At 56.1% G+C, this 57,671-nt stretch carries 33 protein-coding genes and 1 tRNA gene (1 of these 34 running past the window's edge); 24 read left to right on the forward strand and 10 right to left on the reverse strand.

Annotated elements, in window-relative coordinates:
* Window positions 1-353: 353 nt before the first annotated feature.
* Window positions 354-992, reverse strand: coding sequence for a MarR family winged helix-turn-helix transcriptional regulator (locus CEE69_RS28395; RefSeq protein ID WP_233215735.1), 639 nt, complete (start codon window positions 990-992; stop codon window positions 354-356).
* A 351-nt stretch (window positions 993-1,343) separates the two neighbouring features.
* On the opposite strand from CEE69_RS28395, the gene CEE69_RS28400 reads away from it, so the two are divergent.
* The 5 genes from CEE69_RS28400 to CEE69_RS28415 all read left to right on the forward strand — a co-directional run bounded on the left by CEE69_RS28400 (window position 1,344) and on the right by CEE69_RS28415 (window position 12,243).
* A complete protein-coding gene (locus tag CEE69_RS28400; RefSeq protein WP_233215736.1) occupies window positions 1,344-4,070 on the forward strand; it encodes a PVC-type heme-binding CxxCH protein in 2,727 nt (908 codons plus the stop codon).
* Window positions 3,983-5,134, forward strand: a complete 1,152-nt coding sequence (locus CEE69_RS33410) for a c-type cytochrome (RefSeq protein WP_233215737.1) — start codon at window positions 3,983-3,985, stop codon at window positions 5,132-5,134. Before CEE69_RS28400 ends, CEE69_RS33410 begins: the two co-directional genes overlap by 88 nt.
* Window positions 5,135-5,189: 55 nt before the next feature.
* A complete protein-coding gene (locus CEE69_RS28405) occupies window positions 5,190-6,551 on the forward strand; it encodes a DUF3237 domain-containing protein (protein ID WP_233215738.1) in 1,362 nt (453 codons plus the stop codon).
* A gap of 82 nt (window positions 6,552-6,633) precedes the next feature.
* Window positions 6,634-9,888: an alpha/beta hydrolase-fold protein gene (locus tag CEE69_RS28410; protein WP_099263918.1), complete on the forward strand. Its 3,255-nt coding sequence runs from the start codon at window positions 6,634-6,636 to the stop codon at window positions 9,886-9,888.
* Window positions 9,889-9,942: 54 nt separating this feature from the next.
* Window positions 9,943-12,243, forward strand: a complete 2,301-nt coding sequence (locus tag CEE69_RS28415; RefSeq protein ID WP_233215739.1) for an endo-1,4-beta-xylanase — start codon at window positions 9,943-9,945, stop codon at window positions 12,241-12,243.
* Window positions 12,244-12,944: 701 nt separating this feature from the next.
* Here the strand turns inward: CEE69_RS28415 and CEE69_RS28420 are convergent.
* Together CEE69_RS28420 and CEE69_RS28425 are read right to left on the reverse strand one after the other, a co-directional pair.
* Window positions 12,945-14,183 carry a tyrosine-type recombinase/integrase gene (locus CEE69_RS28420; RefSeq protein ID WP_099263920.1) on the reverse strand — a complete coding sequence of 413 codons (1,239 nt, stop codon included), beginning with the start codon at window positions 14,181-14,183 and terminating at the stop codon, window positions 12,945-12,947.
* A 119-nt stretch (window positions 14,184-14,302) separates the two neighbouring features.
* Window positions 14,303-14,376, reverse strand: a tRNA-Val gene (locus CEE69_RS28425).
* Window positions 14,377-14,656: 280 nt separating this feature from the next.
* Between CEE69_RS28425 and CEE69_RS28430 the strand changes: the two genes are divergently transcribed.
* Complete coding sequence (locus tag CEE69_RS28430) at window positions 14,657-15,583, forward strand: class I SAM-dependent methyltransferase (RefSeq protein WP_099263955.1); 927 nt, start codon at window positions 14,657-14,659, stop codon at window positions 15,581-15,583.
* A 128-nt stretch (window positions 15,584-15,711) separates the two neighbouring features.
* Here the strand turns inward: CEE69_RS28430 and CEE69_RS28435 are convergent, their stop codons facing one another.
* The 3 genes from CEE69_RS28435 to CEE69_RS28445 form a co-directional block, all read right to left on the reverse strand.
* Window positions 15,712-16,980: an HD domain-containing phosphohydrolase gene (locus tag CEE69_RS28435; protein ID WP_099263921.1), complete on the reverse strand. Its 1,269-nt coding sequence runs from the start codon at window positions 16,978-16,980 to the stop codon at window positions 15,712-15,714.
* Window positions 16,981-17,168: 188 nt separating this feature from the next.
* On the reverse strand, window positions 17,169-20,147 hold the full coding sequence (locus CEE69_RS28440) for a response regulator (RefSeq protein WP_099263922.1): 2,979 nt from the start codon (window positions 20,145-20,147) through the stop codon (window positions 17,169-17,171).
* Entirely contained in the window at window positions 20,144-27,028 is a 6,885-nt protein-coding gene (locus CEE69_RS28445; protein ID WP_099263923.1) for a DUF4347 domain-containing protein, read from the reverse strand. Before CEE69_RS28445 ends, CEE69_RS28440 begins: the two co-directional genes overlap by 4 nt.
* A 334-nt stretch (window positions 27,029-27,362) precedes the next feature.
* Here CEE69_RS28445 and CEE69_RS28455 point away from each other — a divergent pair, with 334 nt between their 5' ends.
* From CEE69_RS28455 to CEE69_RS28475, 5 genes are read left to right on the forward strand one after another with little or no spacing between them, the layout of a single operon-like run.
* On the forward strand, window positions 27,363-29,381 hold the full coding sequence (locus CEE69_RS28455; RefSeq protein WP_099263925.1) for a TolC family protein: 2,019 nt from the start codon (window positions 27,363-27,365) through the stop codon (window positions 29,379-29,381).
* A complete protein-coding gene (locus CEE69_RS28460; protein WP_099263926.1) occupies window positions 29,378-31,399 on the forward strand; it encodes a preprotein translocase subunit SecA in 2,022 nt (673 codons plus the stop codon). Before CEE69_RS28455 ends, CEE69_RS28460 begins: the two co-directional genes overlap by 4 nt.
* On the forward strand, window positions 31,396-32,286 hold the full coding sequence (locus tag CEE69_RS28465) for an efflux RND transporter periplasmic adaptor subunit (protein WP_099263927.1): 891 nt from the start codon (window positions 31,396-31,398) through the stop codon (window positions 32,284-32,286). The genes CEE69_RS28460 and CEE69_RS28465 overlap by 4 nt, the downstream gene beginning before the upstream one ends.
* Window positions 32,287-32,289: 3 nt before the next feature.
* Window positions 32,290-33,693, forward strand: a complete 1,404-nt coding sequence (locus tag CEE69_RS28470) for an efflux RND transporter periplasmic adaptor subunit (RefSeq protein WP_099263928.1) — start codon at window positions 32,290-32,292, stop codon at window positions 33,691-33,693.
* The gene (locus CEE69_RS28475) at window positions 33,639-35,897 is read left to right on the forward strand and encodes an efflux RND transporter periplasmic adaptor subunit (protein WP_233215742.1); all 2,259 of its coding nucleotides are present in this window, start codon (window positions 33,639-33,641) and stop codon (window positions 35,895-35,897) included. The genes CEE69_RS28470 and CEE69_RS28475 overlap by 55 nt, the downstream gene beginning before the upstream one ends.
* Window positions 35,898-35,960: 63 nt before the next feature.
* On the opposite strand, the gene CEE69_RS28480 is transcribed toward CEE69_RS28475, so the two are convergent.
* From CEE69_RS28480 to ygfZ, 3 genes are all read right to left on the reverse strand, one after another.
* Window positions 35,961-38,927 carry a serine/threonine-protein kinase gene (locus CEE69_RS28480; RefSeq protein ID WP_099263929.1) on the reverse strand — a complete coding sequence of 989 codons (2,967 nt, stop codon included), beginning with the start codon at window positions 38,925-38,927 and terminating at the stop codon, window positions 35,961-35,963.
* Between the two features lie 61 nt (window positions 38,928-38,988).
* A complete protein-coding gene (locus CEE69_RS28485; RefSeq protein ID WP_099263930.1) occupies window positions 38,989-39,633 on the reverse strand; it encodes an ECF-type sigma factor in 645 nt (214 codons plus the stop codon).
* A complete protein-coding gene (gene ygfZ / locus CEE69_RS28490; protein WP_099263931.1) occupies window positions 39,630-40,643 on the reverse strand; it encodes a CAF17-like 4Fe-4S cluster assembly/insertion protein YgfZ in 1,014 nt (337 codons plus the stop codon). Before ygfZ ends, CEE69_RS28485 begins: the two co-directional genes overlap by 4 nt.
* 379 nt (window positions 40,644-41,022) lie before the next feature.
* Here ygfZ and ypfJ point away from each other — a divergent pair, with 379 nt between their 5' ends.
* Window positions 41,023-41,874 carry a KPN_02809 family neutral zinc metallopeptidase gene (gene ypfJ, locus CEE69_RS28495; protein ID WP_099263932.1) on the forward strand — a complete coding sequence of 284 codons (852 nt, stop codon included), beginning with the start codon at window positions 41,023-41,025 and terminating at the stop codon, window positions 41,872-41,874.
* Window positions 41,875-41,963: 89 nt separating this feature from the next.
* On the opposite strand, the gene CEE69_RS28500 is transcribed toward ypfJ, so the two are convergent.
* Window positions 41,964-43,202 carry a DUF1559 family PulG-like putative transporter gene (locus CEE69_RS28500; RefSeq protein WP_099263933.1) on the reverse strand — a complete coding sequence of 413 codons (1,239 nt, stop codon included), beginning with the start codon at window positions 43,200-43,202 and terminating at the stop codon, window positions 41,964-41,966.
* Window positions 43,203-43,336: 134 nt separating this feature from the next.
* On the opposite strand from CEE69_RS28500, the gene CEE69_RS28505 reads away from it, so the two are divergent.
* From CEE69_RS28505 to CEE69_RS28565, 12 genes are all read left to right on the forward strand, one after another.
* Window positions 43,337-44,578 (forward strand): GspE/PulE family protein, encoded by a 1,242-nt coding sequence (locus tag CEE69_RS28505; protein WP_099263934.1) that lies wholly within the window; start codon window positions 43,337-43,339, stop codon window positions 44,576-44,578.
* Window positions 44,575-45,630, forward strand: a complete 1,056-nt coding sequence (locus CEE69_RS28510; protein WP_099263935.1) for a type II secretion system F family protein — start codon at window positions 44,575-44,577, stop codon at window positions 45,628-45,630. Before CEE69_RS28505 ends, CEE69_RS28510 begins: the two co-directional genes overlap by 4 nt.
* Complete coding sequence (locus CEE69_RS28515; RefSeq protein ID WP_099263936.1) at window positions 45,627-46,433, forward strand: hypothetical protein; 807 nt, start codon at window positions 45,627-45,629, stop codon at window positions 46,431-46,433. Before CEE69_RS28510 ends, CEE69_RS28515 begins: the two co-directional genes overlap by 4 nt.
* Window positions 46,434-46,439: 6 nt before the next feature.
* On the forward strand, window positions 46,440-47,699 hold the full coding sequence (locus tag CEE69_RS28520; RefSeq protein WP_199169977.1) for a type II secretion system F family protein: 1,260 nt from the start codon (window positions 46,440-46,442) through the stop codon (window positions 47,697-47,699).
* Between the two features lie 4 nt (window positions 47,700-47,703).
* On the forward strand, window positions 47,704-48,087 hold the full coding sequence (locus tag CEE69_RS28525; protein ID WP_233215743.1) for a pilus assembly FimT family protein: 384 nt from the start codon (window positions 47,704-47,706) through the stop codon (window positions 48,085-48,087).
* The gene (locus CEE69_RS28530; protein WP_233215744.1) at window positions 48,084-48,581 is read left to right on the forward strand and encodes a type II secretion system protein; all 498 of its coding nucleotides are present in this window, start codon (window positions 48,084-48,086) and stop codon (window positions 48,579-48,581) included. The genes CEE69_RS28525 and CEE69_RS28530 overlap by 4 nt, the downstream gene beginning before the upstream one ends.
* Complete coding sequence (locus CEE69_RS28535; protein WP_233215745.1) at window positions 48,578-48,964, forward strand: hypothetical protein; 387 nt, start codon at window positions 48,578-48,580, stop codon at window positions 48,962-48,964. The genes CEE69_RS28530 and CEE69_RS28535 overlap by 4 nt, the downstream gene beginning before the upstream one ends.
* A complete protein-coding gene (locus CEE69_RS28540; protein WP_099263939.1) occupies window positions 48,961-49,854 on the forward strand; it encodes a DUF1559 domain-containing protein in 894 nt (297 codons plus the stop codon). Before CEE69_RS28535 ends, CEE69_RS28540 begins: the two co-directional genes overlap by 4 nt.
* Complete coding sequence (locus CEE69_RS28545; protein ID WP_099263940.1) at window positions 49,851-50,666, forward strand: hypothetical protein; 816 nt, start codon at window positions 49,851-49,853, stop codon at window positions 50,664-50,666. Before CEE69_RS28540 ends, CEE69_RS28545 begins: the two co-directional genes overlap by 4 nt.
* A 195-nt stretch (window positions 50,667-50,861) precedes the next feature.
* Complete coding sequence (locus CEE69_RS28550; protein ID WP_099263941.1) at window positions 50,862-51,230, forward strand: hypothetical protein; 369 nt, start codon at window positions 50,862-50,864, stop codon at window positions 51,228-51,230.
* Between the two features lie 659 nt (window positions 51,231-51,889).
* Entirely contained in the window at window positions 51,890-56,539 is a 4,650-nt protein-coding gene (locus CEE69_RS28560) for a DUF6797 domain-containing protein (protein ID WP_099263943.1), read from the forward strand.
* Between the two features lie 107 nt (window positions 56,540-56,646).
* Window positions 56,647-57,671, forward strand: the 5' portion of a protein-coding gene (locus CEE69_RS28565; RefSeq protein WP_099263944.1) for an alkaline phosphatase D family protein. The gene runs 985 nt beyond the window's last position; the window shows 1,025 of its 2,010 coding nt (coding positions 1-1,025); it begins with the start codon at window positions 56,647-56,649; its stop codon lies off the right edge, out of view.

Consider the following 57,671-nt stretch of genomic DNA (forward strand, 5'->3'; position numbering starts at 1 on the left):
AGAATGAGCCAACTCAACGCGACCAAAATCTCGGGCAATTCAATTACGTACTACCGAATTGAAATGCCGAAGTTATTTCCGAACGCTTCCTTAGACCGACGAGGGCTCTTCTTCCGCTTCCTTCGTGGGTGACTGGAAAAACACGTCGAGCGATATCGAATGCATATGCGGTCTGATCCGAAACCGGTGAACGGAGCCAAGGCAAAAAATCAGTTTGATGCGTCGAGGCATCTCGCATTTCAAAGTCTTCACGACCTGTTGGAGGATTGATCGCTGTCGATTCGAACGCACCAAAACTCAACGTTGACGAACGAAAGATCCTTCGGCACCGAATACAGCGACATCTGGCCCGTTTAGTCTTGGGTGATGGGGCGTTTGGCAACTTCGCAATTGGAGGTTTGTTGTGACGAAACTCTGAGTGAGTTGGCGAGGGTGTTGAGACATTCGATTAGCATCGAAGCTTGCTCTCGCTGCAAGCTCCCGTTCATTTGATTCCGAATCGGCTGGCTCACCGACCATGCTTGCTTTGCTTTCTTCCGGCCTGCGGCCGATAGCGAAACAGCTTTGGCTCGGAGATCTTTCGGATGCTGCCTTCTAATAATCATCCCCTTTTTTTCGAGCAACACGAGCATCGCTCTGATGGTGCTTGGGTCGGATGAAATACGGTCTGCCAGCTCCTTCTGTGTGAGTGTCTTATCCTCGGTCAGGGCAAGCATAAGCACGAATTGATCTGCGGTGAGTCCTAGCGGCGAAAGTACGGCATCTGTTCGACGGTGCAATGCCAAGTAGGCCGACCGAAGAGCAAGCGGCAGGTTTCGCAAATCGGTTTCGGGATGGAGCACGGGCTTGTTTCTATTTGGCATACAGCGATGGCAGTCGTGACGATGGTGACCCAAGACATTGCAAACTTCTAGGCGATCGAAAACGCCAAGCCGCCGACGGTGGGTGACGCTCTTGCCCACGGGTCTGGGGTGAAATTTGAAAGATTGCATCCAAAAAAGCGAAGTTAAAAGGCTTTGCCCGATAAACCGCGTGCACGCAGTATATCATCAACGGGGGCTAGCCAGCCGTCCGGAAGTCACTGCGGCCGGTTCTTCGCCCATGGTTTTCTTGGATGCGGTTCTTCCTTCAGCGATCAAGTGTAGTTTTCAGAGCGGAAAAGCTCTACGGCTCCGCTATGGCAACCCCGGCCGTCGCTGGAAACTTATGGCGTTCACTTCCTCTCGGTCTGTCAGATGAAAATCAAGTTTCTACGTTCGATTCACCTGTGTTTTTCAATCCTTTGCATTTTGTTATGTCCGAGAGTTGATGCAGACGAGAACCGATCGTTTACGACTCCAGAGATGGCCCCACCTTCTCTGGATGATCAAACGTTTTCAGCGACAGACGTTGGCGCAAAGATCCCCAACTACACGCCCGGGGCTCAGTGGGGAACCCAAGCTGAGCCATTCTCGTTGATGCAGGATCCGCTGCAGGCTGAAGTGTCGATCAATGCGTACGCCAAACCGCAGGGAATGACGCTTTCTGTTTGGGCAAAAGAGTCCAATGAGAATTGGCCCAACCGACAGATAGTTAATGAACGAGCAGCCGGTTTGGACGGAAAACCGATCGCGATGACCTGGGACGAAAACGGTCGTCTTTGGATCTGCGAGACAGTGGATTATCCGAACGAGCTGAATGAGAAGCCGGCCGTTGGGCGTGACCGAATCAAGATCTGCGAAGACACCGACAGCGACGGTCAGGCGGACAAGTTCACCGTGTTCGCGGATAATTTGAGCATCCCTTCCACATTGGTTTGCTACCGAGGTGGAGTGATTGTTCAGGACGGCCAAACAACCATTTATCTCAAGGACACCAACGGCGACGGCAAAGCTGACTTCCGCCAGTCGCTAATCACCGGTTGGGCGATGGGTGACACTCACGGTGGCGTAAGCAATTTCCAATATGGTCCCGACAACTGGATCTGGGGAATGCAGGGCTACAACAACTCTCAGCCCATCATCAATGGCGAGCCGCAACAACGATTCCGCCAGGGCTTTTGGCGATTCAAAGTGCGAGCGGGGGCTTCCGACAAAACCGCTCCTTCGTTTGCGATCGATGCCGCCTCGAATGCGGTAGCCGAGATTGCAACCGATGAGTTTGATGAACATACGATCCGCGTTGACGCACTCGAATTCGTCCGGGGCACGAACAACAACACCTGGGGCCTTGGTTTCAGCGAAGAGGGCTACGTGTTTGGTTCAACCGCCAATGGATGCCCCAGCGTTCACATGCCCATTCCCAATCGCTACTACGACCAAGTCGCAGGTTGGTCACCGGAAACGTTGGGGCCAATTTCGGAGTCGTTCAAGTTCAACCCCATTGATGATGAAATACGGCAAGTCGACTACCACGGTGGCTACACCGCCGCTTGCGGTTCGGCAATCTACACCGCACGCAACTATCCGCAGCCTTGGTGGAACCGCATTCAAATGGTTTGCGGTCCGACGGGGCACCTGGTCGGTTCTTTCGTGCTTGAAAAAGACGGGGCCGGTTACCGAAGCCGCAACGCGTTCAATACCGTCGCAAGCATCGACGATTGGTCTGCTCCAATCATGTCCGAAGTTGGTCCTGATGGAAATGTTTGGGTGCTCGATTGGTACAACTACATCGTGCAACACAACCCGACTCCGAATGGGTTCCAGACTGGAAAGGGGACTGCGTACGAGAGTGACCTTCGCGACAAGCGATTCGCACGCGTTTATCGACTGCTCAACAAGGAATCGGCTGAGTTGTCGCCGTCGCGAACGATGCAGCTAGCCGAGGCCAGCAACGAGGCGCTCGTCGAGGCGTTGAAGAGCGATAACTTCTTCTGGCGTCGTGCAGCTCAGCGTCTACTCGTCGAGCGCGAGGCAACGGAGGAACCTGTCTTGAATGCTCTGGCAGCGTTGGTCAAGCAATCGGAGGTCGACGAAATCGGTCTGGACCCCGCCGCGATGCATGCGATTTGGACGCTCGCCGGTTTATCGGAATCAGGCAGTTCGGCCGCAGCAGAAACGCTTGCTGCAGCATGCCAATCCGGTTTCGCACACATTTCGAGCCCGGTACGCAACGCGGCCGTTGGGTTCTGTCACGAAGGCCAGCTCCTCCAAGCAATCGAAGCCGGTTTGCAGAACGACGTTGACCCAAAGGTCCGACTGACTCTGTTGCTGCGTGTCGCTGAGGGGAATGCGAAGAATGCGATCGACGGGGACGGACTGGCAGCATTGCTGCCCTCGATTCAAACCGATAGTGTCTTGCTGGATGCCTGGACTTCGGCCGCTTCTACGGATCCAACTTCGGCCATCGTCGCGATGACGAAAATGGATCCAGCAATGACTGACGCGATCAGCCAGCGCGTCTCGGTGTTGGCAGAACACATCGCACGGGGGCGCCCGACTGCGGAAGAAATCAGTCGACTACTTCAGATCGATCCAAATTCACCATTGGCGGTAACCGTATGGGAAGGTCTCGCGAATGGGTGGCCGAGAGATTTGACGATCAGCCTGCCGGAGGATTCGCAGAAGCTGATTCGCGATCGGTTCCTCGCGGAAAACACGTCCGTTGAGAGTAAGGCCGCCATTCTCGCCGTTGCCGATCAATGGTCGGTCGAGAACTTGGCGGAGATCGTCGGCGAGATCCAAGATAAATTGCTGACGACCGCGATGGATGCTGACGCGGAAGCCGACACGCGACTGAGTGCGTGGGAGCAGTCGATTCGGCTTGCACCGAACAGTACAAAAATTCTGGACGCCGTCGAGGAATTCTTCACCCCACAGCTTCCTCCCGAGACCGGTGTTGAGGCACTTCGCTCCCTTCAGGCCGCTCGCGTCGATGGTTTGTCTGAAACCCTCTTGGAATCGCGTACATCCCTGGGCCAAAGCTGGGAAGCCAAATTCTTACTCTGCTTCTTTCACGCACGGAAAGTACCGAAGACTTGCTCGATGCGATTGCCGAAGGCCAAGTGCAATTCAACGATTTGCAATTGGATCAACGTCAGGCTCTGCTCAACCATCCAACGGCGGCTATCGCCGAGCGAGCGGAAACGCTGATGGAGTCACGCGGAGCGATGGTCACTTCCAATCGACAAACGCTCGTTGATCAGTGGATGCCGGTGACCAAACAAGAGGGCGATGTCACCAACGGCATCGCAATGTTTAAGAAGCACTGCGCCGCATGTCACATCCACGGCGAGACGGGGAATGAGATCGGTCCCAATTTGACCGGGATGTCAGTCCACCCAAAGGAAGAGATCCTGATCAACGTGCTCGATCCGTCACGCAGCGTTGAGAACAACTTCCGCACCTACCAAATCTTGACTGTCGACGGAAACGTTCTGTCGGGAATGCTGGCAGGTGAGTCGGCCAATTCATTGCGTATCATCGACACGCAGGGAAAAGAAAAACTGGTCCTGCGTGAAGACATCGAACAATTGTCCTCATCACCGAAGTCACTGATGCCAGAGGGTTTCGAAAGTTCAATGAGCAAAGCCGAAATGGCTGACTTGTTGTCCTTCCTGGCAAAACGAGACAAGCACGCACCGCTGAGTATCTCGAGCGTGGCAACCATCAACAGCAACAAAGGGCTTCCCGGCTTCCGCGGTCGTTCCGGAGACAAGCTTGAGCTTGATTCTTACGGTCGAGTTGAAGTTGAGAGTATCCCCTTCGAGTTGATCGACCCGCAGGGAGATCGAATCGCCAACATCATTGGTTTGCAATCATCTTCCCCACGGCGACCGAGCACGCTGCCGGAGTCAGTCAGCATTGATTGCTCTGGGAAAGTGCAGGCCATTCACTTACTTGGCGGTGTTGCCTGGGCAGCTTACCCGCGATTCAAGGATGAAACGACCAGCATGATCGTTCGGCGGCACTACAGCGATAGCACGACAAGTGACTTCGAGTTGGTCAACGGCAAGCACATCGTGACTTATCAAGCCGGTGAGGACGTGCCCGAATCGACGCTGGCGATTGAAGCCAACGGCAAGCAAGTGCGTTACCTGAAAGTCCCTGCCGACTCTGACAAGGAACTCACCAAGATCGAGTTTCTCAAGGGAGGTGATTTTTCGATCCCCCTTGTCTTCGCCGTCACAGTCGAGTTTGCCGGCGGCGGTCACTAATCCGATGGCTGACTTTCGATCCCGGCAACTGAATCAAAATTGTGAGGACGACTTGATGCTCAAACTCTCCACCTTTCTTTTTGCGTTTCTTCCGTGCGTGCTTTTCAGCCTGAGTTCTCAAGCTCTGGCTGAAGTTGCGGGTGATACTGGAGTGAAAGGCGAAAGAGTTTTTTACGCGTCACACAGCCTGATGTGGTACGTGCCGGATCAGTTGACAGAATTGGCATCGGCCCAGGGAATCGATGACCATCAGCTGGTTGGTTTGCAAAAGATCGGTGCATCACGGACGTTGCAGCATTGGCAGTTGCCGGATGACGAAAATCTGGCAAAGGAAGCTCTCAGGCAGGGCGATGTCGACGTCTTCGTGATGTCGCCCATCCAATTCCCTGACGAGGGGATCGAAAATTTCATCAAGCTGGGATTGAAGCACAATCCAGAGATGCGATTCCTTGTCCAGCTTTCTTGGGGAGGCGGAGACATCGACAATCAGGATTTTCCGAATGGGGCTTGGGAAGTTCCCGATCGCGATAAGACGCCTGAGCAACTCTCTCTAATGAACGCTCGTAACATCCGCGCGGGTGAAACTCAGATTGATTCGTTGAATGAGAAATATGGTGATGGTCAAGACTTTGTCTTTCTCATTCCGGCTTCTCAAGCGGCCTCTGAACTGCGTTCACGGATCTACAGAAAGGAAATGCCGGGGTTGGAGGATCAAGACGAGCTCTTTGTCGACCCGGCTCATCCCTCGGCTCCCTTGGAAGCTTTGAACACTTATCTGCACTTTGCGGTTTTGTACCAACAAAGTCCCCTCGGTCTGCCGGCCACACAAAAGCTTGAGCAAGTCAATCGGCCGCAATGGGATGAATCGTTGACCCGAACGCTTCAAGAAATCGCATGGCAGACAGCAGCGAATTATTCCCGATCGGGCCTGCCCAACGTCGACGCGGAAGAGATATCGGCTGCCTTCGACTTCCCTCAACCCGTTGAATACCCTGAACTTGAATTTGTTTACACCGCCAACATCAAGGTTGGCGAAGCACTCGATTTCGGTCAGGTCGACGACGGGAAACGGCTGGTCATTCCGATTGTCGGTGGGACCTTTCACGGTCCAGACATCCAGGGCGAAGTGGTTCCTGGTGGCGTCGACTGGAATCTCTCCCGCAGTGATGGTGCGACTGAAGCAGATGCAACCTACTTTCTTCGCACGGAAGACGGAGTGCTCATTCGAGTCTCCAATTTAGGTGTCGGTGCACCTCCAACAGGATTGCGTTTTACCACGCCTCGATTCATTGCCCCCCGGGGGCAATACGATTGGCTCAATCAGTCGACCTTCGTAGGCACCTTGGAAGTTGACTGGAAACGCGAGTTCTCAATTCGATTGCGAGTCTTTCGCGTTCGCTCTCAGGAATCACCTTAGCCATTCCGATCGGCTAGGGGCATGTACTTTTCAAGTGTTCCTCCCCCTCTTCTCCAAATACGTGATAGCAAGGTTGAAAATCATGAAACGAATCGTGGCATTGTTTGCGTTTTGCCTGCTTCAGGCAGTGCAAGTTTCAGCACAAGACGACACAAATTCCGAGCGACCTCGCCGTCAACGCGGAGGTTTTGGCGGTCCAATCGAACTCGGTCCCGACGACAAGCAAACGCATCCGGACCCGCCGGGCGACATCGCCGACAAACGTGAAGATGCTCCGCACGGCAAACTCGAAATGATCGAGTACGAGTCAAAAACGGTTGGCACGACTCGGAAAATGAATATCTACACGCCGCCTGGTTACTCAGAAGAGAAGAAGTATCCGGTGCTGTATCTCTTGCACGGAATCGGAGGGGATGAGACCGAATGGCAACGCTTCGCGTCTCCCAATCTGCTGCTAGACAATTTGATCGCCGATGGGAAGGCGGTCCCGATGATCGTGGTCATGCCAAATGGACGGGCACAAAAGAACGACCGGGCAGAAGGAAACATCATGGCTAGCGCGCCCGCGTTTGCCGTGTTCGAGAACGATCTGCTTGACGACGTAATTCCCGCGATCGAATCACGCTACTCCGTGAATGCGGATCGACAGCATCGCGCTCTCGCGGGTCTGTCGATGGGTGGCGGTCAATCGCTGAACTTTGGCCTCACGCACCTGGACACGTTCGCTTGGGTAGGAGGCTTTTCGTCAGCTCCAAACACGAAAGCCCCCGATGAACTCATTCCCGATGCCGAGAAAGCAAAAAAACAACTCGAATTGCTCTACCTGTCCTGCGGAAACAAAGATGGGTTGATCCGAATCAGTCAGCGATTGCAGCGGTACCTTAAAGAGAACGAGATCCCACACGTCTGGAACGTCGACTCTTACGGACACGATCCAACTCACTGGCGAAACAATCTGTATCACTTCGCTCAAATGCTGTTTCAAGACGAGTCTGGCAGTTCAACGCTGAACGAAGCATCAGTGAAGAAATCAGAGGAGCAGCCATCGGACAATGACTCTGCGGACAGCAACCCCGATGTCCCTGAAGGAATCAAAGACGACTTCCAGCCGGCACCGACCAATCAAGCCGGCAAAGAGTATCCACAAGTCAACTCCCAGGGCCGAATCAAGTTTCGAGTAGTGGCACCGGAAGCGAAAAGCGTGGCGACAACATTCCGTGACAGCACTGAATTTGTCAAAGACGAAGAAGGGGCGTGGATCGGCTACTCACGTCCTCTCGACGAAGGTTTTCACTACTACGAGCTGATCATTGATGGTGCTCACGTACCGGATCCGAATAGCAAGTACTACTTCGGTGCGATGCGTTGGGGGAGCGGGATTGAGATCCCCGCGCACGATCGTGAATTTTATGCGTTGAAGAACGTTCCCCACGGTCAAGTTCGTGAGATCTATTTCCATTCAGAGAGCACGGATGCGGAACGCCGCGCCTTCGTGTACACGCCACCGGGCTACGATGACGATCAAGACAAGCGTTATCCCGTGATGTATCTGCAGCATGGTTGGGGGGAGAACGAATATGGATGGAGCGTCCAAGGTCACGCCGGACTGATCATGGACAATCTGATCGCGGAAGGGAAATCGAAGCCGTTCATCATTGTGATGACCTACGGAATGACGAACGAGGTTCGCATGGGTGGGCTTCGCAATTTTGACATCAAGGATTTTGAAACGGTTCTCGTGGATGAACTGGTTCCGTACGTCGATGGCAATTTCCGCACGCTGACCGATCAACCAAACCGTGCCATGGCGGGTTTGTCGATGGGTAGCATGGAGACCAAATCCATCACGCTCCGCAACCTTGACAAGTTCTCTCACATCGGACTCTTCAGCGGGGCAACGATTGGAAGAGAGGACGTCGAAAACACAGATGGTTTCAAGGACAAAGTCGACCTCGTATTTGTCAGCTACGGAAGCAAGGAAGTTGGGGGTGGACGAACACGCCGCGGTGGCAATCCCGCTGAAACTGTTGAGAAATTGAAGGAAATGGGGATCGACGCACATTACTACTTGTCCCCTGAGACTGCCCACGAATGGCAGACTTGGCGACGCAGCTTGAAGGAATTTGCACCGCTGTTGTTCCAGCCAAAAGACAAATTATCGGGCGTCTGGAAAGTTGACTTCGATACTCAGATTGGTGTTCAAAGCTACGTGATGACCTTCGGCAAGGATGGCGGCGAACTGTCCGCAACGGCAAAAGCCGAAGTCGGTGGTCGTTCACGAGATGTCACCTTTGAGCAGGTGGAACTGAACGGCGACACCGTCTCCTTCGTCGAAAACCTGAACTTTGGTGGCAACGAAATCCGCATCAAATACGAGGGGAAGATCGACGGTGACGCGATCATGTTCTTGCGAAAGGTTGGTGATTTCGCGACCGAAGAGGCTACCGCCAAGCGTTCCCAGTCCGTCGACGACTTGGTGTCTGACAACGCACGGGAATCGATGCAACGCCCGAGCGATGGTCAACGCCAAGAGGCCGTCGCCATGGATGACTCGGTGGATCCAAACTTTCACATTTACCTTTGCTTTGGCCAGTCCAACATGGATAGTAGCGGGCGAATGAACGATGCCGATCGCGACGTTCCCGAACGTTTGCTGGTGATGGCCGACTTTGACAACGAACAAAGAGGCTGGCAGAAGCACAACTGGTACCACGCCGTGCCGCCGCTGGCCGCTCGTGGTCGAGGCATTTGCATGGTCGATTCATTCGGAAAAGCCATGGTCAATTCCCTTCCGGAAGACGTCCGCGTCGGAATCATCAAGGTCTGCGTGCCAGGTTGCAAGATCGAACTGTATCAGAAGGAATCGTTTCAGTCGTACGTTGACGGCGAACGCGATTGGCTCAAGAACATCGTCAAAGGCTACGACGGCAATCCCTATCAATACCTTGTCGGCATGGCCAAAGAGGCGCAGAAGCATGGGGTCATCAGAGGAATCCTTCTGCATCAGGGCGAATCCAATACCGGTGACAAAGAGTGGCCTCAGAAGGTCAAGTCCGTCTACGACGACTTGATAACCGACCTGGATTTAGATCCAAACGCGGTGCCTCTTCTTGCAGGAGAAATGGTGCATGCTGACCAAGGCGGGCGGTGTGCAAGTCACAACGCAATTATTGCTAAGTTGCCCGAAGCAATCTCGGTTGCTCAGGTGATCTCGTCGGCAGGTTTGCCGACCGACGACAAGCTTCACTTCAACCCGGAAGGGTCTCGCGGATTCGGCGAGCGGTATGCCGCGGCGATGCTTTCGCTGTTGGCCCAAGAAACCGCCAACGCCAAATAAACCATGTCTCCGATCGATTCCTTCCTCACACAATACCTGCACGGATCTCTTCGCATGTCTTCCAAAACGCTCGCTTGCTTTTGTTGCTTGGCACTGACCGCCACGTTTGCCCTGGCCCAAGAGCCAAAGCAAAGTTCGGAAGACTTAATGGGTACATGGCATTGTCAATTCGAATCACCGTTCGGATTGCAGACTTACCACTTTCACCTTGTGATCGATAACGCTGGCGATGCGACATTGAAAGCGGAAGTGGACGATCGAGACGAAGAGCGAAAAGTTGTGTTTGTCGATGTGAAGGTCGACAACGATTCCATCGAATTCGCGGAGGTTCGCCAATTCGGCGAGCGAGAGTTTCGTATTGAATACACCGGCAAGCTCAAAGGAAAAGAACTCGCGATCACCAGGTCGTTTGGGCAGAGGGGCGATCAGGATGCAGTTGCAACCCGCAACCTTCCGAAGCCCCCGCCGAAAGAAGATCCCGCTCCGGTGGTCGACGTCAAAATCGATCGCCTGATCAAAGACGCCTTCATGGATTCGTTCTTAGTTGGAATGGCGGGTGACCTTCCCTCTCGCTATTCCGAAGAAGAGCTGAAATTGGCAGCGGAGCATTTTGATGCGGTGACTCCCGAGAACTGCATGAAGCCCGAGCGAGTTCATCCGGGCGAAGATCGTTGGAGTTTCGAGCAGACTGATGCTTTGGTGCAGTGGGCCGAAAAGAACGATATGACGATTCACGGCCACACACTGGTTTGGCACGCACAGACGCCTAATTGGTTCTTCGAGGGACGCGATCCCGAGACCGTCAAGCGTCGAATGAAAGAACATATTGATACGTTGGTAGGACGTTACAGAGGAAGACTGCAAAGCTGGGACGTTGTCAATGAAGCGATCAACGATGGTGGTGACGCGGAAACGGCGAAAACCGAAAACCTTCGCGACTCGAATTGGCTACAAACACTCGGTCCGGAGTTTCTCACGTTGGCATTCAAGTTCGCTCGCCAAGCGGATCCGGACGCCGTGCTTTACTACAACGACTACAACATTGAATCAGGGCCCAAACATGAAAGCTCGATGGTGCTTCTGAGGCGACTTCTTGCCGACGGCGCCCCAATCGATGCCGTGGGCATTCAAGGCCATTGGCGGAGCGGGCGAGTTCCGTTCGAGGCCATCGAAAAAGCGATTACCGACTACGCATCGCTGGGACTGAAGGTCAGCATCACGGAGCTCGATGTCACCATCCGCGGTGAGTCCGGAGGACAGTTCGGAAGACGCCGGTTCCGAAGCAGTTCACCGCCCTCCCTTGAAGATCTGAACGTACAGGCCGAAGACTATGCCAAGCTGTTTTCCATCTTCAAGAAACATGAAGATGTCATCGAACGCGTTACATTCTGGGGACTGAACGATCGACGCACTTGGAGATGGGGACAACACCCTTTGCTGTTCGACGGCAACAACAACCCCAAACCAGCCTACGCCAGTATCATTGCGTTGACTGACGGAAAGGACGATAAAAACACACCCGACCAATCCAACAATGTAAAGATTGAAGACGGTGGGCGAGGGCCCTATTCCGCGATTGCCACGGAATCTAAAACGCTTGCCGGCATCACGATCTACCGCCCGGACGATCTCACTGCGTTTGGAAGCGAACAACAGCTACCAATCCTCCTATGGGGAAATGGCGCGTGTGCGAACACAACGGAGGAACACAAGAACTTTCTCAATGAGATCGCATCGCACGGATACATCGTTCTCGGCATTGGACCACTCGATCAGTTGCAGCAGCGAGGTGAGGCGTCTCGCCAACGGACGAGTTCGTCCCAGTTGCTTGCTGCCTTGGACTGGATCATCGCGCAGGATGCAACCGAGAGAAGCATCTACTTCGAGAAAATTGATACGACCAAAGTTGCTGCGATGGGGATGTCCTGTGGAGGACTACAAGCCATCGAAATTTCAGGTGATCCCAGAATCACCACCACAGTGGTTTGCAACAGTGGCGTGTTGCCGACTCAATCGCCGATGGCCGCAATGCCGAATCTGACCAAGGATGACCTCGGGAAGTTTCACGGTCCCGTCCTGTATATTATGGGCGGACCGTCGGACATCGCTTACAAAAATGCGATAAACGATTTCTCACGAGTAGATCATGTGCCAATCGTGATGACAAACCTAGACGTCGGACACGGAGGAACTTACCGGCGACCACACGGCGGGAAGTATTCTCCCGTGGCAATCGCTTGGCTCGACTGGCATCTCAAAGGCGAGCAATCAGGCGCCAAAATGTTTGTCGGTGACGATAGCCAGTTGAGACGCGATCCGGATTGGACCATCGACTCTAAAAACATAAGTCGTTGAATGTTTTTGCCGCTGTGTATTTGAGCGACAGTTCTTAACGAGCTAACTAGAGCGAGCATTGACCGCAGATCGCTTTGGGCAGCCTGGCCCCCAAAGATTTCGATTCATCTGGCCTGGCACGCCCGGCCAGATGAAGCCCTGGTTTTCCCACTGCCCCTGTATCAGGAGAAGGGATCAAGTCACATCCTCGGTATTTATGCTGAGGTGCGGGAAATCCCAGATCGAAGTTAGGCTTTGAAAGTGTCCCAGTGGAGAACCATGGGGGGTGCAGAGGCCGCAAGTTCAAGTCGTGTCATCCCGGCCGTCTTCAGGGTGTTTGGAACGCCTTAAATTCCGGGTCGATACGCCATTAGGACGTAGCCAGCAAGTCGCTGTGCGGTCCTCTCTCAAACGAGTTTTGTGGTAGCGTGACTCACGCGGCGCAACGATCTGAGGTACCGAAGTCGCCAACAGTCTCGGCCACCACTGAGTATGTCGAAAGTCTCGACCGCTATCGCTAAGACGACGAAACGCCGGCGATAGGTGCGTCGGGTGCGGGTGTTCGCGATGGACATCCGTGCGTAAGATTCCTCCGCTCACCTTGTCCTCAATACCATCAAGTGACGCTGCCGTGTCGCTCGTCGCCCCTACACGGCATGCCGTTCTGCCTTGGACCAGAAGTCGGTACTCGCTGCCGACTGCGGATCCTCATCCCAGAGGCCCTAGATTTTGGGACCAGCTTTGGCGGCTTCGATCGCCTTGTCGAGGGACTCCTTCGCGTAGTGCTCGGTCATCTGCCGCTTGGAGTGTCCGAGCAGAGCTTGGGCTCCTTCGATCCCGAGTGCTTCCCGGATCGCAGTCGCGGCGGTGTGCCTGAGCTGATACGGCGTCCAGTGTTCCGCCCCGGCCTTCTTGGCTGCACGGACAATTGCTTTGCGATAGGAGTCCTTGTTGAACTTCGGGGAGTACTCACGCGGTTTCGATTCACCCGCACGGGTGCGCTTGTTGTAACCGGGGCGATCGCCTTGATTGGCTGGTGTTTTTCGCTTGGCGGATTTTTGTTCCTGATACCAACGAGCGGATTCCTCCGGTTTGAAACAATATTCCGTTGGCTCCCGATTCAGGTAGGGCTCAAGAGCCTCTTGGGCGTCACCGACGATTGGCACCTGTTTCTTCTTGCCGTGCCGTTTCGTTTTGTGTTCATTCGGACGGTAGACCCACACACCGTCCGTTCGTTTGTCGATGTCGATTGGACGCATCCGAAGCACTTCGCTGGGGCGCATGCCGGTTGCCGCCTGGATCCGCACCATGGTCTTGAGGACTGGTGAAAGGTGCTCGGCGGTCTGCCGTACAGCCTCAATCCCCACCGGTTCTCGATCGGTGGATTCATTCGCCACGGTCTCGCCTTCTCGCAGCGAGTCCAGCGCTTTCAGTGCCGTCCAGACTTCGACTGGAACCAGTTCTCTCGCGACGGCACGTTTGAAAACTTGCACGATGATCTGAACTTGCTGGTTGATGTAGTGGCGCGTGTTGTGCCGGCCACGGCGGTTCTTGGTGGCCACGAGCAAGTCACGTATTTCGGAGAGCCGTCTTGGCCCGAATTCGACCGCCGGCAGGTCTCCGTACTCGTCATCGAGAAGGTCGCAGAGGCTTTCATGCTTTGAGTATTCCCCTGGCGACTTGGCGTACTTCACTTTCGCAAACTCGAGGTATTCTGCGGTGACGCAGCTCACCGTGATGGTTGCGTCCTCGCTCGGATGGGTCGAGCTGTCCTCGGGCATCTTGCAGCCGTCTTTTTGGTACTCCTTGCAGAGGGCGAAGTACCGGGCGTGACTCTCGGGCGAGTCGTAGGTGCCGAGGTAGAAGTACCGTCCATCGAGATAGACGCGGGCTTGGCCCGAGACGTGGTAGTGGTACTTGGGGAGCTTTGCTTTTTGTCTTGGCATGCGATTCAGTTCCAATCGTTTGCGGTACGCTGTACCGTAAATGCTGAAAGTGAGTCGCGCAGCCTGACTGAGCTGGTAACGCCTGAGCGGCGTTTCGACCAGTAATTTACGAAGTATTCGGCAAGCTGCCGAAATGGGCGATACAGAATTCGAATCTGTGGCCTCTGCCGTGTGAAAGCAGCGCTCTAACCAACTGAGCTAATCGCCCGAAGGGGTCTTCCGCCGCGGCAAGTGGGACTCGCTGCGGAATCAGGGGCTTCGTGGCGGAAAGATTAACTTCCGCGCCGCAGTGTGACAAGACTCGATTGGTGGATACGGGGGCCTCGCTGAGGTGGTGAGGTGGGATTTTTCGGTGCTGCCATCGAGCGGAGTCGATGGGCGACTTTTGGGTGGGCGAAACGGTGCGTGTTTCGGCGGGGAATAGCGGAGGAGAAGGTGGCTGCGTGGTGGGGGACACGAGTTGGCGGGTTGGCGATACACTGCTCGCCATGAATTTTCCTGATCGCTCTCGCTCGGATGATATGCCTTCCTCGGACCCGCCCAACCACAACTCAATCAACCAGTATGAGTTGGTCGATTTTGGCGGCGGACGAAAACTGGAACGGGTTGCCGGCCGTTTGATCGATCGGCCTTCACCGGCAGCGGAGGGTTTGGCCACGAAACAAAATGCGCGGTGGAAGGTGGCGGCCAGCCGTTTCGACGAAAAGGAAAAACAGTGGAATCATCGGGTGGAGTGGAAACCGGGACGCTGCGTCGAGTGTGGCGGATTCCGTATGCCCGTAGCACCGACTCCGTATGGGCACATCGGTGTCTTCCCGGAACAACAAGCCAATTGGGATTGGTTGAGAACCCGTGAGTTGCCGGAGGTCTCGTCCGGTGATCGTCCCAAAGCACTCAACTTGTTCGCTTACACGGGGGCGTCGACGATGGCGTTGGTGTCGGCTGGGTTTGCCGTTGCTCATGTGGACGCGGCCAAACAGAACGTGCAGTCGGCTCGTGCGGCGGCGAAGGCAAACGGATGGGACGATCCACCGATCCGGTTCTTGGTCGATGATGCGGTCAAGTTCACGGCGAGAGAAGTCCGTCGCGAAAATCGATACCACACGATTGTGATGGACCCGCCAGCTTATGGGCATGGTCCGAGCGGGAAGGCTTGGCGTTTAGCTCGCGATGTGTGGCCGTTGATCGATGACAGCCTGAAGTTGCTGGAACCGGATGCGTTTCGCTTGCTGATCACAGGGCATTCGCCAGACGTCGACCAGAACGATGTGCAGGTGTACTTGGCCGACCGAGTTCCTCGAACGGTAAGCCCGGCAGGAACGCTTCGATTTGAAACGGGACGACTTCGGTTACCAGATCAGTTTGGTCGGAAACTGGACGCGGGTTTCTTTGTTCGCGTTTGGAATGAACGCTAGCTGAGACGGAGAAATTGCAAATTGCAAAATGATCAATGCAAATTGGCAATTGTTTGTGGTGGTGTGGCCTTACTGACGCGGCGGGTTGGGACGAGAGGATTGCCCGAAGAAGCCGGGACGAAGGTTGGTTAGGATTCGTCTTGGTTGGTGTCGGCGGGTGCCGTTGTGGTGGCTGGGGTTGGTTCGCAGTGATCCATGTAGTCCAGCTGCACGCGTACGATTTCTTTCGTGCATTCGAAGAACGCGTCCAAGACATCGGGATCGAAGTGTGTGCCGCGACCTTCTTCGAGAATCGAGAAACACTTTTCGCGTGGCATAGCTTTCTTGTAGGGACGCTCCGCCGAGAGAGCGTCGAACACATCGGCGACGGCGGTGATTCGCCCTTCGAGTGGAATGTCGCTGCCGGCCAATCCAAGCGGGTAACCCGAGCCGTCAAATTTCTCGTGGTGGGTTTGTGCGATGCTGGCGGCCAGTCGCATCAACGCACTGCCGTTGCTGAGCATGTCGGCACCGAGCTCCACGTGCGTTCGCATTCGGCGAGCATCGGTGCTGGTGTGTGGCTGGATGATCTGGTGCCCGAACTTGACGTGATTTTGGATCACGTCGAACTCTTCTGGTTCGAGCTTGCCTGGTTTCAAAAGAATCGCATCGGGGATGGCGATCTTGCCCACGTCGTGCAACTGGGCGGCCATTTCGATGTCGCGAACGAACCAATCCGGCAATCCCATCCCGGCGGCAATGATGCCCGCGAAACGGCCGACTCGGATGACGTGGTTCCCAGTGTCGTTGTCTCGCATTTCTGCGGCTCGAGCCAAACAGTAAATGACTTCGCGGCGAGAGGCTTCGAGTTCTCGGGTGCGCTGTTCGACTTTGAGTTCGAGCTCCGCCGCGTGGTGCTGCAGTCGATCTTGAAAGCTTTTGCTTTGCAGTGAGTTACGGACTCGCGGAGTCAAATCCATCGGGTCGACAGGCTTCAGCAAAAAGTCAGTCGCGCCCAGTTCAAGGCAAACCAATTTGATCCGTTCATCCGTGTTGGCGGTCAGGATCAAGACGGGCAAGTGCTTGAAACGTGGGTCTTGTCGGACTCGTTCCAAGACTTGGATGCCGTCGACGTTGGGCATGTTGATGTCCAGCAGCAGAACGTCAGGCATGCTGGTTTCGAGGATTCGAAACGCGGAGGTGGAATCGGTAGTCGTTTCGAAATCGCGATAGCCGGCTCGTTCCAAGTACTTCTTCACGACGAGAACGTTGGCGATCTCATCGTCGACAATCATAATTTTGCCGGGCAACGCCGCGACGGGCTTGGCCGAGTTTCCTTGCGGAAGAACACCATGATTTCCTGGCACGACGGGCGCGCTGAAGACGGCCGTATCAGTGGAGGTGGCGGGAGTGTTCATCGAGTGGGTCCGAAGAAAGCGGTTTCAGTTGGAGCAAAGCCGGTGGCTGTTCAAAAAGATTGCTCATTGTGCGGAACGCACTCGAAAGCGAAAAAATTTGGCGACGATTGCTTTTCGCCCCCCGAACGACGCGGGCGGTATTAACGGTTGCAAGGGCTGCGAAAATGCATTGCGATTCGGATCGTTCTCTAGCCAACTGGCAGAGGTTCGGGAAGAATCATCCGTGACCGCACGGATTCGATTTGTGACAAGTACGATTCGCAATCCGTCGGGCTTGCCGCCAGTGCGGCCTCGATCAGGTCACGCGACGGTTGGGTCAGATCCCCGTAACCCACCGTTCCGCCAGCTCCCTTCAGCCAGTGAGCACTGAGTTCTAGATCGCTGAAGCGTTGCTCACGCAGCTCGTCTCGCATGTCGATCAAGCGTGAGTCGAGCCGTCCAATGAAGTCGGAGACGATGGCGTGGAAATCAGGGTCCTCCAACGGAAGTGCACAATGAATCGGATTGACGATTGTCGCCGGATCGACCGCAACCGCGGAAGCCCTCAGCAGGTCAGCCGCGCTGGATTGCTGAGACAAGTCCATTCCCGGAATCGCGACGCGGCCATGCAGCTCGCGAATTTGACTCAGGATTGATTGAGCGATGTCGGACGACTCGTCTTTGGCGGCTTGCTCCAACGTTCGAGCTGGTTCGGTGAAGACGTCCAGGCCGACCGTTCCGCCAGCACCTTTGAGCCAGTGAGCTTCGCCGTGCACGAAGTCAAACTTCGCCTCTTGGATCGCTTGTTCGATGCCGTCCAATCGCGATTGAAGTCGCGAAACGAAGTCACCCGCGATCGCTCGGAAGTCTTCGTCGTCCATTGGCAACGTTGGCACGATGGCCGACGACGGTAGGTTGGGCGACGTGGCAGGTTGCGAATCAGACAGTGACAAGGATGCCGGAGTCGAAGCGGTCGGCGATTGCATCGAGGGCAAGACGCGCGTTCCGCTTGGAACCGACGGCGTTGTTGTCCCAGCTGCCAAGACGTTCGAATTGGCCAGGGTCCCAGGATCGACCTCTCCCAAGTACTGCGACACCATTTGCAACAACTCGTCCAAGTTGACTGGTTTGGTAAGGAAGTCGTCACAACCGGCGGCGATGCATTTCTCTCGGTCGCCACGCATGGCGTTACCGGTCAACGCGATGACCGGGGTCGTGTCTTCCCGCTCACGCAATTGTTCCGTCGCGGAATACCCATCCAAAACGGGCATCTGCATATCCATCAACACGAGCTCGTACGGATGCCCGGCTTGGACGCCTTCGGCGATCATGTCGAGGGCTTCTTGGCCGTTTTCGGCGGTCATCACCATCGCTCCGGCACGTTTGAGCACCAGTTCGATCAAACGACGGTTGGCTTCACCGTCATCCACGATCAAGACGCGTTTGGATGGCAACCGCAGCAGCTCGGAGCTGACCGCACCGGCTGATTTTTCTTGCGCCAAACGTGCCAATTCTTCTGGACTGACCATGTCCTTCAAACTGGCCACGCTGGTTGGAATCTCCACGCGGAACGTGCTTCCGATCCCAATCTCGCTGTGCACGGTCAACGCCCCGCCCATCGCTTCGGCCAGACGACGACTGATGGACAGCCCCAATCCAGTCCCGCCAAACTTACGAGTTGTCGAGCTATCGGCTTGGACAAACGAGTCAAAGATTTTGGCTTGTTGATCCGGCGTCATCCCGATCCCCGTGTCGATGATGTCGACTCGAACGATCGGGTCATAGCCTTCGATGGAGTTCGATGGCGTCTTCAGCAAGGAGGTCACGATCGAAACGGATCCACTCTCTGTGAACTTGATCGCGTTGCCAACCAGGTTCGTGATGACTTGCCTCAATCGAGTTGGATCGGACTGGATGACTCGCGGAATCGCTGTCCGGAAATCAACTTTCAAATCCAAGCCTTGCTCATCGGCTTTGACCTTCAACGTGTTCGCCACATCCGTGACGATGTCGTCAAGATTGGTATCGATTGATTCGGTTTGCAGGTGGCCAGATTCAATCTTCGACAAGTCCAAAATGTCGTTGATCAGCTCCAGCAGGTGAGCACCGGATCGGTGAATCATGTTGAGATGGTCAACGGCTTCGTCACCGCTGGACACCAAACCACGACGCAACACATCGGTGAAACCGAGCACGGCATTGAGCGGCGTGCGGATTTCGTGGCTCATGTTGGCCAGGAAGTCGCTTTTGGCTGCGTTGGCATTTTCCGCTGCGTCGCGTGCTTTCGCCAAAGCAACTTTATTCTCTTCGATCAGCGTGATGTCCTCGAACGTCACCAGGTAACCTTGCCCGGCGATTGGCGTGCAGTTAACGCTGAAAGTCAGCATGCGACCATCGTTGTCATACTGCAGGATTCGATCCATGACCGAATCCTCTTTCTGTTTGGCTTCTTCCCATGGCAAAACATCGTTGCTGTCTGCGATCATTTGCCATTCCAAATCGTCAATCTTCTTGCCCATCATTTCGGACGGTTCTTGCGACAGCAGTTGGTTTAAACGACGGTTGGTGAACAGAATGCGGCCTTTCGAGTTCAGTAGAACCAATCCGACCGTGATGGTATCCAGCGCGTTCTCGACGTGCGTCGGGACGGCCCCGGAGGGATCCAAACTCTCCAGCGTTTTCTTCAAGAAGAATGAAAACTGAATCAAACAAGCGGGAATCAAGACGATCAACAACCAAGCGGGAGCCCAATAGTTCAGCCCGAACAAACCTCCGGTTGATGCAAACGCGAATTGCATTTCGCCCCATTGTTTTCCGTAGCGGAACACGGGGACCTGCATCTGATTGACGTCGTCTTCGAGACTGTCGTCCCAGAACTGCTCGTGCTCACCAGCCGAAACGAGCAACTTGCCTTCGCTGGAGACCAAACCGATCGAGTGAATTTGAGGGTCTCGATGAACGACGGATTCCAACGTGACTCGCAACGAGTCGACTTGACCGTGGCTGGCCATGGCGGTGCCGCTGATTGCCAGCGATTCGCACAAACGCGCACGACCATGCAGAATTTCTTCTTGTTCATTGGGAAAGAAACCGGCGGCGCTAGCCACGAGCAAACTGCCGGCCATCAGACCAACCAAACCAAGTGAAATCCGAATGCGAATCGGGATACGCTGATAGAGACTAATCATTCGTCTGTCATCGCTTTATCGTGGCGGTCCATGAGTTCTTCGAGTGTTTCTCCGTCACCGGTTCCAGAGAATCCTTGCATGATCAACAACGGGTCGACCGCGCTCCAAGCAGGCATGTGGGCAATCAAACCTGACAACAACAATCCACTTCGCAGGGCCCAAGCAACAACACCCACGGTCACACTCGATGCCGCGGCACCGGCGGTACCGACAACGATCAAGTCACCTTTGATCTGTGAATTGACCTTTTGTTGGTAATTGTCCAGTTGGTCCCACATTTCACCGGGCTGGGTCATCAATGCATAGTCGATGGATGTCATCGCGACGCCGTCGGATCCGAAATCGAAGTCCAGATCCAAACGCTGGACTCGACCGCCCGATTGCGTCAGACCAAGCTGGTTTCTATCGATTTGCATTTCACGTTCGGCGGCCTCTTGCGCCAGTCTCGCTTCGTTGACACTCGCATTCATCCGTTCGAGTTCCGTCGATGCTTCTTCAGCACCACCGGGTTGCCCCGACTGTTGTGCGGTTCCATCGGGATTGGTTGTGGCGGCGTTGGGCATGCCGACGGCGACTTCTGCCGAGTCGCTTTCGTTTGTGGATTCCGACTCCGAATCGCTGGAACTGTCTTCCGAATTATCGCCGTTGTCGGAATCGTTGCTGGAGTCGTTGGAGTCAGCATCGGATGCGTCCGAATTGGAACCAGACGTGTCCTCCGGTGGGGTCGGTGCAGGCGGGGGCGGCACGACTGGCACGGGCAAGAACGTCAGCGTCACCGTCGCCGCTGCACTGTGTTGTCGTCCGTCAAACGCGGTCCATTCGAATGATATGGAACCAATGAATCCTGGCGGCGGTGTGAATGTGAAGCTGCCGTCGGCTTGCAGATCCAAGACCCCAACCAGCGGTCCGGCACTCAAATGAGCCGTGAGGACTTGCCCATCCACATCGTCGGATAGCCCGTTAAAAACGGAAGCGGGCACGGTGACCGTTTGTCCCGCCAGCGAGTTGTCTTGCCAATCACTGAGCGTCGGCGGCGTGTTCGTCGTGGTGACTTGGATCTGCAACGATTCGGTGTCCTCGGAACCTCCACCGAGACTCGCATCATCCAAATCAATGGTCACGTCCAAGTTAGGATTCGTGATCGCATCGAGGGTGATTCCAGCTCGCAACCGCAATTCGGTGCCGACCACTTCGAACAATGCGGCGTCATCGCCACTCAATGAAAAAGCTTCGGCACCAAGTGCGTCGTCGGTAATATCCAAATCAGCAACCTTCAATCCGCCCGAGAGATCCTCATCTTCCGCAACAAGTGTGAGCGGAGTAACGAGGGTGAAACTGGGTGCTTCGTTGACATCGGTGACGGTCAGTGTGAAGCCTGTTGAGGAATCAATTCCGCTGCCGATGGACGAATCATCCACGTTCACCGTCACAGTGAGGGTCGGTGCGGTCTCGAAATCGAGGTTCGCACCGCTCTTCAAGAACAATTCGTTTCCGTCGATCTCAAACAAGGATGCGTCGTCGCCTGACAAAGACAGCACGTTTGTTCCCGTGGCATCGTCGGTGACGATGATGTCCGCCATCTTGATTCGAGTGCCTGTTGAGGTGTCTTCCGCAAGCGAAGTTCCTGCTTGGCTCAGGCTCACCGTTGGCGACGAGTTCACATCCGTCACGGACATCGAATGAGCGACGCTGTCCAGAGCACTGGCGGACAAACTCGCGTCGTAGACTTCGACTGTCACGTCCAGCGTCGCATTGCTATCGAAATCCAACGCAGCGTCGTTGACCAACCAAAGTTCCGTGCCATCGATGCGGAACAAGGCCGCATCGGCTCCGACGAGCGCAAACGTTTCGGTGCCTAAAGCATCATCCGTGACGACGATGTCGGCGACCTTCATGCCGGAGGACAGGTCCGCACCTTCGCTGACCGTCGTGACTTGATTGGACAGACTCACCGAAGGAGCTTCGTTGACGTTCGTGACCGTCAGCGTGAAGTCCGTCGAGGAATCGATGCCGCTGCCGATGGACGAATCATCCACGTTCACCGTCACAGTGAGAGTCGGTGCGGTCTCGAAATCGAGGTTTGTGCCGCTCTTCAAAAACAGCTCGGTTCCGTCGATCTCAAACAAAGCCGCGTCGTCGCCCGACAAGGACAGGACGTTCGTACCCGTGTTGTCATCAGCCACGTTGATGTCCGCCATCTTGATTCGCGAACCCGTTGAGGTGTCCTCTGGCAATAAAATGCCGTCTTGGCTGAGCGTCACCACTGGGATCGAGTTCACGTCGGTGACGGTGATCGAAAACGGATCGGTGTCATCTGGAGAGGAACCCACTGTGGCATCATCCACCGACACCGAAACATTCAAGGTGCTTTTGGTGTCGAAGTCGAGCGTCACGCCATCCTTCAAATACAACTTTGTGTCGGAGTCTCGTAGTTCAAAGTAGGCGGCGTCGGTGCCGAGCAGGTTGAACGTGTTGGTTCCCAGGCCATCGTCATTGAGCGTGATGTTCGCAACGTGCACACCACCGGTCAGGTCGGCGTTCTCTGCAATGGAAGACAGCACAGTGGTAAAGGAAAAGGATGGAGCCGAATTCACTTGGTTGACCTGAACCGTAAAGGTCTCTTCGGTAAACGAAGAGTCAGCACTGGTTGCGCGGACCGTAAAACTGTGCTCCGTCTCCACGTCGTAATCCAACGCGGCCGCCAGCGTCACAATTCCGGTGTTTGAATCAATGGCGAACTTGGAATCAGGATCACTCACCAAGCTGTAAGTCACCGCTTCGCCATCCGCGTCCGTCGCGGAGGCCTGGATGCCAACGGCGTCTCCGATTTCAGCATCTTCGTCGACACTGTCGGGATCTGCATCGACATCCGAAACCGCTCCGATGGGCGTGTTGGGAGAAGTTGCCTCGACGAAGGTCAGCGAATTGATCTCTTGATTATCCAATTGATTCAAACCAATGTCCGATCCATCGAACAGCAACTCGACATTGGCCACGGAAGTGCTTCCGCCAATCCGAGTGGAGGTCATGGTCAAGCGAAAAACATCTTGGTTGGTTCCCGTCACGCCACCAATGGTTGTGCTTGCTTCGCTTCCCGCGTGGACCGAGATTAATAGATCGCCTGCCGTAACAGCGACGCCCCCGATCGCTGTGCTGGACTCAACGACATGCAGACCAACGATCTTCTCTGTGAACCCAAGATTTCCACCATCGCTTCCTTCAATCAGAACCGCCGCGGTACCTGACGTATTGGATTCGCCGACCGTATCGGCATGGTAGGTGATGACACGATCATGCTCGCTGCCACCGGAATGAGATAACAGAAACGTGCCTTGAGCGAGAGTCGTGTCGCCCACAGTAACGCCGCCTACGCTCTCCACCAGCGAGATGCCTCGGACATCATCACCGTTGAGCGGATTGTCGAGCAAGAAAAAGAAGTCACCGGAGGTGTAGTCGCCCGGCGTGGATGCTCGGAACACGATCACGTCTTCCCGATCAAACTCTTTGTCGGGTTCCGTTTCGCTCGAGAAATCAATGCCGCTCTGGTCGATCGAAAAGATCAGGTCTCCAGCTAGCAACTCAAAACTATTCGCCCCCGTCCCAACGCTCAGACCGGACCAAACCGCATGCATGCCGGAGATGCCGACATCGGTGTCACTAATAAAGTTCTCCAGACGGAAACCGATTGTGGACGCGGTTCCGGAAGTCGTTCCCCCGTTCCCATCCAGCGTCAATCCAGGGTCGCTGACTTGAATGACCTGGTCTTCGCCCCAGTTCGTTAGACCAGCGACACTCGACTCGCTCACATCGTTGTCCGTGGTGAACCACAAACCATCGATTTCGGACTGGTTCCCCACACGAATCGTGATTGTTTGCGTGGCTGTATTGCCCTCTGCATCCTCGACATTCACAACCACGGTATAGGACGACTGACTTTCGAAGTCCAACACTCCGTCGGTCAAAATCAACTCGTCTGAATTTCCGCCGCCGATCGAGAATTTCGCGGCATCCGCACCACCGGTGACCGTGTAAGTAAACGTTTCGTTTTCATCGGCATCGATCGTTGAGAAAACGCCCACGCTCAGGCCGGACGTGGTGTTTGTGTTCTCAGCGACTTCGTTGGGTTGAAAACCAAGCGAGATCGGTGCCCCATTGGTTTGTGACGCACCCAAGCCAATTCCTTTGGGATGATCCAAACCGGCGATGCTGAGACTGGTAACGTTGCTGCCATCCAGGTCGGACATGGAAATGTCAGACGATCCGGAATTGGTCCAGTAGAGTTTTCCGTTGAGGTGATCGATCGCCAACCCATCTGGAGTGTCCACGTCCGAGTCGATCAATTTGCTGCGATTGGATCCATCCAGATCTGCTCGCCAGATGGCACTGGATGCTCCTGCGGACACGGAGTAGTAGAGCGTGTCATTGGCGATGTCGAGCGTCAATCCATTGACTGCGGCGCCAAATCCACCAGGGTGAGTGAAGAGTGTTGTGCGATTGGACCCGTCTAGGTCCATGCGTTCGACTTTCCTCGTCAGTTCATCCGTCCAATAGACATGGCCGTTGACGAGGTCCAGTTTGATGTCGTCTGGTTTGGTGAGGTTCAGGCCCGCCGTCACCAAAGCAAGCGTTTCCGTATTCCCGCCATCCAGGTCCGAACGTTTGACGGCATTGTATGAGTCACCATCTTCGACCCAGTAGATTTTGTCGTTGGCGAGATCGATCGCCATGCCGCGGGGTTCATCCAGTCCCGTGTGGACATTGACCAGTCCTGTCCCATCAAAGTTAACACGGCGAATGCGATCGCTATCCGGTTCTGAAAAATAGATGTGTTGATTGACGGAATCCACAAACAATTCGTCTGGGTTTGACAATCCACTCTGGACTGTTTGGACATCGGTCCCATCCAGTTTGGATGATTGAATCTCATCTGTCCCACTGTCTATCCAAAAGATGCGATCGATCACGCCAGCCTGGGCTTGATAGGATCCGCTGTCGAGTCGTCCGTCGAGCGAACTGTATCCCCGTGCGTCTTCGCCGACCGCGTCCTCCGGTTTCGCCGCATCAATGGCCGCGCTGCTGCCCTGCAGTTTGTGCGTTTGGACATAGCCACCATTGTTCGCGAGTGCCTCCAGGTCCACGTTTGCCCCAACCAGATCGCTGCCAAAACCGGAAGCCGATCCAACATCGCCAATGAGGTTCCCACCGTTGGAGGTGAATGCCCCGTGGACGTCAGGGTTGCTCGAGGTGGCCGTGTTGCCGGAGACGATCGAGTTGGCAATGGTTGTCGTACCAGCTTCGACGAAGATGCCCCCGCCAATATTGGATGAATTCAAAGTGAATGTGGAATGAACGATATCCGCATTCACCTTCGTGTAGAGGCCGCCGCCCGCATTGGCCCCCGTGTTTCCACTCACCGTCACATTCGTCAATGAAATGGAAGTCGCACTCGATTCGACAAAGATCGCCCCACCAACCGTTGCCACGTTGCCCGACAAAGTGACCCGGTTCAACGTCGCGGTTCCTCGGTTCGTGATGCCGCCGCCCGTGTTGGTGGCGTAGCCATTCACACCGCCGTTGCCGATGATCGCAACATCGGTCAGTTCGATGGTACCTTTGTTACCAATCGCTCCGCCTTCCGTCGCAGTGTTGTCGGTCAACAGAGCACGTTGCAAAACCAGCCCAGCAGATGGTGCCTCAACCCGAATTGCACCGCCCATGTCGCCCGAGGCATTCCCGCCCTGCAACGTCACATCCGACAACCTCAACGTCCCACCGCGAACATCAAAGATGCGACTCAATTCCCCCGCGTCGATGATGGTGGTGTTGATTCCATGACCGACGATGGTGACATCCTTCAGAATGTCGAGGTCACCGTACGAGTTCGCGTCGTCTTCCGTTTGTTGGCGAGTGAGTTTGAAGACAGTCGACGTATCCAGCGATGCACTAAAGACAATGGTGTCGCCACCGGCTCCGGCGTTCGCTTGCGTGATCGCTTCGCGTAGTGACATTTCGCCATTGTCGTTGGACTCGTCGACCCAAGTCGTCACCGTGATCGTTGCGAGTTTGTGTTGCCAGGACTCCTGGAATGCTTCGCTGACAACGATGTCCGCATCAATGACACCGGTGGCGTATTCCAGATCCCAGTCGGCACCGTAGCGCACGTGTCCGGTGTCATCATCGCTGGCGGCCACGTCCGCTCCGGTGAGCGCCGCAATCGAATCAACAAGCGTTCTTCCTGACGCATCCTCGGCCAAGTCGCATCCATAGAAAAGAATGTCCGCATCGGATGTCAGCGCATGCTGCCACGAGGCTATCTCGCCCGCATAGGCGTCCAGGTTGTCAGCTCCGAGCCACAGATTTCCGAGCCGAACCGACGCGTCTTCTGAGTGCGAGATGATTTGCAATGAACGGACGTCTGAGCGTGACTCCAGAATCTCAGTGATCTGCGTGATCCCGTCGCGATTCGCGTCCAGGACGAACACCTCACTGTCGGCTCGATGCAAACGCAAGTCTTCGAGCAAAGCATCGAGTTCCGGTGTCAACGCATCGATGATGATGATTTCGCTGGCGACCGATGCCGACTGTTGCTCGGGGTTTTGGACACTCGACGAGGTGGTGCTTTGCTGTGATTCGGCTTCCGAATCCAACGGAATCTCCAACACCGTGGCGGCCGCTGCACCATCGCCTGCCGAGGCGTCCATCATGGCCGGATCAATCGGCGTCGCACTGAACAACACCATTGGCTCGAGCGTGCTGATCTTTGGCGATCGCTTGCCATACGCCGCGGGCCCGCGTGACCGAGTGGATTGCTGTGCCAGGGTCGCGACGTGATCCACCCTCAGACAGCAGCGCTGCCACCAGTGTTTCGCGAATTTTGACATCAGACACCTCGCACGACGGCACTCGAACAAGGGACAACGTCTTCGAGGCACGTTTGTTCACGGTACAACCCATTGGTGTGGGCCGGTCGTCCGCCGAAACGTAGGCGACAAAATACCACCGGGCCTGGAAAACAGATTGGGGAAGGCAAGTTTTCTTTGGCAGCTGGAGAATCTGTGCGGCTTGCAACACTCATTCGGCGCCAGGTTCCGATCGTGCCGGATGAATGCCTCTTTGCGGCTGATTCGTTGACTGAGTCCGGTCGATCTCCCAAATGCCCCTTGTCTGGATTGCAGAAGGAACCTTCTTTCAGATCCAACCTGCCCGATCGAATTGATGAAACAAATTGTGAAACCGACGACCGCCATGATGGATGGCTTGCGCTCGCGCAAGCTACGGCGGGCGGTACGCCAATACACTTCATCCAGAAACCGATGGCTTCTATCCATCATTCTGACGGGAACTCTGGTCGGCCCAATACACGTGGCACTGCGGGCAGAAACGCCGACTCATCCGGATGGTCATTCGCGTCATCCTGTCTCCGCGTCCTATCGATCTCACGAAGCGGTTCACCTGCCGATTCCCAATGCCATCTCGAGTGGCCCGTACGCTCATCAAGTCGACCGGTATCGCGATCGCGTCCTTGAAAACGACGTCGTAGCTGAATCGGATGGAAATTGTTGGTTCAAAGATTCACCGGCGTTGTCGGCTGGTCCATCAATCGCGGGTGAAATCAGTGAGCTCGACCCACAGATTGTTTGGTGGGACGCGGACGTCACACAACCTCTCGGTTTGGCAGAACAACACACCTCGGTCGACGCATCGGGATTGGCGCAGACGGCATTGATTGCCTCGCCGTATGTCCGCAGTTTGCTGACCGAGCCGCAGATCTCGATGACCGACATCGTCATCGCTGACGCACAATTTGACCCGCTGACATTCCTCGATGCCAACTACACCGACACCAACGATCCCGTCGGTAGCGAACTGACCACGGGCGACCAATCCGAACGCTTCCGCGACAACCTGTTTGCTTCCTCCGCAGGTGTTCGCAAGAAACTGACCGGTGGCGGAAACCTGGAAGTCGTGCAGCGTGGAGGCTATCAAAACAACAACTCCACGTTCCTCATTCCCAACCCGCAAGGCACCTCGCGGTTGGAACTGAACTTCTCGCAGCCCTTGCTCCGCGATCACGGCAAAGCGGTCAATCGCACGCGAGTCATCCTGGCGAAAATCGACGCGCAAATCACCAACAGCGAAGTCCGGGAAGAGATTCAAACGCACTTGGTCGATGTCACGACCGCGTACTGGGAACTCTATCAAGCCCGCGCCGAATGGTTGCAACGCAATCGGTTGCTGGCCAGTGCGCAGGAGATGCAAACCGTTCTGCAAGCCCGTGGCGCAGTCGACTCGCAACAACGGCAAATCCTGCGTGCCAACGTCGCGGTCGCAAAAAGACGAGCCGATTTGGTTCGAATCGAAACCCGCATCCGAAACGCTCAATCAAAATTGCGTTTGCTGACGGGCGATCGGCAATTCGCACAGTTTTCTCAGTTCGAAATGGTGCCGGTTGAGCGACCGTTGATGCAGTCGATCGAGCTGAGCACGCGAGATGCGACGCTGACCGCTCTGGACAATCGTCCGGACATCGTGCAAAGCCTGCAACAAATGCATGCTGTGTCGACACGTGTCGGTGCCGCTCGCAACCAAGTGCTGCCACGATTGGACCTGTTGCTCAGTTCTTATGTTTCTGGATTGGAAACGGGCACCAATACCTTTGGCGCGATCGGCCGACAATTCAGCGAAGGCCGGCCGACCTACTCCGCCGGCTTGATCTTTGAACGTCCCTGGGGCAACCGAGCCAACCAAGCTCGTCTGCGTCGCAACCGATGGGAATGGACGCGGTCCTACGCCGAGTTCCAACAAACGACCGAAGCAGCGATCACCGAAGTCGAAATCGCCGTTCGCGAAACCCAGACCTTGTTCAACGAACTGATTGCCAAACAGCAATCCACCGTTGCTGCGGCACGCGAAGTGGAATACTTGCGTCAGCGTTGGACACATTTACCGGACCCGAACGAAAACGCGATTCTGCTGATCGAAAACCTGTTGGATGCTCAAGAGCGATTAGCGGACGAAGAACGCGGTTTGGTTCGATCACAAGTCGCTCACGCCTTGTCATGGGTCACCCTTCGCAAAGCCATGGGCGTGTTGTTGGTATGCGACGTGGCGGATGTTTCGCCCGTTCCGACCGAAGTTTCCATGGTGGTCCAAGGGGAACCAGAACCTTTCGGCGGGATGATTGAAAGCGAAGAATTGGTTCTGCCGACACCGGAGGAGTGGAACTCACCATGAGCCTTCTCCACAACGCCGTACGCTGGAATTCCAATTCGGTCTTCTCGCCCTGGTCCGCACGTTTGACCGGTTGTTCAAAGCTGGACATCGAGTCGATCCTGCAATCCGCTCGCAGCCAGATGTCTGGACGCACCAAATCTTCGCGAGCCGATCTTGCGAATCGATGGCAGTCGCTTCGCTATCGATTGCTGCAGCGACAAACGGATTCAGCTCGCGACCAATCGCACCCGAATGACGCTGTCTGGGACGAGTGCTTAACCGACGCGTTGATTTTGGCGGCGGATGCAATTGAGCAAACACACAGCATCGAACTGTTCGAGGTTCAACTGCGTGCGGGATTGATCGTTTCTTCGGGGTTGATGTCACGACGGGGTGGCGTGGCGGAAATGCAAACTGGCGAAGGCAAAACCTATGCCTTGTTCGTTGCATCTTTGATCGCAGCCTTGCCCGGCCGAGGCGTTCACATCGCGACGCCGAATGCGTACTTGGCCCAACGCGATCACGATGAACTTCGCGACACTTGGAACTTGCTTGGTATCGAATCGAGCTGTTTGCCCGAAGACGCGTCTGCCGAGCAAACCCACGCGGCGTATCGTGCTGACGTGACATATGGCCCCGGTCACGCCTTTGGTTTTGACTACCTTCGCGACCAATTGGCGATGGACACCGCCGCACGCCAGCGTCCCGGCTCGAAGCTGATGAAACGATTGCGTTCCGAGTCATCGACACCTCATTTGCAACGTGGCCTGGCGGTCGCTTTGGTCGACGAAATCGATCATGTGTTGATCGACGACGCGATGTCTCCTTTGCTGTTGTCAGGAACTCGACCAGGCGAAGCCGACGACGCCGCAGTTCATCGACACGCGTTGAAGTCAGCTCGTTCGCTCCGCAACTGCGTCGACTTTCAAACAATTGGGCAACAAGTTGAACTCACTGACGCCGGGTTGGATCTCGCCTATCAGTCCATTGACGATTGGTCGGACGCTTCGCTTCGGCGGCCTTGGCACGAATACGTTGAACTCGCGTTGCAAGCCACTCACACGCTTCGCCGCGAAATTGACTACGTGATCGATGACGAATCTGTTCGCATCGTCGATCAATCCACAGGCCGAATCTATGAAGACCGGACTTGGTCCGGTGGATTGCAGCAGGCCATCGAAGCCAAAGAAGAGCTGCCGATCCAGCGTGAAAGCGAATCGCTTGCAAAGATCACGCGTCAACGCTTCTATCATTCATACGATTACCTGGCCGGAGTCACTGGTACGGCGAGCGATTGTCGCGAAGAACTGAAGTCCGTTTACGGCCTGACTGTGCAAACCGTTGATCCACGATTGCCATCCAAGCGATTGGTTCAGCCCACTCACGTCAGCCTCACCGCCGAACAAAAGTTCGCCGCGATCGCCAACGAAGCTCGCAGCATCGCAAACTCAGGTCGGTGCGTCTTGGTGGGCACACTGGACATCGCGACCAGCCAACAGGTTGCCGCGGAAATCCGCCGCCAAGGGCTCACTTGCGAACTGCTCAACGGACTTCAAAACGCTGAAGAAGCTCAGATCATTGCTCGTGCGGGGCAACCGAGTGCGATCACTGTCGCAACGAATTTGGCTGGACGGGGCACGGACATTCGGTTGCATCCCGACGTGGCGGCAAAAGGTGGACTGCATGTGATCGTGACGGAACACCATCGTTCGTCGCGTGTCGACCGACAACTGATTGGCCGTTGCGCTCGATGTGGTGACCCGGGCAGCAGTCGCAATTTCTTGTCCGCCGAAGACAACTTGGTCGGCCAAGCGGCCCCTTGGGTGGGCCGAGCAATCCGGCGTGCGATCGTCACCGACCAAATCAAAACGTTTCCAGTCGAGTCGCAAATCGCCTCAATTCAAAGGCGGCAAGCAAAGCGGGCCGCTGTGGCGCGTCGTCAGTTGCTGGACGCAGATGAACGAGATCGCGGGTTGGTTCGCAAAGCTCAATCGAGCCATGATCCCGCCCCACACCTTCATGCATTGGATGCAGGATGATGAACCGCAAATTGACAGCGACGCTCTGCGTCATCGTTAGCGTGCAGTGCTTTGGCCTTTCTCGCACGGCGACGGCGGACGAGTACGAAGCCTTCACCGAACCCTACCGACGGATTCAAGTCTCGTCGTCGGAGATGGGTGTTGTCACCGAACTGAAAGCTCGCGAAGGCGCCGAAGTTCGCGAAGGCCAGGTTTTGGCCCAGCTCGATGACGCCTTGCTGCGGAAGACACTGGAAGTATCACGAGCCGCGAAGGACGCGGTTGGTGGCAAGACGGCAGCCGAAGCCGAAGTGGTCATTCGGGAACAACAGGTCCAAAGCTATCGCCGCTTGTTCACGCAAGGCAACGCGACGCCCCGTGAGTTGGAACGCGCCGAGAACGATCATCGGCAGGCCCTCGCTCGACTGCAAAGTGTCACTGAAGAACTCTCCGTGCGAGCACTTGAATACCAACGCGTTATCTGCCAGCTGGAACAACGCCGGATCTTGGCACCGTCCGACGGCGTCGTCATCGCTCTGGCCAAAGAAGTCGGCGAGTTTGTTTCGCCAACCGACCCGATCCTGCTGCAGTTAGTTCAACTGGATCGTTTGAAAGCCGTTTTCTCGGTGCCACTGCGACGGATCGATAGTTTGTCAGATGGGCAATCCGTCGTCGTTCGCGTGGGTGGATCACGCAAAGCGGTCTTGGGAACTCTGGAACACATCTCGCCCGTCGCGACTGCCGAATCGGGCACCGTTCGCGTTCGAGTCGTCTTGCCGAACGAAAATCGGACGCTCCGCAGCGGCGTGGTTTGCTGGTTGGACGTAGAAGCATCCGCTCGCAACATTCAATCGAAACCAGCTCGTATCAGTGACGCCCCGGTCATTCTCTCGCCTGCGGTTCGCTAGCACGTGTCCACCGCATCGACTCATTCGCCGCAATCGCTCGATCGTGATTCTCATCACGAGTTGCTGCATCGCGCCGAAACGTTGGCGGCGGCAATTGAACTGCAATCCACTCTCGACACATGTCACGAATTTGATGAAGCCGCATCCATCGCCACCCATTCGCTCAGCGAGTGGTTGCGATCCGAAGGCGCGGTTCTGTGCTGGAGAAATCGACCCGACGCCGGCCTGAAGTGCATCAGCGATCACGCACATGGCGGCGGCACATTCGCGGCCAATCACCATCGCGAAACGTTGGCAGCGGGAGAGGAGGCTTGCCTGCGAGACGGGATCAGCAAAGTTGCGGCCACGGAGGTTGCCTCTTCGCCCGGTACGATGGCGATGCGGCAATGGTTGAAAGCCATCGGTTCCGCGAATTTGCTGGCGTGTCCGCTGTTCAGTCCAGCCGGCAAGAACCTCGGCGTGTTGCTGATCATCGATCCGCAAGAACGTTCCGCCCTCTCGATTCTAGATGCCTTTGGGCCGCTGCTATCCAGTAAGTTGCAAAGCATTCAGCGTCTGCAACCGACCGGTGTGGAAGCCTCGTTGGTCAGAGGAATTCGCTCGTTTCGTTCGACATGGCAACGCGCAACCATCTGCATTCTTTCGACGATCGTGCTGTTGATGTTCCTTCCGGCGCACCACAACATTCGCACCAACGTTCAACTGCAACCGGTCCAACGTCGCTTCATCTCGGTTCCGTTCGACGGTCCCTTGCAAGAGTGCATGGTGCGTCCGGGTGACATCGTGACCGCGGGCGAATTGCTGGCCAAGATCAACCCTCGCGAATTGGAATTCGAGCTGGCGGGCTTACGAGCACTCCACGGACAAGCGGACCAGGAACGACGCGGTTCGATGGCGACGCATGACTTTGGCAAGAGCCAAATCGCGGCGTTGGAAGCCGATCGTTTAAAGACACAAACTGACCTCTTGAACCATCGCAAGGACAACCTTGAAATCCGCAGTCCCATCGATGGCGTTATCGTCAGCGGTGATTGGAAGCAATCCGAGGGTGCACCGCTGACACGCGGCGAAACGCTGTTTGAGATCGCACCGGTCGGCTCAATGAAGGTCGAAATCGAAATTCCCGAAGAAGAATTCGCTCACGTTCGTCCGGGGATGCTGGCTCAGGTTCACACCCATGCGATGCCGGATCGAGTGATGCATGGGGCGATCACACGAGTCCACCCCGCCGCCACGATTCGAGATTCGGAGAACGTGTTTTTGGCCGAGGTCACGGTGGACGATCAAGACGGTTTGCTGCGACCGGGAATGAAAGGTCGTGCAACGATCTATGGCAACAAACGTCCGATCGGTTGGATCGTTTTTCACCGTCCTTGGAACCTGATGCTTCGCTGGTTGGGCGTGTGACGATGCAGCGTGATCCAGGAACCATCGATTGGCAGCAGCAACCGATCCGCATCGCGAGCGACGTGAAGGTCTGGCCGGTTCGCGAAACGGGTGAGCCGATCTACCGGATCGAGATTCCTGCCACGCATCAATTCTTTCGAGTTGGTTTGCCGGAGTACACATTTCTATCTGCTCTCGATGGGCATCGAACGATCGCACAAGCCTGCGGGTTGGTCACCGCCAGGATGGGCCGCGCCGCACCTTCCTCGTCGCAGTGCGAATCGATCGCTCGATGGCTGATCGATCATCAACTGGCGCACTTCGCCGATGCACCTTCGCCTCGTCGTGAACGCTCGGACGAAGCTTCGCCGACCAACGCAAAACAACCCAAGTCCATTTGGTCGCGTTGGAATCCGTTCTGGATCAAGATGCCGATTCCGGGTGCTTCGTCATTGCTTCAGCAGCTTTCACGCGGCCTCGGATTTGTCTTTTCAACACCGATGTTGTTCATGGGTGTCTTGATCATCGCAGCGGCGTTGTTCGGATTGAGTTCACGTTGGTCGGAGTTCCTCGCGGGTGCGTCTTCCATCTTTGATCCGTCCAATTGGGCGTGGCTGTTGTTCACCGCCATCGGATTGAAGCTTGTACACGAACTCGGGCACGCGATTGCCTGCCATCGATCTGGCGGATCGGTGCGTGAAGCGGGCCTGGTTTGGGTGTTGATGACGCCACTGGCATATGTGGACGTTTCGAGTTGTTGGCGATTGCCTTCGCGTTGGTCGCGAATCGGTGTCGCCGCGGCGGGCATGTTCGTCGAGGGCCTGGTTGCTTCGCTGGCAATCGCGGGATGGCTGCTCTGCGAAGACGAAATGATCCGCTGGTGGTGCCATCACGTGATCCTCACCGCAGGTCTCTCGACGATTCTGTTCAATGCCAATGTGCTCATGCGATTCGATGGCTACTTCATGCTTTCGGATCTGATCGATGTGCCGAATCTGGCCACGGAAGCCAACCAATCGGTTCGGCAACTCACGCGACGATGGTTTCTCGGCGATGCATCGTGGACCAGCTCGCACACTGGTTGGCGACGCTCAGCGGTCTTCGTCTATGGCGTGGCCGCATTCGCTTGGCGAGTTCTGGTTTGCGTGTCGTTGGCCATCGCTGCGTCGACGATGTTTGGAGGCGCGGGCGTCGTGCTCTCTATCCTCGGAATTTGGATGTGGTGGGGCAAACCGTTTGTCACCTGGTTGGACTCCATGCGGAGTCTGTGGGACACCCAACCGCTTCAGGTTTGCCGAGGCGTGATGCTCGGTGCAATTGCCATGGCCATGTTTGGATGGATGTTGGTTGCGATGCCGGTGCCTTCGTCGGTGCGAGTTCCGGTGGTGGTTCAGTACGATCCCGACTCGGTGATTCGAGCCGGAGCGGAAGGTTTTCTCACTGAACTGTTGGTCAACGAGGGCGACGGAGTTCAAGCGGGTGACTTGCTGGCGAAGATCGAAAACCGTGAGCTCCGGCAACGAATCGCTGAGCTCGAAATCGCTCAAAAGCAAAACGACATTCGACTTCGCAAAGCCATCGAGTCTCGCGAAGAATCGGAACGCCTGATCTTGTTGGACAATCGTCAGGCAGTTTTGGAAAAGCTCACGACGCTCCGGAAGCAATCCGACCAGTTGCATATTTTGGCCAGTCAAACCGGACGCGTGATCGCGGACGATTTGCGATCCAAACTCAACACCTACATTGGCGAAGGCGACGTTTTGATGATCGTCGCAGCGGAGACTGACAAAGAAGTTCTAGCCGTCATCAATCAAGCTCAGGTTGATGATGTTCGCCGGCAAATCGGCCAACCCGTTCGCTTGGTCGCACCGGGCCGGCAAACGTTTTGGGCCGAGCTCGATCAGCTTCAACCGCGGGCCTCCGACCGCGTGCCCAACGCCTCCTTGGCAGCCACTCACGGCGGGCCACTGGCCGTTCGCGTTGAAGATGCATCGAATGACGAATCATCGAATGATGATCGCCTGGGCGAGACAACGATCGACACGATGAGGTTGTTGCAACCGCACTTTCGAGGTGTGCTGAAACTTCCTGAAGACGAAGCTCGACGCTTGCCAGCCGGCCTGCGCTTGGAGGCTCACTTCGGATGGCATCAGGCTCCCATCGCCAAGCGCCTGAACGTCTGGTTCCAAAACGCGATGGCGGAAGCTTCGCAAGCCACACGCTAATTGGCTAGCTCCGCGATCGCTGAGCTTCAGCCCGACATTCAATTGAATTCGACTCTTGGAACACTACCAGGAGAGGCTCGGGTCGAGCACGGGGAACGCTTCGCCAGCGGCGGGCAACGTCCGCATCGCAACGAACTGTGGGTGCTTGATCAACAACAACGGCAACATCGGACTGCGCGTCTGCAGTAGCTTCGCCAATCGCTGCTCAGCAGGTTCGCGGATCGCCACATCCGTGCGTCGAAGTTGCAGAATTGTTTCGTTCAATGTTGGCCCGTAAGGACCGTATGGAAGCGTTTCCAAACGTGTCTCGCGTTGCTCCCAGTAGCGATCAACCCCGTCGCCAGCGGCCCATTTGAGCCCGGGGTCCAGAACCGCCGCAGATTCTAAGTCGCCACTGTGCTCGTGCAGGTCAATCAGAAATCCTCGACTGAAACTCTCGGGACCAATCGTGTCACCTTCATTTTGCGGCATCACTGCAGTTGCTTGGGTGAGCGCGCGTCGTCTGTTGCCAACGAACCACAGGCCGCGTGCCAAATCTGATTGCAACAATTTAGACGACGGGTGCAAGGAGGCGGCATTGACTAGCGAGCGAATGCCCTTTGGGTCATCGCGTAACATCAGCTCAACCCAACCCAGTTGATGATGCACTTGCCAAGAGTTCGGTGAACTCTTGGCCAAACCAGAAAGTACGCCGCGAGCTTGCTTCAAATCTCCAAGCGACAGATAGGTCAACATCGCAGACGCCAAATTCGCCTCCACATTGCTGCGATCCAGTTCCAATGCGATCTGAACTGACGTCCGTGCCTGCTTGACTAAATTTTGGGCTTCGTCGTCGCCAACTCGCCCCGCGAGCGTCAACGACGTCAACCCATAGCCAGCGTGAGCGGGACCGTAGTTGGGATCTTCGGACAACGCACTTTGAAAGCATTTCAAAGCGGAACGCATTCCGGCGATGCTGTCCGGGTCGGCTTGTGTTCGCCCCTTCAGCAAGCAGGTGAAGGCACCTGGTTCGCCTGGTTTCGACTCACCCGGATGCTGCAGCAGGCTTCGATTGATTGCTGATGCAACCTGTCGAGCAAGATCAGTTTGTTCGATCAAGTTATCGCCCGCCGTCGTGCGGATCACTTTGCCCCAAATCTGAGTGCCCGTTTGAGCACAAATGATCTGGATGGTGACGTCCATCACGCCTTTCTGAGATCCAGGCGCCTCCGTGAACGTTCCCGTCACCAAAGCGTCGACCTCCAATCGAGAAGCAGCCTCGCGATATTGATCGGGATAACTCGCCGTCATCGGAACGTACTTGGGCACCGACAAACCATCCAAGCGAGTCAATTCGTTGGAGACCAGAGACGCCAACAACTCGCCTCGTTGAAGCATGCGACCGCCCGCGGGTTGCGAATCGGCCAGTGCGATCCGTTCACCTGGAGTTGCGGGTTCAACTTCAGATTTCTGAGTGAAGCTAAGAACACCGATTGAGCGTATCTGATGCAACTTCGCCCAATTGTTGCCCAGTCCAGACAACCCAAACAATGCGCCAGCGAAACTGCCGCCGACCATCTCGGCAAATCGACGACGCGAAACACCTCCGGCCGCTTGAACAGGTTGCTTCAACTGCGCATCGTCCATCGGCAACGCCAGTGTTTCGCCCGTCGACTGTGGAGACGCTGAGCCGCCACTCGAAAGTGCTGTCATCACGGTCGCGGCAGTGGGTCGCTTGGAAGGAGTCTTCGACATCATCGCCATGATCAAATCCGCGAGCGCGATGTCGTCTCGACGTCGACCGGGATCAGGCAGCGGAGACTTCTCCAACACCGCGGCGTAACGGCTGGCCGGCGATTTGCCGGTGAAGGCTGGGCGTCCATAAAACGCTTCGAACAACACGCAACCGAGAGAGAACACATCGGCGGCGGGTGTCACCGTTTCACCACGAGCTTGTTCGGGCGCCATGTAGCCCGGAGTTCCCAGGATCATGCCCGCACGCGTCTTGGTTTCATCCGCTTGTTCATTCCCGGCGTCGTCATGCTGGTTCTCGGGATCTGACTCCCCGGGACCAAACACCACTCGCCCCACACGCGACAAACCGAAATCAAACAGTTTGACCGATGGCAGGGAACTCTCATTGGACGATTGCATCGCCAAAGAGTGACCGCTGATCGTTTGGCTGGTCGCGGGCGAAGGTGTCGTCGATCCACTGCGGCGACCGACCAACATCACGTTCTCAGGTTTGAGATCGCGGTGGATCACACCGGACGCATGCGACGTCGCCAGAGCCTCGGCCAATTGCCGGCCCCAGTAGCGAACCATTTGCGTCGTGATCGGCGCCACATCGGTTCGCCGAGATTCCATGCGGCGCATCAGCGTTTCGCCGCGCAAGTGCTCCATCACGGCGTAAGGCATGCCTTCGTGAACCCCGACGTCGAACAACTCGACGATGTTAGGGTGCGTCAACGAAGCAACCGCCTTGGCTTCGCGTTGGAAACGTTCGACCAAATTTGGCTGCCCATCGATGGACAACATTTTGACCGCGACGCTGCGTTCCAGACGCGTGTCAGTGGCACGGTAGACCACGCCCATCCCGCCTCGCCCCAAAACACCATCCAAGCGATAGGGACCAATTTCGGTACCGAGTGGCGGCAGCGAATCGGATGATCCATTACTGGCGACCTTCGCCAAAGCTTTCTTCACGCGGGCTTCCCCGGAAGGTGTCGCGCCGCCGATCGCAGCAGCCGGCGTGTCCAGCGCAGCGGCATCCCGCGAAGGCGTGTCATTGGAGGTTGCCAAGACCTGTGTCAGTTCGCCTGAATCGCCATGAACGCCCAAGTCCCCATCGATCTCAGCCCGAATCGCTTCCAGCTCCGATCGAAGCAAGTCCGCGTGTTCGCCGCCGTGACGTTCGACCAGGGATTGAATGCTGGTCAGATCCGAAGGAGCCGGCTCACCGTCAGCGACCTGACGAAGCGAGGACTCATATTCCAAGCACACCGCATCGAGGCGGGCTAATTCGCGGGCTGGCAGGTCACTTAAATTCATCGCGAATCACTTTCGTAGGTATCTCGGATCGAAGAGTGTTTTCGAGAGTCCGGCACCGCTTCTATGTTTGGTCGGTCACGGACTCCGCCGCTTCAGTCCACGTTTTGCGAATTAGCTGCAATCTTCGCTCAACCGCTCGTTTGCTCACGCCCAATTTGGTCGCGATTTCGTCTACCAAAAAACCGTCCATTCGCATCACTGCGATTTCACGCAATTGCTCGTCCGGCAAATCGTCCAACAGCCTCTCGCAGGCCTCCGCCAACTCCAGCCTCAAGTCCGGCGGGGTGTTGTCGGATTCTCCTCGCCCGGCAAATTGTTCCAACCCAGCCCGTCCGGAATCGCCCGAAGCGTCCAGAAAGACTGACTCACCTCGGACCTGGCCACCACCGCGTTTTTGCCGCGTTTGACGGCGCAAATGGGCGTTCACCTTGCGACTGGTCAACGTGATCAGCAGTCCCCAGAGATTATCCGGGCCCGACAAATCCGGGAACTTTTCGCGTCGGACGCCAGCAATGAAACTGTGAAAGGCAGAGAGCGCTATGTCTTCTTCGTCGCCAGACCGCCGAAGGTTCTTGGGCAATCTTGTTCCTGCCAGCCGAACGAGGGGCTGGAAGTAGCGTTCCCACAAAACCGCGGTCGCGTCGTCGTCGCCTTGGCGAACGAGTTCCAACAGATCTGCGAACTCTTCGAGCGTCAAATCGTTCATTCCGGCGTTTCTCCCAACACTGGCGGTAAAACTTCTGCGGTGTAGGCCACTTCACCCACGTTTCCCGCCAATTTCGCTCCCGCCTCGAAGTGGCTGCGGCGGGCATAACCCATGGCCAATCCTTCGCCTTGATCGTCGATCCGCCCGACGCTGGTGATTCGTCCAACTGGTTTGGCACCCTCACCTGCATCGACGGCCGAGAGCTTGTCATCCGCTGCCGGTCCGGTGCCTGCCGACAATTCTGACAGCTTCCAACGGACCAACTTCTTTTGCACCTGTCCCAGTGCGTCCAAACGAGCGACGGTTTCTTGTCCGAGGTAGCAACCTTTCGTGAAGCTGATTGTTTGCGTCTCTCGGTCGGCTTCCTGCGGCAAATGGGCGTCGGTCAAATCGATTCCATACCAAGGGAACCCCGCCGCGACGCGGTGAGAATGAAAATCGCTCTCGTCCGCCGTCGTCAATGATTCCGGCTCCATCCCCAACCGTTTCGCGATCAGCGATGGATGATCCGCGACGGTTTCGACCGGAAGCAAGAACAACGTGCCCGACTTCACCCACGGCAATTGATACGAATCAATGTCGTCCTGAGTTGTCATGCTCGGCGGCGGAGTCGTCTGGCATGGCTCGTCATCGCCATCGATCACCATCCAAGCGGCCAGCTCTTCATCGCGGATCACCGGCGTCGCGTCTTCGCGAATCGTGTATCGGTCGGCGTGTTCGGCGATCGCTTGCGACTGACGCGTGCTGCCGGAATTATCAGCCGTCGCAACCACGCCCGGGGCTCCGATCATTCGGTAACCATTTTCAATCGCAAAGACGACCACGTGACCGAGGCATTTGCCGCGTACGTTGGTCACAAACGTTTCCAAACCCAAACGCGGTTGCGAGTCGTTCGTCAGCTTTTTGACGTCGTTGGTGGTCAAGTTGTGCAAGATCGCGGTTGCGTCAGCACCGACCAAATCCACGATCGACAATGCGGGCAATCGGATCAGCGACAAAGAAGATGGCATACCGGCGATTTGAAAAGAGGGCTGAATAGGCCAACCATCTTACCCGGACGGTGCCCATTCGCGATCCAAGAACAGCCAAATGAGGGGGCAAATCGGTTTCATTTCCCCACTGATTTGCTGATTCTCACGCCAAACCTAGGTCACAACCGGTTTGGCGACAATCCAACGCAAACTGGGTGTTTCCGCCGACCCCAGTTTTGCTTTGTCGACTGGTGCACTCAGGAGCTTTCCACGCAACGCCTTTCGCTGTTTTTCCGCGGGCCTCACTTTGCCCCCCGACGCTTTTCTCACCTGAACAATTGTGTGACAATTCGCGAGCGTCTCCGATTGGATGAACGCCTCTTCTTTTCGAACGAACGAATCAAACAACAGGTGCGGCATGCGTTGGCGTGGACGACGACAAAGTGACAATGTGGAAGATCGTCGAACCAGCGGCGGTGGCGCTGTCGTTGGTGGCGGAATCGGCGTGATCGTGATCGCGATCATCATCGGTTTGCTCGGCGGCAACCCACAGCAGTTCCTGCAACAAGCCGCCCAGCAACCCGCTCCTGCCGGTGCCGGCGGCGAAGTCGAACTGACGCCCCAAGAAATCGAGGCCGGCGAATTTGTCAGCACCGTTTTCGCAGATACGGAAGACGTTTGGACGGATCTGTTCGCACAAGCGGGCCGCGACTACAAAAAACCAACGTTGGTTTTGTTCAAAGACCAAGTCAACAGTGGATGCGGCATGGCCAGCAGCGGCACGGGACCGTTCTATTGCCCGGCCGATGAAAAAGTTTATCTCGACACATCCTTCTTCGGCCAACTGGCTCGCCAACTCGGTGCACCGGGGGATTTCGCTCAAGCCTACGTGGTCGCTCACGAAGTCGGTCACCACGTTCAAAACCTGCTTGGCTACACCGATCAACTCGATCAAATTCGTCAGAAGGTTCCCGAGGTCGAATACAACAAGTATTCGGTTCGCCTGGAACTGCAAGCGGACTTCTTTGCCGGAGTGATGCTGCACCATGCGGAAAAAAAATACCGCATCATCGAAGACGGAGACATCGAAGAGGCCATGACGGCCGCGCGAGCCATCGGCGACGACACGTTGCAAAAACGCAGTCGCGGTTACGTCCAACCTGAAACGTTCAACCACGGCACCAGCGAACAACGTCTGCGTTGGTTCACCAAAGGCTTGCAAACCGGCGACCTGAATCAAGGCGACACTTTCCAGACGGACCAGCTTTAGAGCACTGGTGTGTTGAGACGGCTGTGGGTTCACGGTGGGGACCACCGTGCTACAGAAGATGCCAACAGCCTGAATCTTGTCGAGCATCCTCAGTAGTCATAGTCAGAAATCTCGCCCTGATCGCGAGTGCCGAGTGCACCCCACAATCCAAAGTTGCTGGGACTCCCGGGTGCTTGCTCGCCTTCTCCGCCAAGAATGACCGAGGTTTCAACGTAACCGGCGTCGATCGAGTCGGTGATGAATTGGATTGCCCCGTCCGCCATGGCAATATGCGTGCCGCCCTGGTGACGGCTGCTCGTCGTCAACGTTCCAATCGTGGTTTCATCGCCCCCAAAGCAGATTGCTTCATTCGGAGGAAGCGTCGTGTTGAATCCAGTCATCAAAGGCGACGCGTCGGCCCATCGGAAACCACGGCCTTGTGCGGAGCTGGTTGGAAACTGAACTGAACCCGCCGTGACATCCCAAAACATTGGCCGGTCTGGATCTTCCTGTGTCCAGCATATTTTCGCGTCATCCAAAACCCCACCGCCCCAACCGTTGTTCAGCGAAGGCGACGTGCGGATGTCTTTGTCGCCCAAGTCGGTGCAGATCTCGCCCAGCATGACCGTCGATGACAATCCGTCCCTCACATCGTCGTAGGATGTGATCATGCGAGGCACGAACATGCCGCGGCCCGTCGCTTCCATTTGCAATTTCCCACTGGGCGACCAAGTCGTCCCATCGTGCGTCCACAACCCTTCGTCCAATCCTTGGATCGCGTCGCCAAGGCACGCAGCGTAGTTCGTGCGTCCGAGTGCAGGGCGTCCATACCCCGGGTCAGATGGACAACGAAAGAGAGCCAATTCCTTCCGCCACGGTTCGTAGGCGGAGATGGAAGGCGCGGGGCCCATGGGCGGGTAAGTGTGTCGCTCTTCGCTTCCATCCATCATTCCAAGATCCATCCCGTAGGACTCGATTGAAGTATCATCAGCAATACCCTGAGGCGGATCTCCCACGTAGCCTTCACCGATCGCTTCCCAAAGGGGAACCTTGCCAACGAATGGTGTGATGGAAACTAAAAAGCTCAATCGAAACTGATTGGTCGTCAGCGGATCATTCGCGTTGTTGAACGTCCCCGTTCCATGTGGCGGCAAATGTCCGAACGCATCGTGGTACTGCGCCACGCCCAGAGCGATCTGGCTCAAGTTATTGGAACAACTCATCCGTCTGGCTGCTTCGCGTGCCGCTTGCACCGCTGGTAACAACAACCCAATGAGAATCCCAATGACGCCGGTCACGACGAGCAGCTCCAACAGCGTGAATCCGTTTCGACGTTGTGATCGCTTCATCTCTTCCTCGCACAAATAGAAAGTGGGATTGGCTTCCGGCCTGTTGTCTCGATCACCCAGAGAATTTTGCTTTCAACGCATACTTCCCTCGGGGGAATCCGTTAGTCTAACGTTCCGCGGCGCGTGGCGGTTTCGTGCCCAAGATTTTCGCAGGAGAACTTTCATCGGTGATCAGCCCCGCGTCTCGTCTGTCCCCAACGGATCCAAACTTCGCCACCGAAGTGATCCAAGCTTGCTTGAACTCCGCGATCCGTCGCGGTGCCAGCGACGTGCATATCCAGCCACGCGTGGAATCATGGGAAATCTCGTTTCGAATCGATGGCGTGCTGCAAACGGTTGAGTCGTTTCCACGCAGTGACGAGAGCGACCCGGTGGCGCGGCTGATGGCGCTCGCGGGATTGCCGTCCTACCGAATGGGCGTTCCACAAGAAGGCCCGCTGCGGTGGCGGAGTGGTCAATCACATCTCAACGGAAGCGACATCGAGCACGAGATGCGACTGGGAGTCTTCCCGACCGTTCATGGCAACCGGGCCGCCATTCGAATCATGGAAGACCGCGAAAACGTTCGGCAACTGCATGAACTTGGGCTTGATGAAAACACACTGAGTCGACTGGAAACGATCTGCAACGCTCGCGATGGTTGGTTGCTGGTCGCCGGTCCTGCGGGAAGCGGCAAGACGACGACCCTGTACGCTTGCCTATCGCACATCGCCAGCGGTGATTTCCGGCGCAGCGTTTTGACAATCGAAGACCCGATCGAATCGGTGATCGACTCAATCAGTCAAAGCCAACTGCAGTCCAGCAGCGGTTTGACGTTGGCTTCCGCCATGCGGGCTGCAGTTCGCCAAGACGCGGAGGTGTTGCTGGTCAGCGAGATTCGCGACGTCGAAACCGCCGAGGCTGTGCTGGCCGCATCGATGACGGGTCACCTGTGTTTCTCTTCGATTCATGCAGGAACCGTGGGAGGAACTTTGCGTCGGTTGGTGCAAATGAACCTGCCAACGTTTGCGATTCAAAGTGGCCTGCGCGGCGTGATGTGCCAACGCTTACTCCGCCGACGATGTGATGCCTGCGATCCCGACGCGAACGATGCCAGTGATTGCGGTCTGTGTCATGGAGCGGGATATTCCGGGCGAATCCCCATCTCCCAAATTGTTGACTTGAACGATTCGGAGATTGGTTCGTCCATCTTTGATGCTCTGGTCAATCAGCTTCCCGCGTCGAAGCTAGATCGAATCATCGAAGACGCGGGCAACGAATCCCTTCGAGCCCAAGCCGAACGCTTGATCGAAGAAGGCGTGACGGATCGCGAAGAAGTGTTCCGCGTTCTGGGGCACAACGTTCTCGGGCACAACGATTCGGGGGACCGTTCATGACCAGTGACCCCGCTCCAACACCCGCCTCCACGGCCAAACCGTTCCAACTCAATGACGAGTCGCTCGCGTTGTTGCTGGAGGAAGTCTCCGCGATGGCCAACTCGGGGCGTTCACTCGTCTCAGGCTTGGCGGGATTGAACGACGCGGCACTCGGCCGTCTCGGTCGTGCGGCTGTTTTTGTTCACGCGCGAGTCGAGCAAGGCCAATCTCCTTCCGTCGCGATGGCTTCGCTGTCGTTGCCCTACCAGACGCCGATTCGAATCGCCATGCAGATCATGGCGGAAACGGGATCAGCTCAGCCCATTCACGAAACCGTTCGGTTGATTCGCCAACGCGAGGACCAACGACGAAGGGTTTGGCTGGCTGCCATCAACCCGCTTCTCAACATGCTGGTCGCCTCGGTCGTGGTGTTCTTCGTGCTGCCTTGGATCTTGGTTTCCATTTCGGAGTCGGAACCCGTCACATCGCCTTTTGCTCCTTCCATCGCGGAAATCTGCGAGGCATTCGCGAGGAACTACGCCCTCGCCGCCGTGGTTGTGATCGGTGTCCTGGCGTGCTTCGCAGTCTGGATGCACTGGGGGATCAGACGCTCAATCCAACGAGCCCAACCGTCCCGCGTCCTGGCGACGTTCTGCCGTTGGTTGGCGATTCAAATCGAGATCCCTTCCGCGAACATCGACACCGCCCGAGCGATCGAATGCGCCGCAGAAGTCGCTGCTTCCGGGGCACCAGGAGGTTGGAAGACCGTGGCCTCGAACGTTCGCGGGGGCGCCACCTCCGAGCATTCACTCGAAATCCCGGAGGAGACTCCCACCCCGATCAAAGAGTGCGTCGTCGACTTGGTCGGGGGAAAACGCGATCCCGAATCGATCGCCCATGACCTGCGAGGGCTCAGCGAACTGCATGAACAAAAGGCGAACCAACAACAAAGCTGGTGGCTGCAGAACGTTCCCCACTGGATCGCTTGGATCCTGATGATCGCCATCATCATTGTTTTGTTGCAGGCCGCAATTTCTCCGCTGCTCAATGCCATTGGGGGAATCCCTCAATGAGCAAATGGACGATTGCCAACCAAGCCGAAGTGGAGACCTGGGCTGCCATCCGTGACAACGGGCGTTCCAGCCTTTCCCGAGCCACCACACTCAGCCTGCTGTACCTGCTCGCGGCGTTGGCGGTGGGAGCGTATCTGCTTTCCGCGGTCGCACAGATTTGCGAAGGAGCAATTTATTTTGTGGGTTGGGACGTGGAAGAAGTCCAGTTCACCTGGATGGAAACCATGATGTGGATCTACGCGGGGGCGGCGGTGATTGCATTGGCCGGATGGTTGTTGGTCCAGCTTTCGTTGCGAGGTCGTCTGCCGGTTTTGCTTTCAGTGTTCGTGGCAAAAATTCCAGGTCTCGGCCGAGCGATTCAAACGATTGCTTTGGCGAATTTTTGCGAATCGATTTACCGGTCCGTTGTTAGATCGCAAACCTACGGCGACGCATTTCGATTCGCCTCCCAGGAAGCGCGTTTCACTCCGCTTCAAAACTGGGCCGCTCAATCGGCTCTGCGGCTCGATGCCGGACAGTCTTGGGAACACGCGTTGAGTCACCCTCCAATCAAGGATCATCCGTTGGCAGCGGTGACGGCACTCGGCCAAGGTCAACTGTCGCGGGAGGAAACCATCGGCATGTGGCACCAGGCCGCCTCGGATAGTCACTCGCTGGTCGATTCCAGGTCCCGCCGCACTGTCAGGTACCTATTCCGCACTGGGCTAGTTGCATCCGTGTTGACTGCGAGCTTCGCGATCTTGGCTGTAAATACAGCCATCGTCATGACCATCAATGGACTTACCTTCTTTGGATGGTGGTGATAAGCAGTGTCACATCAATTTGCCTTCATAGGTATTGCCATTGTTTGCGGCCTCTTCGCCGCGACCTTGCGGACAATCAAGCGGAATCTGATCGCAAAGCCAGCACCGCGATTTCGCCCGCGGAGTGTTCGCATCTTTGCGTTCTTTGAATGGCTGTTTTGGTTGGCTTGTGTGATTTCGCTGGCAATCTCCGCGCTCCATCCGGTCACGTTTGTTTTGTTGGCCATGCTGATAGGAACGGTGTTCGTTGCCCGGCGTTGGACTTACCTTGACGAAGCGGAATCGCTGAATCGTTGGATGCGAATGGCGGCGGGCACGCGCGCGTCGTACCCCGCCTTGGCGGAATCGCTCGCCAATGGCTCGACCAGCCGCATCGCCTGCCAAGCGAAGTCGTTCTCTGCCCGATTGATGCGAGGCGAGTCACTGGTCAACGCCGTCCGGCGATCCAAGCTGCCGGTGTCGGTCGACACGCTCGCGGCAATCCAACATGCCCAGCCGCAATCGACTGCCGCATCAGCGAAAGAAACGTCGCGATTCGAAGACATCGACGCCACCACTCCGGCGTCCGCCCCCATCATTGCCGAACAATTCATTTACCTGCTTGCCACCATGTTTTTGGCATGGGGCATGGGCTTTTTCGTTCAGTCCTACCTCTTTGAAATGTTTGATGAATTCACGGAGGAGTTCAATGGCTCCAGTTCAAAGTTTGATGTTGCCATGCAAACGATCACGATGGTCTACGAAACGATAATGATCGTCCTTTCGATCTGGTTCGTGATGGCGATCCTGATTCGCTGGCAACCAAATTGGTTGATCCGCTGGATCCCATGGTTTGGGAAGGATGCGATCGCTCGTTGGCGTTGCGAACTCCTGCGGTCGCTGGCGATCGGCATTCGTGCGGGGCACGCTGAACCTGAGCTGTTGTCCCTTGCGGCGCAATCGTCTCGGGTTCGCTGGATTCGCAAACGTTGCCGCAAAGCGTCCCGATTGATCGAAAATGGAACCCCCTTGCCGGTCGCTCTTCGAAATTCGCGAGTGGTCACATCGAAAGAACAGTCCTGGTTGACCAGCGCGGCCGGCAACCATCACTTGCCTTCCGCAATCAATCAATTGGTCGACAACATCATGCGGCGTCGATCGTTACGATGGAAACTTCGCATGTCGTGGTTGGTCCCGCTGGCCACGGTGTTCGTAGGAATCTATGTGACGGCTCACATCGTGGCTGTGTTTCACTTTCTCAATGGACTCACGAGAGGACTCAGTTGAACGAATGGTAGCCGCTCTCCCCAACCGATCATTCACGACCGCACGCCGAGGTTTCACTTTGATGGAAACCATGGCTGGGGTTGCGTTTCTCGCGATCGCGACTGGCTTCGCCGTGCAAATGCATCACAGCGGACGCACCTTTGATCGTGTCTCGATGGATCGTTTGGAACGCCAGCTTGCGGTTGAAAACGAAGCCCAGCGACTGTCATTGATTCCCTACGAAGACCTTGCGGGCGTTGTCGAGCAACGCGATCCGGAATCCGACATTCAGATTCAAATCGATCCCTTTGAAGCGGGCTCCCGAGATGGTTTGCATCTGTCGATTCAAACCACCGTCCACTCGCAACCGCTGCAGCATCATGTGTGGCGAATGGAGCCGAACGAATGAATCGTCGACACGGCTTCACCCTGCTTGAAACGCTAGTCATGCTCACCATGGTCATCGCCATGCTGGGCGGAACGTTGGCGTTGGTGTCATTGATTCGCACCAGCAGCCAACACGCAACGGCCGATGGGCTCGATCGTCAAGAAATTCGACGACTAGCGAATGACATCCGCCGGGATGTTGCGGATGCCAACCAAGTCGAAGTGGATGGTTCGCGGTTGATCCTCGACTTCAGCGATTCCAATTCACGAATCGTGTACGACTTCGGTTCAGAACCCGCTTTCGCTCGCACCGTTGAGTCCACTGACGAGTCCGTGCAATCATCCGACCGCTACCTGATAAACAAAAGTTCGCAGGTCGAACTTCGACTGCAACCGCTCTCGGAGGACGAAGCCGACTCAGATCGGGAAACATCGCTTGTCGAGTTGACCGTCGCATTGCCTGATCGTCCCACGAAACCGATTCAGATTCTGGCTGCCCCGAGGATATCCCCTTGATTTCGACACCCACACCTCGCCGGATTCATCACCGACATCCTCAGCCAACTCGACGCGGTCTGGCCGCGTTGGGGCTGGTGCTCGCACTGGCATTGCTGGTTGGAACCTTCGCCATCGCGACGGGTGGACGAGCGACCCAATCGCGACGGCATGACCTGCATCATCAATCCATCGCGTTGCTTGAATCCGCGATCCAGACCGCTCAGTCGCTGGGCGAAGAACTCGAGTCTGATCTCCGGCTGCCCGTCGACGAAGGCGCAGCAGTTTGGATCGATGTGAAAGTCATCACCTCCGACGATCAACCCAACCAAATCGAAGCCACCTTGGTTCGCAACAACCGGCCTGGCATGTCGATCCGACGTCCACAACGAGGCAACTCATGAACGTTCGCCAATCAAAACCTCTCGCTCGTTTGGGCAGCATGAAACAAGGCTTCACCTTGGTGGAATTGCTGGTCGTGATCGCGATCATCGGGGTCCTGGTCGGATTGCTTGCCCCTGCCCTCCAATCGATTCGCGAAACGTCGCGGCGTGCGGCCTGTCAATCGAAAATGATCACGATTGGTTTAGCGATCCAAGGCTACCATGATCGCTGGATGCACTTTCCGGTGGGAACTGTCCTGGATCCAAACGACGGAATCGCCGGGCCGATTGCAAGCACCGCCGCCGGGAACCATCACAATTGGTTGGGGCGGTTGATGGATTTGATGGACCAACCCGTCATCGGCGATCGAATCATTCGCTCGGTCAGCGTTTACGACGAGGCCAATCGGCCTGTGTTGGAATTGAGTGTTCCGCACGTTCAGTGTCCATCTGCTGAGAGGACACCCGACAACGCGAGCAGCTACGTTGGGCTGCATCACCCGACCGAAAAATCGATCGACGAAAGTGACCATGGCGTCTTCATCCTCAACGTCGCGATCACGCGCGACGATGTGACCGATGGATTGGCCAACACCGCTTTCGTATCCGAGAAACTGTTGTCGCTCGATGACTTGGGTTGGCTCAGCGGGACTCGTGCCACGCTACGGAATGTTGGTGGTGGAATCCAAACGGACAATGATCGCTTTGCCAAGCCTCCTGCATCAGCGGTGGGCTCGGTCGGGAGTCGCCACCCCGGCGGTGCCCACTTCCTATTCGGATCCGGCGAAGTCCGTTTCCAGTCCGCCCAAACCGACCCGCGAATCTTGGAACAAATCGTCGACCGGCGCGACGGGGAATTGCCCCTGCAATTTCAATCGATCGAATCGCTTCGAGAACAGAGTTTGGAATGAACGATCCGTCGCTTGAAGAAACTCAAGTCGATGGCGTTCTTCTGGGTTGGCTGATCGTCTGGTCGATTGTTTTGTCACTCGCGGCGGGCAGCTTCAGTGGTTTGCGGAGTCTTGGTGCTTTGCAAGACGAAGACCAGCTCATGTTGGCCGGTTGCGTCGGTGGTCTGGTTGCAACCTGGGCCGCAATGGGAACCTGGTTAACGCTGATCCATGTGCCGGAAGACGAAAATCCCAAACGATACGTGCAGCGGGTTCGCGTAGCTGTGAGCGGATTCTTGATAGCCAATGCGATTGTCATCTCGACCATGCTGCGATCCTCGCCGTCTCTGGTGTCTCAGCTATTGCTCATGACCATCACGTCGTGCTTGGGTCCGTTCTTGATTTGGCAGTGGTCTCGCCGCCCCATTCATCGCGGGCCCACACCGCCGATCGGCCAACGCAACATCCGCCAAATCCTCGGAATCGCAGTCACGATCGCGGTCGGCAACGTGCTGTTTAAAATTGCGAGTGGTTGGCTGGACCTCTCTCATGCGATGGTCACGCTGGTGCTCAGCATCGCGGCTTCCTGGACGTTTCTCCTGCTCGCTTTACTTGGACGCCAATGGGCCTGGATCATCGGGCTGGCCCCGCTCTGTATCGGGCAACCATTCTTGGTCCTATTTGTCATCGACCTCGAAAGCAACAACGCTGACGAACAAGCGTTGATCATCGGAGGGACCTACATCGGCTTCTACCTGTTCGCGTTGCTCTATCTATCCCTGCTTCGCTCAAACGGACACAACTGGTTCCGCTCGAGTCGGCTCAGCGGGTAAATCGGAGTGGTTAAGTTTAAGCTTGTGAGCGATTTCAGCTTTCGCCACCGTCGCAACCGAAAACCGCAGCGACATCCAAGCGACTGGCATGTCATCGGTCTCCTGCGTACCCGCTCAACTCGCAGGCAACTTCACCATTCAGAATGAACGACAATCTGTCGACAAGACCCACGTCCAACGCAGCGTAGAGCCTCCATGAATACACTTCGAGTCTTTCTGATCTTCGCGACGGTATTGATCTATGTGATGACCGTGCTCGCATCGGTATCTCAAGGAATCAACTGGCCAGCCGTCGCGTTGAATGACTTGACGGCCCTGAATTGGCGATCACAGTTCGACACCGACTTCCTAATCTACCTCGCGTTGGGCGCAACCTGGATCACTTGGCGAGAAGGCTTCACGATCAAGGGGCACTGCTTTGCATTCTTGAGCGTATTCCTTGGTGGCATGTTCAGCTTTCCGTATCTGCTGCTGGCAACCTATCGCACGAAGGGTGACCCCAAGAAGTTATTGCTAGGAGTTCACGCCTCTCCGACTACCGAATCAAAAAGCAGCGTCGAATAGATTCGATCAACCTCCCGATTTGAAGTATTGGATAACATGGTTTTCCTGCGACCTCATCTAGCAGCCTCTGTTTGTAGTTCAAGCGGCGTCCGCATATCATTGATGTTTCATGATTCTACCGCTTCGCTCGAGGCGGTGTGATAGAAACTTCCGCTAGCCGCTTGCAACTCAACATGACGTCAGCCCTCAATGCTGCGGAATTTGCGTTGAGCCTAATTGGCACAGCGGCTTCGTGTGTTTTCATACTCACGATGGCGATTGGTGTTCCTGCATTCCTCGTGTACGCCGCAAAAACCGGCCCCAATTCTCACAGAAAGGTGCGGCGGCTTAACCATCGCCTCTTCTTGTTTTCACTGCGTATTTTTTACATAGCATTCTTCTGCATCCTATTGTCGAAACTGCTTGAAGCTGTCAGTGGCGGCTAACACAACGCTCCGGCATTGCAGAATCACATGCAGATCAAATCTGGCAACGATAACACCACCCCTTCGATTCGCGGAGTCGCGTGATGCCCCGAATCGAGCTGTCCTGAGTATCGCAGTGTCTTGAATATGGGGACGGACGTTCGGCTGGCTGGTTACAATGATCGCCCCTGCCTGGCCAGCTGAACGTTCTCGCTTGGACGGTGCTGGCTGCACTCCCTCCTGAAGCATTCCCCTATGCCCGACATCATCCGTCTTTTGACGCTGACGTTGCTCGTCACGCTGACCATTCCTTTGGCTGCTCAGTCGCCCGGCACCGCGTCGCCAGACAGTGAATCCTCCGTCTCGCCCGGCACCGGTGCCCGGACCAGTCCATCGAACGTGCTTCGCCCGGACAACTTGGTGGCTTGGTGCATTGTCCCCTTTGACGTTGCCAAGCGGACTCCAGCCGAGCGAGCCCAGATGCTCGTCGACTTGGACATCAAGCGATGTGCCTATGACTGGCGTGCAGAACACGTCCCCAGCTTCGAACAAGAAATCATCGAGTACCGCAAACGGGGCATCGACTTTTTCGCCTTCTGGGGCGGCCACCCGGAGGCATACCGACTGTTCGAGAAGTACGACCTGCATCCGCAGATCTGGATAATGCCGCCCAACCCAGACAATGGCACTCGAGACGAAAAGATTCAGCGAGCTGCTAGGCAGATGCTCTCGGCCGCAGAGGAAACCAAACGGTTGGGTTGCAAGTTGTCGTTGTACAACCACGGCGGATGGGCGGGTGAACCTGAAAATCTGGTTGGCGTCTGTCGCGCGTTGCGAGATCTCGGGCACGACCACGTCGGCATCACCTACAACTTGCACCATGGCCATGGACACATCCATGATTGGAAGAAGTCCTTCGAGTTGATGTTCCCGTATTTGCACTGTTTGAATTTGAACGGGATGAACGACGGTGCGAACCCGAAAATCCTGGGCATCAGCAAAGGCGAGCACGAACGCGACATGATTCGAGTCGTCGTGGAAAGCGACTACAGCGGTCCCATCGGGATCCTCGACCATCGCTCCGAATTGGATGCGAAAGAGTCCCTGCAGGAGAACATCGAAGGACTGCAGTGGATTCGCAACGAACTGCGGAAACCAGGCAACGGTGGAGCGAAACCCGAAACACCCATGCCGCCGGCAGCCTCCAATACGCAAACGGGCAAACCATCCACGCCGACAACCAGTGGGCTGTTCCCGGGATCACCCGAATATCGACAAACACCGATCACGGTGGAATGTCGAGCGACGCTGAACTCAGCCGCGGGATACAACATCCTGGTCAGCAGCGACAGCAAGCGGTCAGCCGACCACTGGGAACTGTTCAGTATGGCAAAGACCGGAACGTTGACGGCTTACATGCCCGGTCGCCAACCCGATCATATCCGCAGCAACGTGGTGGTCACCGATGGAAAACCCCACACCTTTGCGATGATCTACGAACCCGCGCGAGTGCGATTGTTGGTGGATGGAGAACAAGTCGCCGACCAAAGCATCTCCCCAACGCGTGGCCGAGGAATCAATGGAGGCCTGGGGATTGGCCGCTTGGTGAATCGCGTCTTCAATTTCGATGGAACCATTCATTGGGTGCGTCTTTCCAGTGGTGCTCATCCGGCTGCCAACTCAACGAATTCGGAAATTTCGATTGAGCCTGACACGCTCGGGCTTTGGAAGGCCGATTCCGACAGCAATGAAATCCAGTTCATTGGAAAGGCTCCGATCGCTGACCGCCCGTCTGTCGATTCGTCATCGAAGGCGGAAGCGTCACCCAAAGACATGGTGGTTCCGTATGACGCCAGCTTGGTCGAATCATTGGTCAATGAAGCGATGCAAGAAGGGGATGCATTGCGAGGCGCTCGCGTGTTTGCCAGTGCCCAAACCGCCTGCGTGTCTTGCCACCAAGTCGGACCACACGGAGGAACGATCGGCCCAAGACTTTCCGCGATGGAAACACCGCGAGCAGTCTCGCATTTGGTGGAGTCCGTGTTGTGGCCCGACCGAGAAATCTCGCCTGAATTCGTTTCCTGGAAAGTGCTCACTGATGAAGGGCAAGTCTTGACGGGCTACCGCGTTCAGTCCGATGAGCAATCAGTGACATTGCGTGACCCCGCGTCAGGCAAAGAAACGGTGATCGAAGCGGATGCGATTGTGGACGAAATTGCCGGCAGCACACCCATGCCCGCGGGACTGGCCGCCGCAATGACACGCCAGCAACAGCGGGATCTGATTCGCTTTTTGTCAGTCGTTAGCAACAAAGAACAACCGCTTTCCGAAGACCTGGAACGAGTCCTGGCTCACTCGAGGACACACGGCCCGGCAACGTTTCCGCTGGACTCCGCACCACTTCGACCGGAGCGTTGGCAGCACGCAACGCACCACGTCAACCGCGATCGCATCTACGACTTCTACACCAAGCAAGCGGAACATTTTCGAAGGCAAGATTCGGTGCCGATGTTGCTTTCGTCCTACCCAGGTCTCGATGGTGGACAGCAGGGTCACTGGGGAAATCAAACCGAAGCAACTTGGGCGAGTGAAGCTTGGCAAAAGACGATTCACGGGACAGTTTTGGCCGGTGTGTTTCGCTGCGATGACCAAACGATTCCACGCGGGGTATGCGTGCAACTGGGTGAACCTGGTGAGTTATCGGTTTGCTTCAATCCAGACACATTGGGCTACGAAGCCGCTTGGAAGAATGGATTCGTTTCGACCTCATCGGTCCGTCACGGATTTGTCAGCGGGTTGAAGATGCAAGGCGAAGCAATTCCCGTTCCTCCGGTCGTTGCACCTGAAGAACCGTTCGTGTACCACGGCTACTACCGCCATGGCAAACGCATCGTGTTCGCCTACCGAATCGGCGAAATTGAATACCTGGATTCACCCCGAATCGAAGATGGAACCCTGGCTTTCGACCGGGCACCAGTCGACGAACATCCGCTGCGCGCCGCATTGGAAGGTGGTCCCACACTTTGGCCGCAAACACTTCCGACTCAAATTGCCCCTGGCTCCGGTCGACCTTTCGCGATCGACACGATTGAGTTGCCAAATGACAACCCATGGAACGCGCTGCTGTTCTGCAGCGGGCATGATTTCCTTCCTGATGGAAGTGCTTTGGTCTGCACGATGCAAGGCGACGTTTGGCACGTCAGCGGCCTGCAAGCAGACGCTGAACAACCGGCGATTGCGACCTGGCGAAAATTCGCTTCCGGCTTGCATCAACCGCTTGGATTGGTTGTTGCATCCGATGGAATCTTCGTGCAGTGCCGCGATCAACTGACCCGATTGACGGACATCAATGGCGACGGAGAGGCGGACTATTACGAATGCTTCAGCAACGCGTTTGATACATCACCGGCTGGCCACGATTTCATCTGCGGGCTGCAGCGAGATGAACACGGCAACTTCTACACGGCTTCCGGCAATCAAGGACTTCTTCGGATCTCATCCGACGGCAGTCGAGCGGACGTCATCGCCACTGGCTTTCGAAATCCCGACGGGCTGGGCATCTTGCCCGACGGAACGCTGACGGTGCCCTGCAGTGAAGGAGGATGGACTCCCGCATCCATGATCTGCGCCGTGCCCAGACACCACGATGTGCCAAACGGCAACGCACCACCGCACTACGGCTATCGCGGTCCACGCGGCGACCAACCACCGTCGTTGCCATTGGCGTATCTACCACGCGGACTGGACAATTCCAGCGGCGGTCAAACCGTTGTGCCGACCGGCGTGTGGGGACCCTTGCAGCAAAAGCTACTTCACTTTTCATTTGGTGCGGGAACGTGGTTCACCGTGTTGCAAGACGAAGTCGATGGGCAAACGCAGGGAGCCGTGATCCCTATGTGCGGTGACTTTCGATCCGGCGCTCACCGCGGTCGATTTTCTCCCACCGACAATCAACTGTATGTCACGGGCATGCAAGGTTGGGGAGCGTACGTGTCGGACGAAGGAAGCTTTCAACGCGTTCGGTTCACGGAACATACCTATCAAGTTCCGACGGGTTTCCATGTCCATCAAAACGGCGTGCGTCTCACGTTTGCCGAGCCTGTTGACGCGAGCATCGCCAGCGACGTGCAGAACCACTTCGCTCAATGCTGGAACTATCGTTACAGCGGTGCGTATGGGTCACCGGAATACTCACCGATGCATCCGGGCGTTGCGGGACACGATCCGCTCGCGATCACTTCCGCACATGTCTTGCCCGACGGGCGTTCTGTGTTTCTTGAGATCCCGGACCTGCAACCCGTCAATCAATTGCATCTGCGAATGCACGTCAACGCGGACGCTCAGTTCCTGAGTGGTGGCCCCACCGGATCCGGTCATGACCTGTTCATCACCGTTCATAAAATGGACGCACCGTTCCAAGATTTCCCCGGCCACCAACCCGTCGAAAAGTCAGTCGCTGCACATCCGCTCCTAACTGACATGGCGTTGAATGCCGTTCGTGTCCCCAATCCATGGAAGGATCCGATTGAGGATGCAAGAAAGATCGAATTGAAGACTGGAACCAACCTGACCTACCAAACCAAGACCATTCGTGTGCGTGCCGGTGAACCGCTGGCGTTCAAACTGGTGAATCCTGATGTCGTCCCGCACAACTGGGCTTTGGTCCGCCCTGGTTCACTCCAGCGAGTTGGCGAATTGGCCAACCAATTGATCACGGATCCGCAGGCCTTTGCTCGACACTACATCCCGGACTCCGATGACATCTTGGTCGCAACGGACGTGGTTGGTCCCGGTGCTTCACAAACGGTCTATTTCGAAGCGCCGGCCGAACCAGGACGCTATCCGTTCCTCTGCACGTTCCCTGGACATTGGATGGTGATGAATGGCGAATTGATTGTTAAGTAACTGAAAGCGTTGCCGTCTTCAACTGACGACGGACTCCTGTTCCAATCCGGATCAACGCACCAGACTTGCAACACTCAGCTCTTGTGACTCACCCTTCGATCAGCGCCATGAACACACATCGCCTTCGCCAATTCTTAATCATCTATTCACTTGGGCTAGTGACGATCGTGTGTCACAGCACGTCGAGAGCCAATGAGGTAGTCGGGCCGCTGGTCGGATCCGTCGACAGCACTTCCGCTCAATTGCTCTACCGTCCAAGTGCATCTGAGCAACCACTGCAACTATCAGTTCTTTTAGATGGGAAAGTCGTCGAGCAAGTCACCTCCACAGGTGGCGAGGACGATGACTTTGTCGCGAAGTTCTCCGTCGCGAATCTTCACCCCAACACCCGCTATCACTACCGGATCGACAACGCTGATACGCAAGAGACGTTGATCGCAGCCGACGAGACGCACAGTTTCCACACCGCCAACCTCGCTCGAAACGCACAAAGCGTCTCGGTCGGTTTTGTCTCGTGCGTCGACATCGAACCCAACGGCATTTGGAAGGAAATGCAAAGCTTGGATCTCGACATGGTCTGCCTGATGGGCGACACGCCGTACATCGACACCACCGGTTTGGCGAAAGTTCGATCACGACATCGGAAATTCTTGCAAATGCCTGACTTGGCGGAACTGTCAGCCAACACGCCCACCGTTGGCACTTGGGACGACCATGACTTTGGTCGCAACAACGGCAACGGACGCAATCTGATGGACGGAAAAATTGACACGCGTCGTGGATTCGTCAACTACCGAGCCCATTCGCAATTCGGCACCGGAACGGAAGGCGTCTACCACCATGCCGATTTGGGCATGATCGAAGTCTTCTTTCTCGACCCCCGCTACTTCTCTCAAACCGAGCCATCGCCCGTCGACGCGTCTCAGCCAACCTGCTTCGGTTCGGAACAGTGGGAATGGTTGCTCGCTGAGTTGCGGGACTCAAAGGCTCCTTTCAAGGTGCTCGCACTCGGTGCCATCTGGGAGGACAAGAAGAACAAAGAAACCGACGACATGTTCACGTATTGGTACGAACGGGATGCAATCTTCGACGTCATCAAAAATGAGAACATCGATGGAGTGGTTCTGCTGGG

Source organism: Rhodopirellula bahusiensis (genome assembly GCF_002727185.1).
In the GTDB taxonomy this organism is placed as follows: Bacteria; Planctomycetota; Planctomycetia; order Pirellulales; family Pirellulaceae; genus Rhodopirellula; species Rhodopirellula bahusiensis.

Bases quoted from the DNA above. Each gene is read 5' to 3' on its own strand.
- ygfZ (WP_099263931.1), bottom strand. From the start codon at position 40,643: ATGCCATCTTCTTTGTCGCTGATCCGATTGCCCGCATTGTCGATCGTG.
- CEE69_RS28455 (WP_099263925.1), top strand. From the start codon at position 27,363: ATGAAACAAATTGTGAAACCGACGACCGCCATGATGGATGGCTTGCGC.
- CEE69_RS28530 (WP_233215744.1), top strand. From the start codon at position 48,084: ATGAATCGTCGACACGGCTTCACCCTGCTTGAAACGCTAGTCATGCTC.
- CEE69_RS28430 (WP_099263955.1), top strand. From the start codon at position 14,657: ATGAATTTTCCTGATCGCTCTCGCTCGGATGATATGCCTTCCTCGGAC.
- CEE69_RS28550 (WP_099263941.1), top strand. From the start codon at position 50,862: ATGAATACACTTCGAGTCTTTCTGATCTTCGCGACGGTATTGATCTAT.
- CEE69_RS28545 (WP_099263940.1), top strand. From the start codon at position 49,851: ATGAACGATCCGTCGCTTGAAGAAACTCAAGTCGATGGCGTTCTTCTG.
- CEE69_RS28400 (WP_233215736.1), top strand. From the start codon at position 1,344: ATGGCCCCACCTTCTCTGGATGATCAAACGTTTTCAGCGACAGACGTT.
- CEE69_RS28465 (WP_099263927.1), top strand. From the start codon at position 31,396: ATGATGAACCGCAAATTGACAGCGACGCTCTGCGTCATCGTTAGCGTG.
- CEE69_RS28500 (WP_099263933.1), bottom strand. From the start codon at position 43,202: ATGAAGCGATCACAACGTCGAAACGGATTCACGCTGTTGGAGCTGCTC.
- CEE69_RS28525 (WP_233215743.1), top strand. From the start codon at position 47,704: ATGGTAGCCGCTCTCCCCAACCGATCATTCACGACCGCACGCCGAGGT.
- CEE69_RS28460 (WP_099263926.1), top strand. From the start codon at position 29,378: ATGAGCCTTCTCCACAACGCCGTACGCTGGAATTCCAATTCGGTCTTC.
- CEE69_RS28440 (WP_099263922.1), bottom strand. From the start codon at position 20,147: ATGATTAGTCTCTATCAGCGTATCCCGATTCGCATTCGGATTTCACTT.
- CEE69_RS28510 (WP_099263935.1), top strand. From the start codon at position 44,575: ATGACCAGTGACCCCGCTCCAACACCCGCCTCCACGGCCAAACCGTTC.
- CEE69_RS28540 (WP_099263939.1), top strand. From the start codon at position 48,961: ATGAACGTTCGCCAATCAAAACCTCTCGCTCGTTTGGGCAGCATGAAA.
- CEE69_RS28445 (WP_099263923.1), bottom strand. From the start codon at position 27,028: ATGTCAAAATTCGCGAAACACTGGTGGCAGCGCTGCTGTCTGAGGGTG.
- ypfJ (WP_099263932.1), top strand. From the start codon at position 41,023: ATGCGTTGGCGTGGACGACGACAAAGTGACAATGTGGAAGATCGTCGA.
- CEE69_RS28485 (WP_099263930.1), bottom strand. From the start codon at position 39,633: ATGAACGATTTGACGCTCGAAGAGTTCGCAGATCTGTTGGAACTCGTT.
- CEE69_RS28480 (WP_099263929.1), bottom strand. From the start codon at position 38,927: ATGAATTTAAGTGACCTGCCAGCCCGCGAATTAGCCCGCCTCGATGCG.
- CEE69_RS28410 (WP_099263918.1), top strand. From the start codon at position 6,634: ATGAAACGAATCGTGGCATTGTTTGCGTTTTGCCTGCTTCAGGCAGTG.
- CEE69_RS28415 (WP_233215739.1), top strand. From the start codon at position 9,943: ATGTCTTCCAAAACGCTCGCTTGCTTTTGTTGCTTGGCACTGACCGCC.
- CEE69_RS28395 (WP_233215735.1), bottom strand. From the start codon at position 992: ATGCAATCTTTCAAATTTCACCCCAGACCCGTGGGCAAGAGCGTCACC.
- CEE69_RS28515 (WP_099263936.1), top strand. From the start codon at position 45,627: ATGAGCAAATGGACGATTGCCAACCAAGCCGAAGTGGAGACCTGGGCT.
- CEE69_RS28435 (WP_099263921.1), bottom strand. From the start codon at position 16,980: ATGAACACTCCCGCCACCTCCACTGATACGGCCGTCTTCAGCGCGCCC.
- CEE69_RS28405 (WP_233215738.1), top strand. From the start codon at position 5,190: ATGCTCAAACTCTCCACCTTTCTTTTTGCGTTTCTTCCGTGCGTGCTT.
- CEE69_RS28560 (WP_099263943.1), top strand. From the start codon at position 51,890: ATGCCCGACATCATCCGTCTTTTGACGCTGACGTTGCTCGTCACGCTG.